Annotated in this window: 49 protein-coding genes, 2 tRNA genes and 3 rRNA genes (2 of these 54 only partly in view); 24 read left to right on the top strand and 30 right to left on the bottom strand. The window is 36.3% G+C overall.

All coding sequences use genetic code 11. The features are described 5' to 3' along the window. Nucleotides 1–741, top strand: the 3' portion of a protein-coding gene (locus HCN53_RS11725) for an acyl-CoA dehydrogenase (RefSeq protein ID WP_060523164.1). The gene continues 402 nt to the left of window position 1, outside the view; the window shows 741 of its 1,143 coding nt (coding positions 403–1,143); the start codon falls outside the window, past its left edge; it ends in the stop codon at nucleotides 739–741. A gap of 99 nt (nucleotides 742–840) precedes the next feature. After that, a complete protein-coding gene (gene galE / locus HCN53_RS11720) occupies nucleotides 841–1,857 on the top strand; it encodes a UDP-glucose 4-epimerase GalE (protein ID WP_167343061.1) in 1,017 nt (338 codons plus the stop codon). On the opposite strand, the gene HCN53_RS11715 is transcribed toward galE, so the two are convergent. Continuing rightward, nucleotides 1,854–2,309 carry a GAF domain-containing protein gene (locus tag HCN53_RS11715; RefSeq protein WP_167343060.1) on the bottom strand — a complete coding sequence of 152 codons (456 nt, stop codon included), beginning with the start codon at nucleotides 2,307–2,309 and terminating at the stop codon, nucleotides 1,854–1,856. The two genes, galE and HCN53_RS11715, sit on opposite strands and share 4 nt — an antisense overlap. A gap of 72 nt (nucleotides 2,310–2,381) precedes the next feature. Here HCN53_RS11715 and xrtF point away from each other — a divergent pair, with 72 nt between their 5' ends. Next, nucleotides 2,382–2,933: an exosortase family protein XrtF gene (gene xrtF / locus HCN53_RS11710; RefSeq protein ID WP_167343059.1), complete on the top strand. Its 552-nt coding sequence runs from the start codon at nucleotides 2,382–2,384 to the stop codon at nucleotides 2,931–2,933. Further along, nucleotides 2,917–3,357, top strand: a complete 441-nt coding sequence (locus tag HCN53_RS11705) for an exosortase F system-associated membrane protein (RefSeq protein ID WP_167343058.1) — start codon at nucleotides 2,917–2,919, stop codon at nucleotides 3,355–3,357. Before xrtF ends, HCN53_RS11705 begins: the two co-directional genes overlap by 17 nt. On the opposite strand, the gene HCN53_RS11700 is transcribed toward HCN53_RS11705, so the two are convergent. From HCN53_RS11700 to HCN53_RS11660, 9 genes are all read right to left on the bottom strand, one after another. Further along, entirely contained in the window at nucleotides 3,343–4,053 is a 711-nt protein-coding gene (locus tag HCN53_RS11700; RefSeq protein ID WP_167343057.1) for a hypothetical protein, read from the bottom strand. The genes HCN53_RS11705 and HCN53_RS11700 overlap by 15 nt on opposite strands. Before the next feature lie 167 nt (nucleotides 4,054–4,220). Next, entirely contained in the window at nucleotides 4,221–6,713 is a 2,493-nt protein-coding gene (locus HCN53_RS11695; protein WP_167343056.1) for a zinc-dependent metalloprotease, read from the bottom strand. A gap of 112 nt (nucleotides 6,714–6,825) precedes the next feature. After that, nucleotides 6,826–6,933 (bottom strand): 5S ribosomal RNA (rrf, locus tag HCN53_RS11690). A gap of 80 nt (nucleotides 6,934–7,013) precedes the next feature. Beyond that, nucleotides 7,014–9,826, bottom strand: a 23S ribosomal RNA gene (locus tag HCN53_RS11685). 141 nt (nucleotides 9,827–9,967) lie between these two features. After that, a tRNA-Ala gene (locus tag HCN53_RS11680) sits at nucleotides 9,968–10,041 on the bottom strand. Nucleotides 10,042–10,174: 133 nt separating this feature from the next. Beyond that, nucleotides 10,175–10,248, bottom strand: a tRNA-Ile gene (locus tag HCN53_RS11675). 116 nt (nucleotides 10,249–10,364) lie between these two features. Continuing rightward, nucleotides 10,365–11,890 (bottom strand): 16S ribosomal RNA (locus HCN53_RS11670). The 16S, 23S and 5S rRNA genes sit together here with 2 tRNA genes alongside, the layout of an rRNA operon. Nucleotides 11,891–12,338: 448 nt before the next feature. Further along, nucleotides 12,339–13,838: a sensor histidine kinase gene (locus tag HCN53_RS11665; protein ID WP_167343055.1), complete on the bottom strand. Its 1,500-nt coding sequence runs from the start codon at nucleotides 13,836–13,838 to the stop codon at nucleotides 12,339–12,341. After that, nucleotides 13,838–14,539 (bottom strand): response regulator transcription factor, encoded by a 702-nt coding sequence (locus tag HCN53_RS11660; protein ID WP_167343054.1) that lies wholly within the window; start codon nucleotides 14,537–14,539, stop codon nucleotides 13,838–13,840. Before HCN53_RS11660 ends, HCN53_RS11665 begins: the two co-directional genes overlap by 1 nt. Nucleotides 14,540–14,662: 123 nt before the next feature. Here HCN53_RS11660 and HCN53_RS11655 point away from each other — a divergent pair, with 123 nt between their 5' ends. Further along, complete coding sequence (locus HCN53_RS11655; RefSeq protein WP_167343053.1) at nucleotides 14,663–15,559, top strand: anti-sigma factor; 897 nt, start codon at nucleotides 14,663–14,665, stop codon at nucleotides 15,557–15,559. 84 nt (nucleotides 15,560–15,643) lie between these two features. Here HCN53_RS11655 and HCN53_RS11650 read toward each other — a convergent pair whose 3' ends face one another. From HCN53_RS11650 to HCN53_RS11640, 3 genes are all read right to left on the bottom strand, one after another. Next, entirely contained in the window at nucleotides 15,644–16,588 is a 945-nt protein-coding gene (locus HCN53_RS11650; RefSeq protein ID WP_167343052.1) for a hypothetical protein, read from the bottom strand. Next, entirely contained in the window at nucleotides 16,589–17,539 is a 951-nt protein-coding gene (locus HCN53_RS11645) for an aspartyl protease family protein (protein ID WP_167343051.1), read from the bottom strand. Between the two features lie 117 nt (nucleotides 17,540–17,656). Further along, the gene (locus HCN53_RS11640; RefSeq protein ID WP_105018313.1) at nucleotides 17,657–18,940 is read right to left on the bottom strand and encodes a multidrug effflux MFS transporter; all 1,284 of its coding nucleotides are present in this window, start codon (nucleotides 18,938–18,940) and stop codon (nucleotides 17,657–17,659) included. Between the two features lie 108 nt (nucleotides 18,941–19,048). On the opposite strand from HCN53_RS11640, the gene HCN53_RS11635 reads away from it, so the two are divergent. Genes HCN53_RS11635 through HCN53_RS11620 form a run of 4 tightly spaced genes read left to right on the top strand, consistent with a single transcriptional unit; the run spans nucleotide 19,049 to nucleotide 22,835 of the window. Next, complete coding sequence (locus HCN53_RS11635) at nucleotides 19,049–19,747, top strand: selenophosphate synthetase (RefSeq protein WP_167343050.1); 699 nt, start codon at nucleotides 19,049–19,051, stop codon at nucleotides 19,745–19,747. Further along, the gene (gene kynU, locus HCN53_RS11630) at nucleotides 19,740–21,002 is read left to right on the top strand and encodes a kynureninase (RefSeq protein WP_167343049.1); all 1,263 of its coding nucleotides are present in this window, start codon (nucleotides 19,740–19,742) and stop codon (nucleotides 21,000–21,002) included. The genes HCN53_RS11635 and kynU overlap by 8 nt, the downstream gene beginning before the upstream one ends. A 19-nt stretch (nucleotides 21,003–21,021) precedes the next feature. Beyond that, entirely contained in the window at nucleotides 21,022–22,419 is a 1,398-nt protein-coding gene (locus tag HCN53_RS11625; protein WP_167343048.1) for an FAD-dependent oxidoreductase, read from the top strand. Nucleotides 22,420–22,421: 2 nt separating this feature from the next. Further along, complete coding sequence (locus HCN53_RS11620) at nucleotides 22,422–22,835, top strand: RidA family protein (protein WP_167343047.1); 414 nt, start codon at nucleotides 22,422–22,424, stop codon at nucleotides 22,833–22,835. 78 nt (nucleotides 22,836–22,913) lie between these two features. On the opposite strand, the gene nqrF is transcribed toward HCN53_RS11620, so the two are convergent. The 6 genes from nqrF to HCN53_RS11590 are packed head-to-tail and all read right to left on the bottom strand — an operon-like array spanning nucleotide 22,914 to nucleotide 28,861. Beyond that, complete coding sequence (gene nqrF / locus HCN53_RS11615) at nucleotides 22,914–24,200, bottom strand: NADH:ubiquinone reductase (Na(+)-transporting) subunit F (protein ID WP_105018569.1); 1,287 nt, start codon at nucleotides 24,198–24,200, stop codon at nucleotides 22,914–22,916. Nucleotides 24,201–24,229: 29 nt separating this feature from the next. Further along, nucleotides 24,230–24,844, bottom strand: a complete 615-nt coding sequence (gene nqrE / locus HCN53_RS11610; protein ID WP_042275862.1) for an NADH:ubiquinone reductase (Na(+)-transporting) subunit E — start codon at nucleotides 24,842–24,844, stop codon at nucleotides 24,230–24,232. A 20-nt stretch (nucleotides 24,845–24,864) separates the two neighbouring features. After that, the gene (locus HCN53_RS11605; RefSeq protein ID WP_042275864.1) at nucleotides 24,865–25,560 is read right to left on the bottom strand and encodes an NADH:ubiquinone reductase (Na(+)-transporting) subunit D; all 696 of its coding nucleotides are present in this window, start codon (nucleotides 25,558–25,560) and stop codon (nucleotides 24,865–24,867) included. A 53-nt stretch (nucleotides 25,561–25,613) separates the two neighbouring features. Further along, nucleotides 25,614–26,339 (bottom strand): Na(+)-translocating NADH-quinone reductase subunit C, encoded by a 726-nt coding sequence (locus HCN53_RS11600; protein ID WP_167343046.1) that lies wholly within the window; start codon nucleotides 26,337–26,339, stop codon nucleotides 25,614–25,616. A gap of 2 nt (nucleotides 26,340–26,341) precedes the next feature. Further along, on the bottom strand, nucleotides 26,342–27,517 hold the full coding sequence (locus HCN53_RS11595) for an NADH:ubiquinone reductase (Na(+)-transporting) subunit B (RefSeq protein WP_105018307.1): 1,176 nt from the start codon (nucleotides 27,515–27,517) through the stop codon (nucleotides 26,342–26,344). A gap of 3 nt (nucleotides 27,518–27,520) precedes the next feature. After that, complete coding sequence (locus HCN53_RS11590) at nucleotides 27,521–28,861, bottom strand: Na(+)-translocating NADH-quinone reductase subunit A (RefSeq protein ID WP_167343045.1); 1,341 nt, start codon at nucleotides 28,859–28,861, stop codon at nucleotides 27,521–27,523. 182 nt (nucleotides 28,862–29,043) lie between these two features. Here HCN53_RS11590 and HCN53_RS11585 point away from each other — a divergent pair, with 182 nt between their 5' ends. The 4 genes from HCN53_RS11585 to pruA all read left to right on the top strand — a co-directional run bounded on the left by HCN53_RS11585 (nucleotide 29,044) and on the right by pruA (nucleotide 33,661). Next, nucleotides 29,044–30,303, top strand: a complete 1,260-nt coding sequence (locus tag HCN53_RS11585) for a DUF5103 domain-containing protein (protein ID WP_240919355.1) — start codon at nucleotides 29,044–29,046, stop codon at nucleotides 30,301–30,303. A 23-nt stretch (nucleotides 30,304–30,326) separates the two neighbouring features. Further along, nucleotides 30,327–31,505, top strand: a complete 1,179-nt coding sequence (locus HCN53_RS11580; RefSeq protein ID WP_167343044.1) for a DUF3667 domain-containing protein — start codon at nucleotides 30,327–30,329, stop codon at nucleotides 31,503–31,505. Next, nucleotides 31,502–31,888, top strand: a complete 387-nt coding sequence (gene apaG, locus HCN53_RS11575) for a Co2+/Mg2+ efflux protein ApaG (protein WP_042275874.1) — start codon at nucleotides 31,502–31,504, stop codon at nucleotides 31,886–31,888. The genes HCN53_RS11580 and apaG overlap by 4 nt, the downstream gene beginning before the upstream one ends. Before the next feature lie 144 nt (nucleotides 31,889–32,032). Then, nucleotides 32,033–33,661 carry an L-glutamate gamma-semialdehyde dehydrogenase gene (gene pruA, locus HCN53_RS11570; RefSeq protein ID WP_167343043.1) on the top strand — a complete coding sequence of 543 codons (1,629 nt, stop codon included), beginning with the start codon at nucleotides 32,033–32,035 and terminating at the stop codon, nucleotides 33,659–33,661. A 69-nt stretch (nucleotides 33,662–33,730) separates the two neighbouring features. Here pruA and HCN53_RS11565 read toward each other — a convergent pair whose 3' ends face one another. Next, the gene (locus HCN53_RS11565) at nucleotides 33,731–34,762 is read right to left on the bottom strand and encodes an Omp28-related outer membrane protein (RefSeq protein ID WP_167343042.1); all 1,032 of its coding nucleotides are present in this window, start codon (nucleotides 34,760–34,762) and stop codon (nucleotides 33,731–33,733) included. A 162-nt stretch (nucleotides 34,763–34,924) separates the two neighbouring features. Between HCN53_RS11565 and HCN53_RS11560 the strand changes: the two genes are divergently transcribed. Together HCN53_RS11560 and HCN53_RS11555 are read left to right on the top strand one after the other, a co-directional pair. Beyond that, nucleotides 34,925–35,401 (top strand): TlpA family protein disulfide reductase, encoded by a 477-nt coding sequence (locus HCN53_RS11560; RefSeq protein ID WP_105018300.1) that lies wholly within the window; start codon nucleotides 34,925–34,927, stop codon nucleotides 35,399–35,401. Nucleotides 35,402–35,422: 21 nt separating this feature from the next. Next, nucleotides 35,423–37,063 (top strand): DUF6029 family protein, encoded by a 1,641-nt coding sequence (locus HCN53_RS11555; RefSeq protein WP_167343041.1) that lies wholly within the window; start codon nucleotides 35,423–35,425, stop codon nucleotides 37,061–37,063. 58 nt (nucleotides 37,064–37,121) lie between these two features. On the opposite strand, the gene rsmG is transcribed toward HCN53_RS11555, so the two are convergent. After that, nucleotides 37,122–37,763 carry a 16S rRNA (guanine(527)-N(7))-methyltransferase RsmG gene (gene rsmG, locus HCN53_RS11550; protein WP_167343040.1) on the bottom strand — a complete coding sequence of 214 codons (642 nt, stop codon included), beginning with the start codon at nucleotides 37,761–37,763 and terminating at the stop codon, nucleotides 37,122–37,124. A 95-nt stretch (nucleotides 37,764–37,858) separates the two neighbouring features. Here rsmG and HCN53_RS11545 point away from each other — a divergent pair, with 95 nt between their 5' ends. Beyond that, nucleotides 37,859–39,046: a pyridoxal phosphate-dependent aminotransferase gene (locus HCN53_RS11545; protein ID WP_167343039.1), complete on the top strand. Its 1,188-nt coding sequence runs from the start codon at nucleotides 37,859–37,861 to the stop codon at nucleotides 39,044–39,046. Nucleotides 39,047–39,092: 46 nt separating this feature from the next. On the opposite strand, the gene HCN53_RS11540 is transcribed toward HCN53_RS11545, so the two are convergent. After that, entirely contained in the window at nucleotides 39,093–40,589 is a 1,497-nt protein-coding gene (locus HCN53_RS11540) for a TrkH family potassium uptake protein (protein WP_105018297.1), read from the bottom strand. Next, complete coding sequence (gene trkA / locus HCN53_RS11535) at nucleotides 40,589–41,938, bottom strand: Trk system potassium transporter TrkA (RefSeq protein WP_042275885.1); 1,350 nt, start codon at nucleotides 41,936–41,938, stop codon at nucleotides 40,589–40,591. Before trkA ends, HCN53_RS11540 begins: the two co-directional genes overlap by 1 nt. A gap of 199 nt (nucleotides 41,939–42,137) precedes the next feature. Here trkA and ubiE point away from each other — a divergent pair, with 199 nt between their 5' ends. Continuing rightward, nucleotides 42,138–42,872: a bifunctional demethylmenaquinone methyltransferase/2-methoxy-6-polyprenyl-1,4-benzoquinol methylase UbiE gene (ubiE, locus tag HCN53_RS11530; protein ID WP_167343038.1), complete on the top strand. Its 735-nt coding sequence runs from the start codon at nucleotides 42,138–42,140 to the stop codon at nucleotides 42,870–42,872. Nucleotide 42,873: 1 nt separating this feature from the next. Beyond that, a complete protein-coding gene (locus HCN53_RS11525; protein WP_167343037.1) occupies nucleotides 42,874–43,575 on the top strand; it encodes a porin family protein in 702 nt (233 codons plus the stop codon). Here HCN53_RS11525 and HCN53_RS11520 read toward each other — a convergent pair. Next, entirely contained in the window at nucleotides 43,562–44,299 is a 738-nt protein-coding gene (locus tag HCN53_RS11520; RefSeq protein WP_167343036.1) for a TrmH family RNA methyltransferase, read from the bottom strand. The two genes, HCN53_RS11525 and HCN53_RS11520, sit on opposite strands and share 14 nt — an antisense overlap. A gap of 24 nt (nucleotides 44,300–44,323) precedes the next feature. Here HCN53_RS11520 and HCN53_RS11515 point away from each other — a divergent pair, with 24 nt between their 5' ends. The 3 genes from HCN53_RS11515 to accD all read left to right on the top strand — a co-directional run bounded on the left by HCN53_RS11515 (nucleotide 44,324) and on the right by accD (nucleotide 49,010). Next, the gene (locus HCN53_RS11515; protein WP_167343035.1) at nucleotides 44,324–46,882 is read left to right on the top strand and encodes a BamA/TamA family outer membrane protein; all 2,559 of its coding nucleotides are present in this window, start codon (nucleotides 44,324–44,326) and stop codon (nucleotides 46,880–46,882) included. Between the two features lie 103 nt (nucleotides 46,883–46,985). Next, complete coding sequence (gene fbaA / locus HCN53_RS11510) at nucleotides 46,986–48,053, top strand: class II fructose-bisphosphate aldolase (protein ID WP_167343034.1); 1,068 nt, start codon at nucleotides 46,986–46,988, stop codon at nucleotides 48,051–48,053. A gap of 99 nt (nucleotides 48,054–48,152) precedes the next feature. Further along, entirely contained in the window at nucleotides 48,153–49,010 is an 858-nt protein-coding gene (gene accD / locus HCN53_RS11505; RefSeq protein WP_042275894.1) for an acetyl-CoA carboxylase, carboxyltransferase subunit beta, read from the top strand. Nucleotides 49,011–49,092: 82 nt separating this feature from the next. Here the strand turns inward: accD and HCN53_RS11500 are convergent, their stop codons facing one another. Both HCN53_RS11500 and HCN53_RS11495 read right to left on the bottom strand, forming a co-directional pair. Further along, entirely contained in the window at nucleotides 49,093–50,673 is a 1,581-nt protein-coding gene (locus HCN53_RS11500; RefSeq protein ID WP_167343033.1) for a 4Fe-4S binding protein, read from the bottom strand. 4 nt (nucleotides 50,674–50,677) lie between these two features. Next, nucleotides 50,678–51,970 (bottom strand): NAD(P)/FAD-dependent oxidoreductase, encoded by a 1,293-nt coding sequence (locus HCN53_RS11495; RefSeq protein ID WP_167343032.1) that lies wholly within the window; start codon nucleotides 51,968–51,970, stop codon nucleotides 50,678–50,680. Between the two features lie 294 nt (nucleotides 51,971–52,264). Between HCN53_RS11495 and HCN53_RS11490 the strand changes: the two genes are divergently transcribed. Both HCN53_RS11490 and HCN53_RS11485 read left to right on the top strand, forming a co-directional pair. Further along, entirely contained in the window at nucleotides 52,265–53,227 is a 963-nt protein-coding gene (locus HCN53_RS11490; protein ID WP_167343031.1) for a glycoside hydrolase family 113, read from the top strand. A gap of 47 nt (nucleotides 53,228–53,274) precedes the next feature. After that, entirely contained in the window at nucleotides 53,275–54,927 is a 1,653-nt protein-coding gene (locus tag HCN53_RS11485; RefSeq protein WP_167343030.1) for a M1 family metallopeptidase, read from the top strand. Here HCN53_RS11485 and HCN53_RS11480 read toward each other — a convergent pair. Genes HCN53_RS11480 through HCN53_RS11465 form a run of 4 tightly spaced genes read right to left on the bottom strand, consistent with a single transcriptional unit; the run spans nucleotide 54,924 to nucleotide 57,134 of the window. Beyond that, nucleotides 54,924–55,814 carry a TIGR01777 family oxidoreductase gene (locus tag HCN53_RS11480; RefSeq protein ID WP_167343029.1) on the bottom strand — a complete coding sequence of 297 codons (891 nt, stop codon included), beginning with the start codon at nucleotides 55,812–55,814 and terminating at the stop codon, nucleotides 54,924–54,926. The two genes, HCN53_RS11485 and HCN53_RS11480, sit on opposite strands and share 4 nt — an antisense overlap. Before the next feature lie 12 nt (nucleotides 55,815–55,826). Next, a complete protein-coding gene (locus HCN53_RS11475; RefSeq protein WP_060523197.1) occupies nucleotides 55,827–56,234 on the bottom strand; it encodes a hypothetical protein in 408 nt (135 codons plus the stop codon). A 1-nt stretch (nucleotide 56,235) separates the two neighbouring features. After that, nucleotides 56,236–56,577, bottom strand: coding sequence for a hypothetical protein (locus HCN53_RS11470; protein WP_105018288.1), 342 nt, complete (start codon nucleotides 56,575–56,577; stop codon nucleotides 56,236–56,238). A 50-nt stretch (nucleotides 56,578–56,627) separates the two neighbouring features. Next, complete coding sequence (locus tag HCN53_RS11465) at nucleotides 56,628–57,134, bottom strand: GbsR/MarR family transcriptional regulator (RefSeq protein ID WP_167343028.1); 507 nt, start codon at nucleotides 57,132–57,134, stop codon at nucleotides 56,628–56,630. A 102-nt stretch (nucleotides 57,135–57,236) separates the two neighbouring features. Between HCN53_RS11465 and HCN53_RS11460 the strand changes: the two genes are divergently transcribed. After that, nucleotides 57,237–57,671, top strand: the 5' portion of a protein-coding gene (locus tag HCN53_RS11460; RefSeq protein WP_167343027.1) for an HD domain-containing protein. 222 nt of this gene lie beyond the right edge of the window; only the first 435 of its 657 coding nucleotides appear in the window; its start codon is at nucleotides 57,237–57,239; the stop codon falls past the right edge of the window.

Raw genomic sequence — 57,671 nt, 5'->3', positions numbered from 1 at the left:
ACTTCACAAAAAACTACTGCTATTGACAAAGGTGACCACTATGTACTTAATGGTACTAAAAACTGGATCACTAACGGAAGTACCGCAGACTATTACCTAGTAATTGCACAAACCGATCGCGAGAAAAAACACCGTGGAATCAACGCTTTTATTGTAGAAAAAGGTTGGGACGGTTTTGAAATCGGTGTTAAAGAAGATAAATTAGGAATTAGAGGTAGTGATACTCATTCATTAATTTTTAATGATGTAAAAGTTCCTAAAGAAAATAGAATAGGTGAAGATGGATTTGGATTCAAATTTGCCATGAAAACTTTATCTGGTGGTCGGATAGGGATTGCTGCTCAAGCCTTGGGTATAGCAAGTGGAGCTTATGAACTTGCTAGAGATTATTCTAAAGTAAGGAAAGCTTTTGGTACAGAAATTTGTAACCACCAAGCAATCGCCTTTAAACTGGCTGATATGTATACCAATATTACTGCAGCACGTCACATGGTAATGCAAAGTGCTTGGGATAAGGACATGGGTAATAACTATGATGTAAGTGGTGCAGCAGCAAAATTATTTGCATCGCAGGTTGCTATGGAAACTAGTGTAGAGGCTGTACAAATTCATGGTGGTAACGGTTATGTGAAGGAATATCACGTAGAGCGTTTAATGAGAGATGCAAAAATCACTCAAATCTATGAAGGCACAAGTGAAATACAGAAAATCGTAATTTCAAGAGCTTTACTTAGAGATTAATTTTCCCCTTATATTTTGATAAGAAATGCTGTTCCTGTGTGAGCAGCATTTTTTGTTTATGGTTACTTCATGTAGAGAAGTTCGTTTACATTTGCTTTTATGAAAATATTAGTAACAGGCGGTTTAGGATATATAGGTTCACACGTTGTTGTAGAACTACTGGAATTAAATTATGAGGTTGTAATCATCGATAATTTATCTAATTCTAGTAAAGATGTTTTGGATAGAATCAAGAAAATATCTAAAAAAGAACCTTCCTTTTATCAAATTGATTTAAGAGACAAAAATCAAGTTAACAATCTGTTTACTAAGGAAAAAAATATAGACGGAGTAATTCATTTTGCAGCGTCTAAAGCAGTAGGTGAAAGTGTAGAGAACCCTTTACTCTATTACGAAAACAATATTAATGCATTAGTAAATTTACTTCAACAACTTAAGGATAAGAACATCTCTTTTATTTTCAGTTCTTCTTGTACCGTATATGGACAAGCAGATGTTATGCCTATCACAGAAGAAGCTCCTATAAAACCAGCAGCTTCTCCCTATGGTAATACTAAGCAAATAGGTGAAGAAATAATTAATGATCTTTGTAAAACAAGTTCTACTTTCAAATGTATAAGTCTAAGATATTTTAATCCTATAGGAGCTCATGAGAGTTGCCTAATCGGCGAATTACCAAATGGCATTCCTCAAAATCTTGTTCCTTACATTACTCAAACTGCTATAGGAATAAGAGAGCAGCTTTCTATTTTTGGACAAGATTATCCTACTAGAGATGGAACGGCAATCAGAGATTATATCCATGTGGTTGACCTAGCCAAGGCTCATATAGCTGCACTTGAAAGACTATTGAATAATAATTCACAATCTAAATTTGAAACCTTTAATATAGGTACAGGTACTGGTAATACAGTACTAGAAGTAGTGAAAACCTTTGAAAAAGCAACTGGTCTAGAACTCAACTATAAAATAGTGAATCGTAGACCAGGTGATGTGATTGAAGCTTATGCAGATACCAGCAAGGCTAATAATATTTTAAATTGGAAAGCCGTGCATTCCTTAGAATCCGCATTATCCAGTGCTTGGGAATGGGAAAAGGCTATTCGCAAGGTTTAAATGATAGCTGCAATTTGTTCGTTTACCCATTCTAAAAAACGTTCGTCCTTTTCGTCAAATGCTTTTGGTGTATTGCTATCAATATCAATTTGACCTATGTTCTTACCATTTTTAAACATTGGAATTACCACTTCACTTTTTACATATATGCTACAAGCTATATAATTATCTTGTGCAGTAACATCGTCAACTACAAAATTTTGATTAGATACAGCCACTTGCCCACAAATACCTTTACCAAATGGAATAACCGTATGGTCAGTAGGCTCTCCAGCTTGTGCCCATAAATGCAATGTAGGTTCGGACTCATGAGCCATATAAAAACCAACCCAATCGTAAGTTTCCAGGTTAACTTGAAGCAATTCACAAACCGCTTGCATTTTATCCTTTACCGTACCATTAGAACTTCCTATGATTTTAAGAATAGCTGGTTTCAATTCGTTTATATTCATTGTAGTATTTTTGAAGCTACAAAACTAATATCCACAGCTGATTACTTAACAGTTTTAACATAGAATATACAAATGCTTTCATCACTTAGACCTTATATACCTGTGTTTAAATTTGTTGCCGTTTTTGGAGGACTGTATATCGGGCTCTCAATCCTCTATTATTTCTATTTGAGTTTTGATTATGGCAGTTATCACTATCCTGATCCAATTACTTCTCAAATAAGTTTCCAGACACAAGAGTTATTAAGTTTAATAGGGTATAATGCGCAAACGATGAATAGTGCAGGACATCCATCTGTAGCTGTTTACTCTAATGAACAACTCTTATTTAGAATTATTGAAGGATGTAATGCAGTAAGTGTTATGATCTTGTTTTGCGCGTTTATTCTCGCTTTCGCGAAAGCGTGGAAAAAAACTATACTATTTCTATTAATTGGAGTAGTTATAATATACGCTATCAACCTTACCCGATTGGTGTTATTAGGAATTATCTATGCCGATTATCCGACCCTTACTCATGTGTCCCATGAGATAATTTTTCCAGCTATAATCTATGGAACCACTGTTTTATTGTGGTTGTATTGGCTCAAAAAACCAAAATCCAAACATGTACCAACTATATAGATACTTATTAATTATTCTATTAATCGGGTTATTAATAAGTGTAAGAGTTTTTGAAGATTTATTATTTATAGATGAATTAAAACAATTCTATCTATCAGATTTTCAAAACATGAGCTTGCCATCTATTAATATAGTTACAACAGGATTTTATACGACCCTGCGTTACGCTATTAATTCCCTTATTTCATTGAGTATTATTGGGCTTTTGTATAAAAAATTAGATTATATAAAGGCAGCGCTATGGGTTTATGTATTTGCCTATATTATTTTAATGACTTCCTTTATTACACTTTTACACATATCTCCAGACTCGTCAAAGATGATAATATTTTATATCAGGCGTTTTTTAATTCATCCATTATTACTCTTTGTGCTTACGGCAGGCTTTTATTTTTTATCAAATAAAAAGTTAGTGCAAGAATAGTCTAGTTCCATTTTCATCAGATGTTTTGTGAACAACAACAATAAATTTATTATTGTTATTAACCGCACATTGCGCCCAAGATGACTTTATAAGGGCTATTTGGATTTTTACATCAATTTCCCTTGATAGAGACTCAACTACTTCTGTTTTATTGATAGTTTGATCATCATTAAAAACGACTGCATAAATTCCAATCAATTTTGAATTTGATTTTATGAGAATACTTTGTAGAGTAGTACTAAATTGTATATTATCATTGAATTGAGTGCAAAAAGTCCTAGAATCTGTAATCAACTTATGATGTTTACGAAGCATTCGATACTTATTCAATTCTGTCACAAAACCTGAATCCATAGCAAACTTATTTCTTAGACAAGGCTTAGAAATTAGTTGCCCGTTATCCAAATTTCCGAATATCAAAAGTTCATCATTTGCTTTTAGATACAATCTACATTTATCGTTATTGATGTTGTTACCAACTTCTTGTTGTATAATCATAGAGTTGTTTTTTGGACCTTTTAATATTTCTAAAATATCAAAACGTACGTAATCTTGATTCTCAATAGGGTAGTTATAGTACACTTCATTTATGCGTACATGAGCGATAAAATCAACATTTTTGTAATCTGTAGCAATATTTTCTCTAAAACAAACACAAGATTGAGAAGCGCCGTAGGCGGAATAAAATATACTCAAAAAAAAGGCGATAAGAGCTTTGTTCAATATTTTAATATTTATAAGAATGAATTACATTTAAAAAATACCACCATAGGACAAGTTAAGCCTTAAATACAAATAAATACATTGTTAAATTAAAAAAGGTATGATTTTCATCATACCTTTTTTTCTAGTAAAATTTAAAACTAATCATTTGGATTAAGAATATCATCTATTCGTTCTTTCAAATCATTTAGATGGTATTTAGTCATCTCGTCTGATGTTCGATTAGAAGCTCTTGTAACATCTCTTAATAATGTTTTAAGTTGAGCTCTAACAATTGGTCTTATATCACTTTGAGAAACATCAACACTACTTTGACCAGCAAACGCTCTTACTCGAGCTGGTAATTTAGGTTGTTCGTTATTCATTATAAATTCTAAACGTTCTATATAAGCACGTTGTAAGTTACGTCTATATCGATCTATTTTTTGTCCGCGTTTCAACTCACTAAACAATCCCGATCTAAGATCATTCATCATTTCCAATAAACCATATCCGTTTGAACCATTAACCTCTTCATTCTCCATTAATCTTGACATTCTACCAAAATCCAATAAATTATTAAGGGTTCTAGTTTGAACACCTCTAATTCTTTCTATTGCACCGTCAGATTCAATTTTATTGAAAATATTTTGATCAATTAACCACTTAGGTGTTGAAAATAATTGCTCATTTAAGAACTTCATAGCTCTCGTTTGCTTATCTCTACTCGCATGCTCATATACAGCTCCGTCTTGTTGACCATAAGCTTTATATGTTTCTTTTACCCCACCAATATTGGCAGTTACGTGGCCCATGTATCGATTATACTGTCCTAATAACTGATCGTACATAGATTTTAATTCACTATAATTTTCACCTTCTTCACCCGTCCATTCGATTAGATTAGGAACAATGCGCTGTAAATTTTTGATACCGTATTCACTAGCTCTCATAGAGTCATCACCAAGATCTTCCGTTTGACTAGTGTGATCAACAACACCGAATTGCTGTCTTCCGAAACGGTACATAGGATCGCCTGATTTTTCATTTATCCAGGAATCTAATATTTCCTTCTCTTCTTCGGCTGTCTTATCTAAAATTGGTTTATAACCCCACATGATTGAATATTTATCATACGGACCAATATTAGGCATTAGGGCAACATCACCATCTTCCGGTTGAGCTACATAATTAAATCTTGCGTAATCCATTATGGATGGTGCAGTACCATATTTTTTGGTGAATTCTGCATCCCTTAAATTTTCAACAGAATAAGCTATTGAACTTCCCATATTATGTGGCAGTCCTAATGTGTGACCAACCTCATGTGCACTAACGAATCTTATGAGCCTACCCATAACTTCATCATCAAACTTATTCATTCTGGCATCAGGATTAATTGCCGCAGTTTGAATGAAGAACCAATTATGTAAAAGAGTCATTACATTATGATACCAGTTAATATCACTTTCAAGAATTTCACCACTTCTAGGGTCACTAACATGAGGTCCATTAGCATTAGGTATAGGTGATGCTAGGTATCTTACTGTTGAAAAACGCACATCCTCCGGACTCCAATCCGGATCTTCTTCTTTACTTGGTGGGTCTTTAGCGATAATTGCCTCTTTAAACCCAGCTGCCTCAAATGCCACTTGCCAGTCTTCAATACCTTGCTTGATAAATTTTCTCCATTTCTGCGGAGTGGCCGGATCTATATAATAAACAATTTGCTTTTTAGGAATAACCAATTCTCCATTAAGGAATTTTTGCCTGTCTTCCTCTCTAACTTCTAATCTCCATCTATCTAAATAGCGAACAGTTTTGGTTTTTTGTTCATCTAATCCATAATCTTGTTGACCTCTTGCAAACCATCCTACACGTTGATCAAAATAACGACGCTTCATAGGCGTTTTAGGTAACAAAATCATTGAATTACTAATTTCAAGTGATATTGATTGAACACTTGAATTAGATGGTGGATCAGAGGAAAAATATGTTTTAACATGCCTCGATTCTATATTGAGTGGATAAGATCTTAAGGTGTCAATATAAGAACGACTATCATCTAACCTAGTTATTTTGTAGCGTTTTCTAGAGTTTTGAGGAAATCCAATCGCCTTAACATCCTTATTGAAAAAATTAGTAACATCAATGACTAGGTTATTAGATAAACTATCCTTTTTAATAGCCTTAATTGGAAAACTGTAAAGAATTGGTTCAAAATTAGAATTTTCAACCGCTAAACTTACTGGTAAAGAATCGTTAGCTACAATTTGATGGGAAACAACTCTTAGTAAGATATCATTTTTATTTCGTTGCCATCTCAAGGTTTGAGTATTTTGTTTACCGCCACCAAAACCAATTCCAGAAGCAGTTTTTGCAATACGCGTCACCATCAACATTTCTCTATTTAATAAAGAATCGGGTATTTCATAATAGTATTTATCCTCCAAAAAGTGTACGGAGAAAAGACCTGGATCTGTTTGAGCTTTAGAGGTAATTACCTTGTTATAAGGTTGCATACCGCCTTTCTTTTTGCCTTTAGAACTAGCAACAACTTGAGATTTTGAGCCTTTTGCTTTCGAAGAAGTACTACATCCTTGGGTAGTTATCAATACAAAGGAAAGCAAACTCAAAAAAAGATATTTTTTCATGAATTATAAATTTCAAGAAAAATACACCATACATATTTAAGAAGTTCCTAAGATATCGTTAACAAAGTTTACCACAACAAAAAACCCTTATCAAATTGATAAGGGTTTTAAAAGAAGGCGGCGACATACTCTCCCACAAATGCAGTACCATCTGCGCTAATGGGCTTAACTTCTCTGTTCGGAATGGTAAGAGGTGAGCCCCATTGCTATAACCACCTTAAAGGTTTCAGTTAAATTAAAATAATCCAACTGTATATGTTGACATTTTGAAAAGTTCAAAATCAATACAAGTAGATAGAGGTATCTAAGCTTACGGGTAATTAGTATCACTCGGCTATGACATTACTGCCTTTACACCTATGACCTATCAACGTGGTAGTCTCCCACGACCCTTTAAAGAAATCTCATCTTGTGATGGGTTTCGCGCTTATATGCTTTCAGCGCTTATCCCTTCCCGACGTAGCTACCCAGCAATGCCCCTGGCGGAACAACTGGTAGACCAGCGGTCAGTCCAACTCGGTCCTCTCGTACTAAAGTCAGATTCACTCAAATTTCTAGCGCCCACTACAGATAGAGACCGAACTGTCTCACGACGTTCTGAACCCAGCTCGCGTGCCACTTTAATGGGCGAACAGCCCAACCCTTGGGACCTTCTCCAGCCCCAGGATGTGACGAGCCGACATCGAGGTGCCAAACCCCCCGTCGATGTGAGCTCTTGGGGGAGATCAGCCTGTTATCCCCGGCGTACCTTTTATCCTTTGAGCGATGGCCCTTCCATGCGGAACCACCGGATCACTATGCTCTTGTTTCCAACCTGATCGACCTGTATGTCTCTCAGTCAAGCTTCCTTATGCCATTGCACTCTACGCACGGTTACCAAGCGTGCTGAGGAAACCTTTAGAAGCCTCCGTTACTCTTTTGGAGGCGACCACCCCAGTCAAACTACCCACCAAGCAATGTCCCCATTTCTGGGTTAGATTTCAAATAAGCAAAGGGTGGTATTTCAACAATGACTCCACAACGCCTGGCGACGTCACTTCATAGTCTCCCACCTATCCTACACATTACTTATCCAAAATCAATACTAAGCTATAGTAAAGGTGCACGGGGTCTTTTCGTCCCGTAGCGGGTAATCGGCATCTTCACCGATACTACAATTTCACCGAGCTCATGGCTGAGACAGTATCCAAATCGTTACACCATTCGTGCAGGTCGGAACTTACCCGACAAGGAATTTCGCTACCTTAGGACCGTTATAGTTACGGCCGCCGTTTACTGGGGCTTCAATTCAGATCTTCGCCGAAGCTAAACCCTCCTCTTAACCTTCCAGCACCGGGCAGGTGTCAGGCCCTATACTTCATCTTTCGATTTTGCAGAGCCCTGTGTTTTTGATAAACAGTCGCTTGGATCTTTTCACTGCGCCCTATTAAATAGGGGACCTTTCTCCCGAAGTTACAGGTCTATTTTGCCTAGTTCCTTAGCCATGAATCACTCGAGCACCTTAGAATTCTCATCCCAACCACCTGTGTCGGTTTACGGTACGGGCTGCTTCACTTGCTTTTCTTGGAAGTTGCTCCTCTGGATTATCCACGTAGCCGTAGCCTTGTGGTACTATCCCAACCTTAACAGTTGGTTCAACGTACATTTCCGTCAGTACGCACCAAATTCACACCTCCGTCACTTTTATTGTGAGCAGGTACAGGAATATTAACCTGTTATCCATCCACTTCCCCGTTCGGGTACGCGTTAGGACCCGACTAACCCTCAGCTGATTAGCATAGCTGAGGAAACCTTGGTCTTTCGGTGAGGGGGTTTCTCGCCCCCTTTATCGTTACTTATGCCTACATTTTCGTTTCTAATCGTTCCAGCAAACCTCACAGTTCACCTTCAACACAATTAGAATGCTCTCCTACCACTCTCAATGGAGTCCATAGCTTCGGTAGTATGTTTATGCCCGATTATCATCCATGCCGTACCGCTCGACTAGTGAGCTGTTACGCACTCTTTAAATGAATGGCTGCTTCCAAGCCAACATCCTAGCTGTCTAAGCAGTACAACCTCGTTTTTTCAACTTAACATACATTTGGGGACCTTAGCTGATGGTCTGGGTTCTTTCCCTTTCGGACATGGACCTTAGCACCCATGCCCTCACTGCTGATCATCATTTTATAGCATTCGGAGTTTGTCAGGAATTGGTAGGCGGTGAAGCCCCCGCATCCAATCAGTAGCTCTACCTCTATAAAACTAAATCAACGCTGCACCTAAATGCATTTCGGAGAGTACGAGCTATTTCCGAGTTTGATTGGCCTTTCACCCCTACCCACAGGTCATCCGAAGACTTTTCAACGTCAACCGGTTCGGGCCTCCACTGTGTGTTACCACAGCTTCACCCTGCCCATGGGTAGATCACACGGTTTCGCGTCTACCACTACTAACTATCGCGCCCTATTCAGACTCGCTTTCGCTACGGCTCCGTGTCTGAAACACTTAACCTTGCTAGCAACGGTAACTCGTAGGCTCATTATGCAAAAGGCACGCCGTCACCCGAAGGCTCCGACCGCTTGTAAGCGTATGGTTTCAGGTTCTTTTTCACTCCCTTATTCAGGGTTCTTTTCACCTTTCCCTCACGGTACTGGTTCACTATCGGTCTCTCAGGAGTATTTAGCCTTAGCGGATGGTCCCGCTAGATTCATACAGGGTTTCCCGTGCCCCGCACTACTCAGGATACTACTATCAATAACTAAAATTACCAATACAGGGCTATCACCTTCTTTGGCTCCTCTTTCCAAAGGATTCTTATTCTTTTAGCATCAAATATTGTAGTCCTACAACCCCAATTAGGCCGTAACCTAATTGGTTTGGGCTTTTCCGCGTTCGCTCGCCACTACTGACGGAATCACTATTGTTTTCTCTTCCTCCGGCTACTTAGATGTTTCAGTTCACCGGGTTTGCTCCATTACTGGTGACATGTCTTCAACATGCCGGGTTGCCCCATTCGGAAATCTGCGGATCACATCGTATGTGCCAATCCCCGCAGCTTATCGCAGCTTATCACGTCCTTCATCGCCTCTGAGAGCCTAGGCATCCCCCATACGCCCTTATTTGCTTATGATACCTATTACTATACAACGATATATAGTAATATTATTTTTTCTATCTTGTATTAATCCTAATTAATATTAGAACTAATGCTCGTTTTGATCTTTTCAAAATGTCAATGAACGTTTAATGATTAAATTTCTATTAATCAATCGTGGAGAATATCGGAGTCGAACCGATGACCTCCTGCGTGCAAGGCAGGCGCTCTAGCCAGCTGAGCTAATTCCCCATGACGAATCCTAAATACTGAATTCAGAATATCGAATTTAGAATCCTCAACCTCTAGAATTTCCATTAAAATTCTATAAATGAACTTTATCTCTTAGCTATAATTATCTACTCAATAACTACCTAAGACATCGTAGTCTCAGGCAGACTCGAACTGCCGACCTCTACATTATCAGTGTAGCGCTCTAACCAGCTGAGCTATGAGACTGAGTGTCTTGCGACTATTTCTTGATTGACTTGCTTTTTAAAATAAACACACACTAATTGAGTGTTAAAGGTCTTGAAACTATCCCTTGTTTCGTTCCATTATTTCAGGAACTCCAGAAAGGAGGTGTTCCAGCCGCACCTTCCGGTACGGCTACCTTGTTACGACTTAGCCCCAGTTACTAGTTTTACCCTAGGCAGCTCCTTTCGGTCACCGACTTCAGGCACCCCCAGCTTCCATGGCTTGACGGGCGGTGTGTACAAGGCCCGGGAACGTATTCACCGCATCATGGCTGATATGCGATTACTAGCGATTCCAGCTTCACGCAGTCGAGTTGCAGACTGCGATCCGAACTGAGATAGGGTTTGTAGATTCGCTCCTTCTCGCGAAGTGGCTGCTCTCTGTCCCTACCATTGTAGCACGTGTGTAGCCCAGGACGTAAGGGCCGTGATGATTTGACGTCATCCCCACCTTCCTCACGGTTTGCACCGGCAGTCTCTCTAGAGTCCCCACCATTATGTGCTGGCAACTAGAAATAGGGGTTGCGCTCGTTATAGGACTTAACCTGACACCTCACGGCACGAGCTGACGACAACCATGCAGCACCTTGCAATATGTCCGAAGAAAAATCTGTTTCCAAATCTGTCATACTGCATTTAAGCCCTGGTAAGGTTCCTCGCGTATCATCGAATTAAACCACATGCTCCACCGCTTGTGCGGGCCCCCGTCAATTCCTTTGAGTTTCATTCTTGCGAACGTACTCCCCAGGTGGGTTACTTATCACTTTCGCTTGGCCACTCAGATCTCAATCGATCCAAACAGCTAGTAACCATCGTTTACGGCGTGGACTACCAGGGTATCTAATCCTGTTCGCTCCCCACGCTTTCGTCCATCAGCGTCAATATATTGTTAGTGATCTGCCTTCGCAATCGGTATTCTATGTAATATCTAAGCATTTCACCGCTACACTACATATTCTAACCACTTCACAATAATTCAAGATAACCAGTATCAATGGCAGTGCCGGAGTTGAGCCCCTGCATTTCACCACTGACTTAATTACCCGCCTACGGACCCTTTAAACCCAATGATTCCGGATAACGCTTGCACCCTCCGTATTACCGCGGCTGCTGGCACGGAGTTAGCCGGTGCTTATTCTTACGGTACCGTCAAACAATCACACGTGACTGTATTTCTTCCCGTACAAAAGTAGTTTACAACCCATAGGGCCGTCTTCCTACACGCGGCATGGCTGGATCAGAGTTGCCTCCATTGTCCAATATTCCTCACTGCTGCCTCCCGTAGGAGTCTGGTCCGTGTCTCAGTACCAGTGTGGGGGATCTCCCTCTCAGGACCCCTACCTATCGTTGCCATGGTGAGCCGTTACCTCACCATCTAGCTAATAGGACGCATACCCATCTATTACCGTAACCTTTAATTATTAAATGATGCCATCTTATAATACTATGAGGTATTAATCCAAATTTCTTCGGGCTATCCCTCAGTAATAGGTAGGTTGTATACGCGTTACGCACCCGTGCGCCGGTCGCCATCAGATAGCAAGCTATCTATGCTGCCCCTCGACTTGCATGTGTTAGGCCTGCCGCTAGCGTTCATCCTGAGCCAGGATCAAACTCTTCATCGTAGAATCTTTTAAAGATCATTTATTAGAATAACTCCAAAAACCTCTTTTAAGAACCCTCAATTAGCGTACATGTGTCTATTTTTATTTTCTTACCAATACTTGCCTTTGTATTAATCAATACAAAAACAGTATCGCTGTGCTGTCAATCATTATTTTCAATGAACTACTTCAAAATATCTAGACCGAAAATTTGATGCGAAATCCTCACAATCCGCTACAAATATTTTCAACCTTTTTGAAGAACTATCGCTTTATGTAAACATCGTTGTTTCCCAAAGCGGGTGCAAATATACACACACTTTTTCTTACCAAACAAACTTTTATGACAAAAAAATTTGAAAAAAATTACAACAAACCCTTAAACACCTTCAAATCATTTATTTACAAAATGAAAAAAATCAAAATTTTTATATTACCGTAAATAAACTGTTTAAAGCGTTCTTATAATTTAATTCATTTGAAGATGAAACGTAAACTTTGTGCCTTTACCAATCTTACTGTCGACCCTAATAATTGAATCATGTAGTTCAAGAATTTTTTTAACGATCGACAATCCTATACCTGCACCTGTGAATCTATTTTGAGAATCATTTTGCGTAAATCGATCGAATATCATCAATTGATCACTTTCTTTAATTCCTATGCCAGAATCGCCAACAGAAATTTTTATTTTATTTTGTGACTTAGATTTACCCAAATCTAAAGTAATTACCCCACCGGCCTTTGTAAATTTAAAAGCATTGTCTATTAGATTCTGTAAAACCCGTTCAATTAATCCGATATCAGCGTACACTAGAATATTTTCCTTTTTTTCAATATTAAATATTAAGTCAATATTTTCCGTTTTGGATTTTAATTGGTACTTAGATACTAAGTCTAGACACAAATCGGTAATTGAAAACTTTACTTTTTCTGGTTTCACCTGTTTAGCCTCTAATTTAGAATACTCAAATAATTGTTCCACTAATCTAGAAAGCTTATCACTATTAGAGTTGACAATTTCTAAATATTTCTGTTTCTCTCCTTCTGAAAGCAAATGTTTCTTTTCTAATAATGTTTCTGAATAACCTTTTAATATTGCTAATGGTGTTCTTAAATCATGTGACACATTCGCTATAAGCTGCCTTCTTAATGAATCAACTTTTTTAACTTCCTCAATATTTTGACAAATCGTGTCAGCCATTGTGTTGAATGTATTTGCCAAAACACTGATATCAGATTTATCTGCGTTTTCTATTCTCGCATTAAAATCCCCTTCCTTAAATCGTTGGACTACAGAGGTGATTTTTCTTAAGTTTTTAGTTAAAAACCAAATAGAAACAAAACCTACCAACAAAGTGAAGAAAGTTGTCAAGCCTATAGCACCCAATCCAAAACTTTTTATGTATTTCTGAAAAATATTGTTGCTCGCCAATTGATAAGCCTCTCCTGATAGTATAATATATATGTAACCATCTTTGAGTTGGTTGGTTAATCTGGCTGCTGAGAAAATTTTTCTTTCTCCCGTAGCTCTAGGGTCATCCCCTAAACAAAAATTTTTACCGTTAGTATTTACAAAATTTTCAATCGGAGCAACATCAACATACCTAGATGGTTCTCCAGGACTATGATCTAGTACCACAGAATATAATACTTCACCATCTAGACCCAGCAAGTAAACTTCAATACTTCTATTCACTGCCATCATATCGTGCATTAAACTCCCAAAGACCTCCTTATTAACAGAACCATCCTGATTAAAAGCGGAAGTTGTGGCAAACTTTTCTTCTATTAAATGCTGGGCTAATGGAGCGTGAATCTCTTGTTGCGTAGCTTGATGATGTTGATTTGAGTAATAATTAGTAATCACAATAAAACAAAATGCCATTCCTATGATTAACCCTGAAAGTGCTATCCATAGTTTAAATACTAGTCGTGGAGTTAATGTAGATTGTTTACCAGTAGTCATTACACTTCTTCATTAAATCTATAACCTATTCCCCAAGTGGTCAATACATATAATGGATTTGACATATCCGGTTCAATTTTGGCTCTCAATCTATTGACATGACTATTTACTGTATGTTCATAACCAGAAAAGTTATAACCCCAAACAACATCCAGTAACTCTGATCGACTGTAAGACCTACCAGGATGACTTGCTAATAAAATTAAGAGATCAAATTCCTTAGGTGATAATTCCACTTTATGCCCATTTAAGGTTACACGTCTCATTTCAACATTTAAATTTAAATCACCAAAAACCATTTCATTACTTGAGGCATTTTCTGTTTTCTTATTACTTATATCAGTTCTTCTCATAACAGCTTTTGCTCTAGCCTTCAATTCTCTTACTGAAAATGGCTTGGTTATATAATCATCTGCACCAATTTCTAAACCTAGGACTTTATCAATCTCCTCGGATTTTGCAGTAACCATAATTATAGGAGTGTTTTTAGTTTTTCTCAATTCCTTGCAAACTTCTATCCCGCTTAATTCAGGTATTGATAAATCCAATAGAATTAAATCATAGTCGAACTCCATTGCCTTTCTCAAGCCAAGCCTACCATTATCTGCGACATGCACATTTGCATTTAGATCCTTCATGTGAATAGTAAGAAGATCTATTATCTCTATATCATCTTCTACGATAAGAATTGTATACTCCATAATTCAAATTAAACTTATCCTTATCACAAAAGAATCACATAAAAAATATGAAAGTTGAATTTTACGTGACAGGATTGAGATAACATTATCATTAGTTTGTAGAGTAAAATTAAACTTTTAATCATGAATAAAAACTTCTCATATCTTATCCTGGGCTTACTCTCGATAGTAGGCTGTTCAAATGACAATGATTCAAATGCTGAACTTCAAACAAAAACATTAACTATTAATCTTCAAGGATTAGAAGATTTAGGAAACGATTTTAAATATGAAGGCTGGGTTATGGTAGATGGTACTCCTATAAGTACAGGTACATTTGATGTTGATGCTAATGGAGACTTAAGCGAAAACGAATTCGAAATCGATTCAAATGATTTGGATGCTGCAACTGCCTTTATCCTTACCATTGAGCCTGATCCAGATCCAAGTCCCGATCCTGCTGATAGTAAATATATAGCTGGCGCATTCACTGGGACAACAGCCCTTGTGGACACTAACTTTGGACCAGCTCCTGGAGATTTTACTAATGCTAGTGGTTCCTTCTTCCTGAGAACTCCTACCGATGAGACAATGGGAAATAACGGTAATGACGAAAGCGGTGTATGGTTCGGTCTACCTGGAATGCCTCCAACTGCCGACTTTACATTACCCGTTTTACCAGATGGATGGATTTATGAAGGTTGGGTAGTAGGCGACGCCGGTCCTATATCAACAGGAACCTTTACCGATTTTGATACCCGAGATTCAGGCAACCCGTTCTCAGGAACTCAAAACAATGCAGGTCCACCAGTTCCAGGAGAAGACTTTTTTAATAATTTACCAATGGGTGAGTCTTTACCATTTAGCGTAGTTGGAAGAAATGTTGTAATTACTGTAGAACCTGTTCCAGACAACAGCCCTGCTCCATTCACTCTAAAACCTCTTGCGGCAATTGCCAATTCTATGACAGCACCCAATGCACAAAACTTTAATAACAATGTTGCTGCAACATTTCCTTCTGGGAGCGTTGTACGTGAATAATTAATTATTGGTTGGTTAGTGAGAAAACGTCTTTCAACACCTCCGTTGAAAGACGTTTTTGATGTTATATAAAGAAGAAGAGTTTTACTTAATAAGAATTACAGAGTTAATATGATCATGTTTATCATATTGAACACTGTTATTCATAGGATCAACTATCCAAATATCATCCACTATAAACTTATAATGATGAACGCCTCGTGTTAATGGTATTTCTATTTCCCAAAACCCATTAATCAAATTCATTTGAAGCTTGTTATTTTGCCAGTCTGTAAAATCACCTGCTAAATACACATTTTTAAAATCAACGTTTTTCAATCTAAATTTTTGTAATTTCCTTTTAGTTATTACACTATTAAATTCATTGTATTCATTGGGCTTCTTCTTAGGATTATGAGGATCTCTCATCCACTGGCCATCGACAATATACCGATACTCATGTGTTCCAATTGGTAGATCTAAGGTAAGTTCCCAGTAACCGTCTTTACATTCCAACTCAAATTCATTTTCATCCCAATTATTAAATGTACCTGTGACAACTACCCGTTGAGCGTTTGAATAACCGTGTAAATAAAATGTATGATTTCCATTTTCAGACTCCTTAATCTCATTCAATTTTAAATTATAAACACTTACAAAAATATCATCCAAGGTAAGCTGCTCACGATTGGGCGCAATGGCAGGTGGCTCAACCCAAAACTTATCATTAATTACGAATTTAAATGAAGCTCCACTATCGGTATTTAAATATTTAATCTTTTTCCTCAATTCATAAACACCGTTTTTTATATTCTTGAGTTTCCAGTCGTTCTTAGCCCATTTATTAAAGGTTCCAGCTACAGCTACTTTCTTTATGTTTATATCAGAAAGATCAAGTTTAACTTGTGTATCATTAATAGTAACCATCGAATAGTCCCGTACATCAAATTTAAATACGATATCCTCACCATCAATTCTATAACCATAATCATCTTGTCCCATAATCATGAGACTGATAAAAAAAATTAAAAAGGTGATAAATAGTTTCATTTATTCAGGCCACTTTGTAAAAAACAATTTCTTTTTACGATAATTAATTAAAACTCTACGATTTCTTAAAAACCAAAACCCTAAAACACCATCCACTTGAGTCCCGTATGCATTTGCTGCATAGGTCATAGTTGATAATACAGTTGGCATTTCTTCATTCTGTACAGCATTAGTAAACTTTAGATTTTTGAAAACTCCAGCAATCACTTCTTTCTTACCACCATCCATCCCCATTAACTCCAATCTTTTGAGAGGTTGAAAATTTTTATAAACTAATGAATCTAATTTGTTGCTTAATTGATTTATTTCTGCTCCGGTATCCAAAACAAAGGTAACATCTATATCATTAATATTGGAATCAAGAATAATCGAGTGCTTGCGCCGTTTAAAACTTAAGGTGTCTACTATTTGTTCGCTTAAATATTTCTCATCAATACGATTGCCTTTTCTATCGATCTTAAAAAAGGTAATCTGTTCCAAATAAAAGTCAATATATAGTTCAAATCGTCTAAATGTATCGTATCCTATTATACCATTAATAGCGGTATGTTTTTCTTTTTCAATATGGCTTAAATCTACTACATCTGCATTTTTGGAATTAATTTTAAAACCATCAATATTAAAACTGTATACCGCAATTCCCTGTACATTGGGAATTTCTCGTTCAATAGAATACGTTGTTCTACCTGCCGTAGCTATTTTATTATAAATTCGTTTATTAAGTACCAGTCCATAGGATCCTGTATCAATAATAAAAGGACCCGACTCTCCGTTAACCTTTGCTTGTACAGTTATCAATCTTCCAGCAAATTTAAATGGCATGCGCAAGGTGTTATCACTCAGTTTCGTTGCCTCTGGGAATGAAATTTCTTCAACAATTAAATCATTGGAATATGCTTTACAAACACACATCCATGTTGTCATAAACAACAACCACGGTAATATTTTCATATCTAGTCTTTTGGTACTTTAAAGACTAGAGCTGTTATAGATTGTTACATCTATATTTCATATTCCTAGTATTTATGCTAGGGATTAGTTTAATAGTACGCTTTCGCGAAAGCGTACTTAAGAATAATTATCTTCTCGTTTGATTGCTTTGTAAGGGTGTTTGAGGTAGTTTTTGGCAAATTGATAACCTCGAGCATATTTAATTCTAAAAATCTCGACAGCAAGATGACCAAAAACAGCACAACCCAACAGTAATAATGCAAGAGGCAAAAGAGCATCATTGACAAATTTAGACACATACCAACTAGCCAGTGAACCGTAAATCATACTAACAGCTCCTACAAATGCACTTGCACTACCAGCCTTTGCAGTGAATGGCTGAAGAGCCAAAGCAGTTGCATTGGGGTTTTGAAATCCGATAGCCGTCATCATTAAGAATAAAGATGGGTATACGATCCAAAATTCAGGTGTCATAGTCGCCAAATGTATTGTCAATACACCTGTAAAAACAATGAGTAAAACACTCACCACATACGTTATCTCAAAAGTCGTGTATCGTTTTAAAAATAAACGATTTATTTGACTACCTGCAATTAGACCTGCAGCATTGCTACTAAAGGCAAATGCAAATTCAGTCTTTGACATTTCAAAAAACTCCATAAAAATAAAAGGAGCTGCAGCCACATACCCAAGTAGAGCTCCTATGATAAATCCACGTGTGGTACTGAAGAGAAAAAAGGCTTTATTTTTATAAATAGTCCAATATTCTCTAAGCACAGGAACCGGTTTTAAACTAGTAGCACGATTAGGAGTTACACTATCTGGGAGAAAAAAGATAATATTAAACAACATAAGTGTTGCAAAACCTGCTAGACCATAAAAAATTATTTGCCAGTGAAAATGAGTCACTACCCATCCACCTATTCCAGGGGCAATCACAGGTGCAATACCCATGATTAACATTAAATTGGACAGCACGCTAGCGACTTCCTCTTCATCAAATAAATCTCTTACTATCGCTTTACTAGCTACCATACCTGCACATGCACCTAGTGCTGTAAAAAATCTCAATGTTGCGAGAGCTATCACGTCATAGGCAAAAGCACTAGCTAGACTTGTACCTATATACAAAACAAGTCCAACAATGAGAGGTTTACGCCTACCAAAACGATCCATCAATGGCCCGTAGGCGAGCTGCCCCAGGCCTATACCTATAAAGTAGGTAGTTAACGTAAGACTTATAGCATTAACATCTACCTTAAAGTCTCCAGCTATTTGTTTAAAAGCAGGTAAATATGCATCGATAGAAAAAGGTCCAATAGCGATTAAACTACCTAACACCAGTATAATACCCAGTCTTCTACCTGAAGATAATTGTCCTTTATAAACTCTCTTTGCCATAAAGTACAAAAGTACTTTTTTGACATAGCTTACTCTTGGTAATTAATAAAGCTTTACCATTTCATAAACTATTGTTCTTTGTATTTTTAGACAATCAAAACAGATACTATGAGAATTGTATTTTTTGCTCTTGTGGCAAGTCTTTTATTAAGCTGTAAAAATAATAACAGCAACGTGGATGAAACATTGAAGACTAACAATGAAGAAACCAGCTTAACTCCTGCACAGCAAATCGCACAGTCTACCGGATTATCAGTTTGGGAGGATATTGAAGAAATACAATTCACATTCAATGTAAGTCGCTTTGGAGAAAAGATAATGGATAGAAATTGGACATGGAATGTTAATTCAGATCTCATCAAATTAAAATCCAAACAAAAGGAAGTCGTTTACTATAGAAATAAAAAAATGGATAGTACAGCCCTAAACGCTGATCAAGCCTTTATCAATGATGTGTATTGGCTATTACCACAATTCAAATTAGTTTGGGATAAAGGAACGACCTTATCAACTCCTATTATTAAACAAGCTCCTATATCAAAGGATAGCCTGAACATGATCACCATTTTATATGATAATAAAGCAGGTTACACACCAGGTGACGCCTATGACCTGTATTATGACCAAAATAATACCGTTCGAGAGTGGACCTATAGAAAAGAAAATGATAGTTTACCAACCATGCAAACTACTTTTGAAGACTATCAAAGTTATGAGGGATTAAACATCGCCACAAACCATATCACTTTAGATGGCGACACAAATATTTATTTTTCAGATATTAAGGTAATCAAATCAAATGAATAAAGATACCAGCCTAACCTACGCACTAGAATTAGATCAACAAGATGAATTATCTCGCTTTCGCGAAAGCTTTCACATACCTAAACACACCGATGGCACAAACAGCATATATTTTTGTGGAAATTCTCTAGGGTTACAACCTAAAGCCACAAAAGATCAGTTAAATCAAGAACTTGAAGATTGGGCAAATCTAGGAGTTGAAGGTCATTTCCATGCCAAAAATCCATGGATGCCTTATCATGAGTTTTTAACTAAGAATATGGCAACTATTGTGGGTGCTCATCCACATGAAGTAGTAATAATGAATACACTTACCACAAATTTACATTTGATGATGGTGAGCTTTTATCGACCTACGCCAAAACGTTTTAAAATAATTATTGAAGCCGATGCTTTTCCCAGTGATCGATATGCTGTGGCATCACAAGCAAGCTTTCATGGACACGATCCTAACCTAGCTATAATTGAATGGAAACCTAGAAAGGGAGAGCATACTCCTCATCTAGAAGATTTAAAAGATTTACTAGAGACAAATAAAGATGAAATCGCTCTTGTAATGGTAGGTGCGGTAAACTACTACACTGGACAGTTTTTTAATTTAAAGGAAATTACTCAATTAGGACATCAACATGGAGCATTAGTAGGTTTTGACTGTGCACATGGAGCCGGTAATGTTGATTTACGACTTCACGATTCTGGTGCCGATTTTGCTGTTTGGTGTACTTACAAATATTTAAATAGTGGACCAGGAAGTTTAGGAGGTTGCTTTGTACATGAAAGACATGCTCAAAATAATGAACTGCCCAGATTTACCGGATGGTGGGGACACAATAAAGAAACTAGATTCAAAATGCGTGATGATTTTGATCCCATCTACGGCGCCGAAGGCTGGCAACTTTCAAATCCTCCTATATTAAGTATGGCTGCGGTAAAGGCGAGCTTAGAATTATTCAATGAAGCAGGTTTCCATAATTTGAGAAATAAGTCAATTCAACTTACCAATTATCTAGAATTCTTGTTAACACAAATCAATTCAGATAGAATAAGCATTATAACACCTACACAATCCAGTCAAAGAGGTTGTCAATTATCACTAGCTGTTAAGAATGCAGATAAATCACTATTTGAGTCTATAAGTGCTCGCGGTGTGATAGCTGACTGGAGAGAACCCGACGTAATACGTATAGCACCTGTTCCCTTATATAATAACTATGAGGATTGCTGGAAATTTGTAAATATTCTTAAAGAAGAAATGTAAAAACAGTAGGCATAAGCTTATGGAAATAAACAATAAAGACACAAAAATATTAATCTCTGGGGCTGGTTTATGTGGCTCACTATTAGCGTTGCGTCTGGCACAACGAGGATACAAGGTTGACATTTTAGAAAAACGACCAGACATGAGGTCTCAACAAGTAGATGGTGGTAGATCTATAAATCTTGCTCTTTCTGATCGCGGCCTTAAAGGTTTAAAACTTGTAGGTCTTGAGGAAAAAGTCAAGGATTTATGTATTCCTATGCACGGCAGGTTAATACACAATATAGATGGTAGCACATTTACTTCAAATTACAGTGGTCGAGAAGGTGAGTACATCAATTCGATATCTCGTGAAGAACTCAATAAATTATTATTGGATGAAGCAGATAAATATGACGATGTGCAAATTGATTTCAATGATGAAGTTTTACATGTAGATTTAGAGAACACTACTATCACATATCATGATAGCGAGTCAAACGAAGAAAAAACATGGAAGGCTGATTTAATTTTTGGTGCTGATGGTGCTGGGAGCGCCGTTCGTAAGGCTATGGTCAAACAAAGAGATTTTTTGTTTTCTCATAGTATTGAATGGTTACCTCATGGTTATAAAGAATTAAGTATTCCTCCTGCAGAAGATGGAAGTTGGCGTATAGAAAAAAATGCCTTACACATTTGGCCTAGAGGTGGTTTCATGCTTATTGCGTTACCTAATTTAGATGGAAGCTTTACACTTACTTTATTCCTAGATTATAAAAGTAAAGAAGGTCCTTCGTTTGAAGATTTAAAAAATGATCGCAGTGTTATTGAGTTTTTCAACACCTATTTTAGTGATGTTGTTCCACACATACCAGATCTTGTCGAGCAATTTAATAATAATCCTACTCCACCGTTAGGTACTATTAAATGTAATCCGTGGGATGCTTACGGTAAAAGCCTTTTAATTGGTGATGCTGCACATGCCATCGTACCATTCTATGGACAAGGTATGAATGCCAGTTTTGAGGATGTAGTTGATTTTGATTTGACATTAGACCGCAATAAATATTGGAGCAAAGCATTCAGTGATTTCGCAGAAACAAGAAAACCTAATACTGACGCGATAGCAGATCTTGCTCTTGATAATTTTATTGAGATGCGTGATAGTGTAGCAAATAGTGACTTTAAGAAAAAACGTCAAATTGAAATGCTATTGGAGTCTCATTTTGCCAAAGAAGAATATCAATCCAAATATTCACTAGTTACATTTCCAGTAGAAGGCATATCATACCGAGAAGCCATGCTTCAAGGAAGAGCGCAAGACAGAGCTATTTTATACTTATTAAAAGAAAATATAATCAGTCCAGAGGATCATGAAAACGATTTATTATTTGAAATATCTCGTAAGACTAAGGATATTCTCTGGTTTAGAAATTAATTATGGGAGTAATAGAAGGAAAAGCAAAGCCACGTGGTAAATATCCACATGTAAAGAGAGTTGGAGACTTTTTATACATTTCAGGAACGAGCAGTAGACGATCAGACAACACGTTTGCAGGTGTTGAAGTGGATGAAATGGGAACCACAAATCTCGATATTAAAGAGCAAACCAAAGCAGTTCTAGAAAACATCGATAGTATCTTAAAGACTCAAGGAGCTAGTTTGAAGAACGTAGTTGATATAACAACGTTTCTCGTTAACATGAACGACTTTGGTGGTTACAACGAAACTTACGCTCAATATTTTGATTATTCTGGTCCTACTCGAACCACAGTAGCCGTGCATCAATTACCGCATCCGCACTTGTTGATAGAAATTAAAGCAGTTGCTTATTTACCTGTACAACTAGAGTAAATAAATTCCATTTTCGCAATTGAATGAAATAAAAAACCCAGCTTTTAAAGCTGGGTTTTTTAATATAATTGAGAAGTATTAACCTCCAAAATCGTCAAATCTGATATTTTCATCAGGTATTCCAAAATCTTCACCCATTTTTTGAACCGCTTGATTCATCAATGGAGGACCACAGAAATATAGCTCAATATCCTCTGGTGCTTCATGCTTAGATAAATATTGATCAATTACCACTTGGTGTATGAAACCTTGGAAACCATCACCTTCACTATGGATATCATCTTTAAGCTTCCAATTATCTTCTTCCATTGGTTCACTTAAAGCCATGAAGAACTTAAAGTTTGGAAATTCTCTTTCTAACTCACGGAAATGCTCAATGTAGAACAATTCACGCTTTGAACGACCACCATACCAATAAGTAACTGTACGACCAGTTTTCAAGGTTTTAAATAAGTGGTACAAGTGAGATCTCATAGGTGCCATTCCTGCTCCACCACCCACGTAAAGCATTTCTGCATCACTGTGATTAATAAAGAACTCTCCATAAGGTCCTGATATCACTACCTTATTACCTGGTTTCTGATTAAAAATGTAAGAACTAGCTACACCAGGGTTTACATCCATCCAACCATTTTTAGCTCGATCCCATGGCGGCGTAGCAATACGTACGTTAAGCATTACTTCTCTACCTTCAGCAGGGAAAGAAGCCATCGAGTAAGCACGTTCTACAGTTTCAGGGTTTTTCATTACTAATGGCCATAAATTAAATTTATCCCATTCTGCCTGAAATTTGTCTGGCGTGTCATGCTCCTCTGGGTGAGCAGTGATATCCATATCCTCAAAACGAACTTCACATTTAGGAACCTCGATTTGAATGTATCCACCAGCTTCATAATCCATATCTTCAGGAAGACGTACTACGAACTCTTTAATAAAAGAAGCTACATTGTAATTACGCACAACCTCTGCCTCCCATTTTTTAATTCCAAATACCTCTTCAGGAATTTCGATTTTCATGTCTTGTTTTACCTTAACCTGACAACCTAATCTCCATCCATTTGCAATCTCTTTACGAGTAAAATGTGGAACCTCAGTTGGTAGGATAGCACCACCACCTTCAGTAACAATACATTTACACTGAACACAAGTTCCACCACCACCACAAGCTGATGGTAAGAACAATTTATTATTACCCAAAGTACCTAATAAAGTTCCTCCAGAATCAGTAGTAATATCTTTTTCACCGTTTACATTAATGGTCACAGGACCTGACGGTAAAAGCTTTGATTTTGCTCCTAAAAGCAAAGATACTAGCAACAGAATAAGTGTTAAGAAAATAACAACTGCTGCAATTAATGTAATCATATTAGAATCCATAATAGCTGTTTCTAAAATTATATTTCAATTCCCATAAAACTCATAAACCCTAGAGCCATAAGTCCTGTTATTATAAATGTAATACCTAGTCCTCTAAGCGGTGCAGGTACATTTGAGTAAGCAATTTTCTCACGAATGGCAGAAATCGCTAGAATCGCAAGGAAAAATCCTACTCCAGATCCTAAACCATATACAGCAGATTCAGTTATACCACTGAAGTCTTTTTGTTGCATAAATAAAGAACCTCCCAAAATCGCACAGTTTACCGCAATAAGAGGTAAAAATATACCTAGAGCACCATACAAAGCTGGAGCAAATCGTTCCACAACCATTTCAACTAATTGAACCATACTTGCGATAACCGCAATAAACATGATAAAACTTAAAAAGCTTAAATCAACGTCTGCATAACTAGCATCTAACCAAGTTAAAGCACCAGGCTTTAGTAGGTAAGTATCTAGTAAAAAGTTGATAGGAACTGTAATTCCAAGTACAAATACAACTGCGGCACCTAGACCAACAGCAGTCTTAACCGACTTAGATACCGCTAGATAAGAACACATACCTAAGAAATAGGCAAAAACCATGTTTTCTATGAAAACGCTTCTTACAAAAAGATTAATTAAATCCATGATATATACTATTTCTTAGTTTAGTTTTCTTCTATTAATGCTCTGTTTCTACTTCTTTGCACCCATATAATGATTCCTACCGTTATAAGTGCCATAGGCGACAATAACATCAAACCATTATTGGAATATCCAAATTCATAGAAAGAATCTGGGATCACTTGATAACCAAAAAGTTTCCCAGCACCTAATAACTCTCTGAAAAATGCTACCAGTATAAGTATGAAAGCATATCCTGCTGCATTTCCTATACCATCAAGAAATGATTTATAAACACCATTACCTAATGCAAATGCTTCAAGACGACCCATTACAATACAATTGGTAATAATTAAACCTACGAATACTGATAATTCCTTTGAAACATCATAAGCATAGGCTCTTAATACTTGATCTACAAGAATTACAAGTGCAGCAACCACAACAAGTTGAACGATAATACGTATTCTTGAAGGAATAGAATTTCTAAGTAATGAGATAATCATGTTACTGAAAGCCATTACGGCCATTACAGCAAGACTCATTACAATCGCAGGCTTCAATTGAACTGTAATTGCAAGTGCACTACAAATACCTAATACCTGTACGGTAATAGGGTTGTTATCTGTAAGAGGATCAGAAAGAAGTTTACGATTTTTCTTTCCCAACAATCCTTCTCTTTCATCCGTATCAGATAGAAAAAGGATTAGTTCTTCTTTTTTGTTTAGTTCTTTTGACATAAAATTTGTTTTTATCTCGCTTTCGCGAAAGCGTAACAACAGTAAGCACCGGCTTACTTCATAGCCACTTTTATGTTAGTATTTTTCTCGAAATAAGGAAGGTAATTCTTAAGTCTTTCTGAAATCATATCAGTAACACCATCACCTGTAATGGTAGCTCCCGAAATGGCATCTACTGCGTTATCGTCCTTATTATCTCCACCTTGATATCCTTTAGCAACAGATACACCTATAAAATTACCATCACCATCAAAGATTTTTTCTTCTTCAAATCTTTTACGGAACCATCCTTGAGTAATTTCGGCACCTAGACCAGGAGTTTCACCCTTGTGATCAAATACAGCACCTTTAATGGTGTTCACATCATCTTTAAGAGCTATGTAACCCCATATTGCATCCCAAAGACCTTTACCTCTTAAAGGAACAACATAATATTTTGAGCCTTCAACATTTGCCACGTAAAGTGGAAATGCTTGTTCTTCTACAGGCTTCTTAAGTTCTTTTTTAAGATCTACCTCAAAAGCATTTACATCAGCCTTAGGAGTACCATCACTAGAAAGTGCAACCTGATCTACAATATATTTATTAAACAAAACCTGAGCACTATCTCTAGAAGTCTCAATTCCTACTGTACCTAGGATGTTTTGCATTTTTTCTTCTTTCACGTTTTTTGCTTGTGCTGGTTGTAGACTAGTAGCTGCAAATGCTAGAGCACTAGCAACAACTGCTACAAGAGCAATAGCAAACAAAAAAGTATAAGCGTTTGAATTTCTATCCATGACTAAGCTGTTTGAAGATTAGCCTTAGCTTTTGCCAGGCGTTTTTTACGTTTACTCACATTTGCTTGAACCACGTAATGATCAATGGTTGGAGCAAACACATTCATTAATAAAATAGCAAGCATAATTCCTTCTGGATACGCTGGATTGAATACACGTATCATAACCCCAAAGAATCCACATAAGAAACCATAAATCCATTTACCTTTAAAAGTTTGAGCAGCACTCACAGGATCTGTTGCCATAAATACTAGTCCAAATGCCAATCCGCCAACTACTAAATGCATGTACCAATCAAATGACATTAGAGCATTTGAACCAAAGGCATTAAAAATCAATCCCATTACAGCGGCTCCTATAAATCCACTTAATATGATTCTCCAGCTTCCTACCTTAGTAAGGATTAAAATGGCAGCTCCTATTAAAATCATAAGAGTAGATGTCTCTGACACTGATCCTGGTATAAAGCCTATGAAAGCATCAGAAAAACTATAAGCCACTTCTTTACCTTCAGCTAGTGATCCTAAAATCGTTTCACCAGAAATAGAATCGGTACTACCTTCATGAACCCATATTTGATTACCTGACATGTATAATGGGTAAGCAAAGAACGCAAATGCACGCGCTGTTAATGCTGGGTTTAAGATATTCATACCTGTACCTCCAAAAGCTTCTTTACCTATAAGTACGGCAAAAGCAACCGATATAGCTAACATCCACAATGGAATATCCACCGGAAAAATCATTGGTATAAGCAAACCAGTTACTAGGTAACCTTCATTCACTTCGTGACCACGATAAATCGCAAAAATAAATTCGATAGTCAATCCAACTATATAACTAACTGCAATAAGAGGAAACACTAATATTGCTCCTTCAGTTAATGCTTCCCAAAAAGGAACATCAGTCACACTACCAAGGTTTCTTTCTTGATAAAGGTATTGAGCTCCTGCATTCCACATACCAAAAATCAAGGCTGGTATAAGCGCAATTACAACCGTAATCATAGTACGCTTAAGATCCACAACGTCACGTACGTGAGCACCTTTTTTTGTAGTGTGATTTGGGGTAAATAAGAAAGTATCAAATGCATTAATAGCAGGTGCATACTTCTCTAATTTCTGACCTGGTCCAAAAGGCTTTCTAGCCTGATCCAGTTTACGTCTAATCCATTTCATAGTTTATCCTACTTCTGTTATCATTAAGTCCAAACCGTTGCGTATTATTTCTTGCGCTTCAAGTTTGGAAGTATTAGTAAAATCAACAAGTGCAAAATCCTCTGGTGCAACCTCGTAAATACCTAGATTTTCCATTTTTTCAATATCACCTGACATACAAGCCTTGATCAATTGCATTGGATAAATATCCATAGGCATTACATCTTCCATTTCACCGGTAACAACTAGAGCACGTTCCTCACCGTTAAGGTTTGTGTCTACTTTTCTTTTACCACCTAACAACCAGGATAAAGAAGTTCCTGCATTAGAAGGAACTTTGTTACGTGTAAATGGCAACCAACCCATAAACGCATACTCATTTCCTTCAGGAATTAAAGTAAGTGTGTTATGATAATAGTTAATAAATTGTCCGTTCTCTAACTTATCACCAGTAAGAACATCTCCAGATATGATTCTCGTATTTTCGGTATCTACGTTCCCACCTGTAAGACTATCAACTTGCGCTCCTAGAATAGTTCTGTAATACTTTCTAGAATCCTTGTCAGCATCAGTACCCACAAGAGCTACAGTACGTTGTGCAGAGAATACTCCAGTGGTAAAAACATCTCCAATAGTAGCTACATCTTCAAAACCAACTGTCCACACGCGCTCACCAGCATTAACTGGCAGCACCTTATGGATTTGCACACCTACGTTACCTGCCGGATGCTTACCTCTCACTTTATAAACAGTAGCATCATTAACAGTGGCAATAGGCGAGTTTTTACCTACACCAATATAAACTGGAGCTATTTTGCTTAGTGCAGTTACACCATTTTGAAAAGCTTCTTTCTTATCTGCAAGTATCACATCTGCATCACCGGCAAGTGGCGCAGTCGTGTAAGCCGAAATAAAAATTGCTTTTGGTGTATCTTCTGGACTTGCAACAATGCTGTAAGGACGCTGGATGATAAACGGCCAACAACCGCTTTCAAGTAAAATCTCACGCACCTGTTCTGCACTGGCTTGTGAAGGATTCACAACATCATGTTTAACTACATCATTACTTCCGTTAGGAGTAATTTGAACTTCTAGAATTCTGCGTTTTGCACCACGTAAAATTTTAGTCAATGTTCCAGAAACTGGCGACACAAATTTTACCTTTTCATCATACTTTGAAAAAAAGATGACCTCTCCAGCTTTAACTGAAGCACCTTCCTTAAGTACCATTTTTGGTACTACCGCATGAAAATCAGCAGGTTTGATTGCATAAACAGAAGACTTTGAAGCATCTACGATCGCATTATCTGCTTCTCCTTTGAGCTTTAGATCAAGCCCTTTTCTTACTCTAATGTCTTTTGACATAGGACGTTATTTTAGTCTTATTTTTAAGGTCTGCAAATTTAAGGATAAAAGGTCTTTTTTAACTCTAACTTATTTATTTAGAAAGGTTCTAAATTGTTGTTTAGGCAAGTTTTTGGCACTGCTTTCGCGAAAGCGTAATAAAAACAGCATCATACCTTATATTTATCCCATATTTGACCATTATGAAGTCGTATTTATTGTTATTCTTTACAGTTTTTTTCAATGCTTTTTTCTTGCAATCGCAAGAGATGAATGAACTTGTTAATGATCCAGATTACATAAAAACTGTTGTATTTAATGTTCCTGCCGAAAATATGCTACCTATATTTAATATGGGTGATACGATCAAATTAGAATTTGATGACATTATAGGTGACGAAGCAGACTATTATTATCAATTTGAACACTACGACCACGACTGGAAATCTAGTAGATTGTTTAAAAATGAATTTCTAGAAGGTATCGATGATATGCGCATCTTCAATTATCGCAATTCCTTTACCACATTACAACCTTATTCCCACTATACGTTAACGATACCTAATCAATTTACACAAGGTTTCAAAGTGAGTGGAAATTACATGATTCATATCTACAATGATGATAGAGAACTTGTTTTTTCAAGGAAATTTATGATCGTAGAGGATATAGCTCAAGTAGGTGTTGCCGTGAGAAGAGCTCGAGACTTAAATTACGTTAACACCCAACAACGAGTTGAGTTTAACATAGATAGTAAAGAAGTAAATTTTATAAATCCTAATGAGCAATTAAAGGTCACTGTAATTCAAAACTTGGACTTAACAAATACGATTGATCAACTTAAGCCACAATTTAATTTAGGAAACAATCAAGTATATCGATATGACGAGAAATCAAGCTTTTGGGCCGGTAATGAATATCTGAATTTTGAAAATAGAGATTTTAGAGCACCCAATGTAAATATCGATTACGTCATTAAAAAAGATCTCTATGAGGCTTTTCTATTTGTAGATTTACCCAGAAAAAACAGAGACTACACTTTTTTCCCTGATATCAATGGTGGATTCAAAGTAACTACAATTGACAATGAAGACAATGCTGTACAAGCAGAGTATGTGAAGATCCACTTTAGCTTAGACACAAAGGATATAGAAATCCCTAGAGGATCTACCTTACATGTTATGGGTAATTATAATGGATTTCAAGTAAGTGATGAAAATATGATGATTCCTAGTGAGAACGGTAGTTCTTACAGCACCACACTGACTTTGAAACAAGGGTTTTACAATTATAAATATGCAGTTGTCCATCCTGATGGCCGTATAGATTACGGATTCATAGCAGGAAATAATTGGCAAACAGAGAACGAGTACACTGTCTTGGCATATTTTAGAGAGATAGGTGGCCGTTATGATAGGTTAATAGGAAAAGGGTCTGCGAATAGCAGAAACATTACAAATTAAATCATTAAGCCACATTTGATTTTATGAAACCTACCAACCGATCACTTATAAAATATAGAGGTCAAGAATGTTTGAACTGCGGCACTCCGCTTGAAAATATTGACAAGTATTGTCACCAGTGTGGTCAATTAAATACCACGAAACGTCTTGCGCTTAAAGATTTCTTTCAAGAGTTTTTCTCCAATGTATTTTCGTATGATTCTAGATTGTGGCGAACTATTAAACATCTTTTATTCAAACCAGGGCACGTTACTAAAGAATACTGCGCAGGCAAGAGAATATCTTATGCAAATCCTTTTAGGTTTTTCCTATCTGTTACCATCGTATTTTTCTTACTCGTACAACTTTTAATACTAGCAAGCTCATATATTGACAAAGATCAATCTAACCAAGATCCACTTAAATTCACTGTAAAACAAGAGGATCAAAACCCATTCAATATAGAAATCGATAGCAATGTTGTAAACAAACAAGACTTAATTAATAAAATCAAAAAATCTAGGGACAGCTTGTATGGATCACGTAACATGATTGAGAATTTTGCAATAGATCAATCTATAAAAGCGCTTGAAAAGGATTCTACTAAAATCAAACTGAGTAAGGAATATACTACTCAATCAAAACTAGATAGTATAAATTATTTTTCAGGCTTTTTTAAACAAATGGATGATTACTCCCATTATTCTAAAAAACATCCCGAAGCAAGTGCTGTAAGTGCATTGACAGCACTTGAACATAGAACCGACGCTTTCAATATTAAACGCTATAACAACTCTAGAAAATTTGAAAATATCACTGACAGTCCATTAGAAATTCTAGGTGTCATAATCCCAAAAATTCCAATATTTCTATTCTTTTTTGCACCATTTATTAGTTTGTTTTTTTGGTTAATTTATGCACGAGGACCGTGGAATTATATGGAACATATGGTTTTCAATTTTCATTTACTCACATTTGTGTTTTTATGCCTTTACCTGGTACTATTAGAAACCTTAATTTTTAATACAAGTATCGTTTCCAGTATCCTTTTCTTGCTGATTGGTCCCTTTTATCTATACAAGTCGTTACGCAAGTTTTATGGACAAAGTAGGATTAAAACTATTATAAAATTTGTTCTTATCAATTTTGCATTTTTCTTTCTTCTTAGTATCGCCAGTAGCTTATTTTTAATCTTTAGTATCTTTGCATCAGTAGATTTATGATACAACAAGTCACTAGAGGTATAAAAATTTCTGTTCAAACGAGTTTTGAAGGTACATTTTATAAGAATTATAAAATGCACTATGCCTTTGGTTATAAAATCACCATTGAAAATCAAGGTAAGGACAGTGTACAATTAACCTATAGACACTGGCGCATTAAAGATAGTCTATCAAAAACAGAACATGTAGATGGTGAAGGCGTGATAGGAAAAAAACCCGTTCTTAAACCAGGAGAAAGACACAGTTATCAAAGCGGCTGTTTACTAACCTCACCATTCGGTAATATGAGCGGTCACTACACCATGGTAAATTTCACCACTACAAAACAGTTTAATGTAGTCATTCCTACCTTCAAACTTAGCGCTCCATTTGCGTTAAACTAGTCTAGTGTTTATTACGCTTTCGCGAAAGCGAGATTACACACAATCAACTTTCCATCCATTCACATTAATTTATAATCAGGCTTTTATTCAAGCCTGAATAAAGTTGTATTTTCACACCATAATTAAAAGTATAAATTTCACAACATGGGAAAAGGATTTTTCAACGTACCAGTTGCAGTTAATGAACCAATAAAAAGCTATGAACCAGGCTCTAAAGAAAGAGAAGAAGTTCTAGCTGCATATAGCGAATTGTTTAACGCCAATACAGAAATACCATTATTTATCAATGGTAAAGAAATAAAAACTGGCACGACAGGAACGGTACGACCACCACATGATCACCAGCATAGTGCAGGTACTTACCACATTGCAGGCAAGGATGAAGTACAGCAAGCTATTGCGGCAGCACTTGAAGCGCGCAAAGAATGGTCACAAATGAGCTGGGAAAACCGCGCCGGGATCTTCCTAAAAGCAGCAGAACTAATTGCAGGACCTTATCGTGCCAAGATTAATGCTGCCACCATGATCAATCAATCAAAAACGATTTATCAAGCAGAAATTGATAGCGCTTGTGAATTAATAGACTTTTTGAGATTCAATGTAGAATACATGACAGAGATCTATTCTGAGCAGCCTGAGTCAACAAGCGGTGCATGGAATCGTTTAGAATACCGACCGTTAGAAGGTTTTGTTTACTGTGTAACTCCTTTCAACTTTACCGCAATTGCTGGTAATTTACCAGCGAGTGCTGCCCTTATGGGTAATGTTACTGTATGGAAACCTAGCGACCATCAAATGTTGAGTGCAAAAGTTGTTATGGACGTTTTCAGAGAAGCAGGTGTTCCAGATGGAGTAATAAATATGGTAAACGCAGATCCAGTTATGATGACTGAAGAAGTGCTTGCTCATCCAGACTTTGCTGGAATACATTTTACTGGATCAACAGGAGTATTCAAAAGTATTTGGGGACAAATAGGTGCAAATATTAACACTTATAAAACCTACCCTAGAATTGTAGGTGAAACAGGTGGAAAAGACTTTATAGTTGCACATAAAAGTGCTATACCCCAACAAGTAGCTACGGCTATATCAAGAGGTGCCTTTGAATTTCAAGGTCAGAAGTGTAGCGCTGCATCTAGGGCTTATATTCCACAAAGCATGTGGCCAGAGGTTGAAAAATTAGTACGCCAGGACTGTGACAGTTTTAAAATGGGTAGTCCTGAAGACATGAGTAATTTCATTACAGCAGTTATACACGAAGGCTCATTTGATAAAATAACTTCTTACATAGACCAAGCTAAAAAAGATTCTAATGCCGAAGTAATAATTGGTGGTAACTATGATAAATCAAAAGGATATTTTATTGACCCTACGGTTATCGTAACTACTGATCCAAAATACCCAACTATGGAAACAGAGTTGTTTGGTCCAGTAATCACAGTGTATGTATATGAAGATGAAGATTTTGAAGCTACCCTAAAGTTAGTTGATAGCACAAGTGAATACGCTCTTACCGGAGCTGTTTTTTCACAGGATAGATATGCACTAGGCACAGCCGTAAAAGCATTAGAAAACTGTGCAGGAAACTTCTATTTAAACGATAAACCTACTGGTGCTGTTGTAGGTCAACAACCATTTGGTGGAGCTAGAGCCTCTGGAACCAACGACAAAGCAGGTTCAAAATTAAATCTTTTGCGATGGGTTTCTCCTAGAATGATTAAGGAAACATTTGTAAGTCCTGTGGATTACAGATACCCTTTCTTAGGCGAATAGTTATAAAATTAGATATAAAAAAAGCCGATTCAATCTTATTGAATCGGCTTTTTTTGTGTTGAGATTTAATTAATCAAAGTCAACATTAGTACCAACTTGTGCCTTTTGCACATTTACTACTTTACCCGAAGCGTCTACCACAAATGCAACAATCTCCATATCATTTTGATTTGCAACTCCAGCCACATTAGATGTAAGCGTTACAGAATACTCATTTCCTCCAACCTGTTGATCTGCTGGTATAGGATCTCCAAAAACATCAGTAAGATTCTTTGATAAAACATGTTCATGAACAAATCCTTGTATAGGATCTACTCCTCCATAATTATTTGTATAATTACTTTGGTTCGCTATGATTCCATTCTCTAAAGCATAAACAACAAGATATAATCCTGATTCGTCTAAATCAAATCCTACTTTTACTGTTGCAGAAAGTAGATCATTACTGATCGAAGAATTAATCGCTAGACCAACTGGCTGTACTCTATTTAAGTACACATTTGGCTGGGTTAAGTTCATTGAACTTCCCGATGTTGAACTCCATGTTTGATCTCTATTAAGTATTCCGGTCGGAAAACCGTTTACCCCAAATTGTTGTCTCATTTGACCTTCCAATGGAAAGGCCATGGAATCACCATTATGAATCGCAACAGCAATAACATTAGGGTTCGATCCTGTTAAATCTTCAATCCCTTGAGAGATTCTAGGGCACCATCCACACCAAGCACCGGTATAATCCTCTATTAACATCTTTGTGGAGTACGAAGGTACAATTACCTCAACATCAACGTTATTAGTACTAGCACCATCATATTCGGCAGTAACTACCTTTGATCCTACAGTTGATAATAAAGCAGAATTGCCACTGATAGGAGTTCCATCCAAGGAAATCGTGGATTGAGAAGTTACATTAGTACTACCGTTCATTACTGTGAAAGTCACGACTGTATTTTCATATACTCTAGTCTTATTTGCAGATAGCACTAATTCACCATTGCCATTACCATTGCCTCCTCCATCATCTGTAGATTCTGATGAACACGAGGTTAAGGTTACCGCAACTAAAAGCAAAAAGATCTTTAAAAAGTTAGCTGTTTTCATAATTTAAGTTGTTTTAACGATTATTTAAGAATAACCAAATATAAAACAATGTTTTAAAAACCTAATACATTGATTTTTAATAATGAAAAGTTTTAACTAAAATGCAGTTTGGCACATTATTTATTAAAGAACTGTTATAATTGCATTTCAAAACTTAATTATATGAAAAAACTTATTCTATTAGCTTTATTGATATTTTCATCAATAAGCTATTCTCAAACCGAACTTCCGGAAATCATTCTAAAGGATCTCAATGGCAAAAAAGTAACTCTCTCTGAGCTCAGTAAGGATAAACCAGTAGTATTTTCATTTTGGGCAACATGGTGTACTCCTTGCATGAAAGAGCTAGATGCTATTAAATTAGATTATAACGAGCTGCAAGAAGAGATCGGATTTGAACTATATGCTATAGCAACTGACGACGCTAGATCAAAACCAAGGGTAAAAACAGAAGTAAATGGTAGAGCATGGCCCTATACAGTTTTGTTAGATAAAAAAAATGAAATTATCAGGTATCTAGGCAATCCTAACATTCCTCTCACCTTAATCGTAAAGGACAATAAAATTGTATACCGCCACTCTAGCTTCACACCTGGAGCTGAGGAAGAACTTTATGAAGAGTACAAAAAACACATTTAAAATTCAATCCAACACTGATTTATGAAAAATTATCTGCTATTGGCAGCACTTTTAATCGCTTTTAATATAAACGCTCAAGATGGGACATTTTCTGGTGGTTTGGAATCCAATTCCCAATGGTATCAAGATGATGACGGTATACTTAATGGTGTAGCTCCTCAAGATCAATTTCGTTCAAACAACTATCTCAAGCTTCAATATACTCAAGGTAAATTTACTGTCGGCGCTCAGTATGAATTGTATCAACCTTCTCCTTTATTAGGTTACTTTGAAGGATTTGAAGGAAATGGAATCGCAACCTATTTTGCGACTTTTAAACATAAGGATCTGGAAATCACAGCTGGTAATTTCTATGATCAATTTGGTAGCGGATTAATATTTAGAACCTGGGAAGATCACACCTTAGGTATCGATAATTCGATAAGAGGAATAAGAGTAAACTATGCCTTTAATGATTATCTTGAAGCTACAGGATTCATTGGGAATCAAAGAACTGGCTTTGAATTATCTGAAGGTACAGTACAAGGTATAAATTCAGAATTTGATTTAGGAGAACTATTAGATACGGAAACTGGAATAAATATAGGTGCTAGCTATGTAGGACGATATCAAGTAAACACATCTGCAGATCCAGATTTCCCATCGACCGTCAATGCATATAGTATGAGAGGAGATCTTTACTTTGACAAATTTAACTTACAAGCAGAGTATGTTTACAAGGAACCAGATGCAGTTATTGTTGGTGGCACACCTTTATTAGGTAACTACTTTGACGGGCGTGCGTTATTACTAAATTTAGGATACTCTATTCCAGGTTTAGGAATAAATACAACTTTAAGAGCTACCGAAAATATGGGCTTTTTCTCTGACAGAGAACAAGCAGGTAACCCTTTTTTAAATCAAACTATCAATTTTGTACCAGGATACACTAAGCAAAGTAGTTACATGGTACGCAATATCTATGTATACAATCCACAAGTATTCTTAAATCCAGATGAAGAAGAAGCCGGAGAAATTGGAGGACAGTTAGACGTAGTTCATACAGCAAAACCTGGTTCTCTATTCGGATTTAAACATGGAACTACTTACTCTTTAAACTACTCAAATTGGGCAGGTTTAGACTCATCATTTGACGTACCGAACAATGATTATGATGCAAGCTTGTTTTCTAGAGGTAAGAAATACTTTGAAGAGTTTAGCTTTCAATTAAACACCAAATTTAGCAAAGCGCTTTCTGCGAAGTTTACAGCCGCTCAAACTTATTACAACGCTAAAAATATTGAAGGTGGAAATTTACTAGATGGACAGTCAGAACTTAATGGCACTGCATTTGTAGCAGATCTTCTCTACGATTTAGGAAAGGGAAGATCAGTTAGATTTGACGCTCAACATTTATCTGCAGATGCTGATAGAGGTAACTGGGCAGCAGCAACATTGGAATACGCTTTTAACACGTCACTTTCTCTTTATGTGGCCGACTTGTACAACTATGATGATACCGAGATTCACTACTATTCAGTTGGTGGTTCTTATACCAAAGGCCGTACGAGAGTAGCCCTTAATTATGGAAGACAGCGTGGTGGACTGATTTGCGTAGGTGGTGTTTGTAGGTTTGTTCCAGAAAATACTGGCCTTACACTTAATCTCACGACTAATTTTTAATCCGAGATTTTAAACATAAAAAAACCTGCATAACGCAGGTTTTTTTATGTTATATACTTTACAAAGGTAGATGAACCACTTTTTTCGTTTCAAAAAATTCATCTTCAAAAACCTCATCAAGATTATACTGATAAGCATTTGGAAATGGTTTCAGCTCCTTGGTTAAGTCTCCACCTTTTAAATATAAAATTCCATTCTCAATGCTGTGATAACTATCCTTTCTAATTTTATTACGAGTCCATTTAACAAAATCTGGCATATTTGTTACAGCACGACTTACCACAAAGTCAAATCTTCCTTTCACTTTTTCTGCTCTTCCATGTTCAGTAGTCACATTTTGTAAACCCAAAGCCTCTACTACCGCGTCAACCACCTTTATCTTTTTGCCAATCGCATCTATAAGATGAAATTTAGTTTTTGGAAACATAATTGCAAGCGGTATTCCAGGAAAGCCTCCGCCAGTTCCTACATCAAGCACCCTTGTTCCTCCTGGAGTATTGGGTAAGCTTTCGCGAAAGCGTACCACAGAAACAATCCCTAAACTGTGTAAAACATGCCTTGTGTAGAGCTCGTCTATATCTTTACGTGAAATTACATTAATCTGACTGTTCCATTCCTTATAAAGGGATTCTAGCGCCTGAAATTGAGAAAACTGTTCATCAGTAATGTGAGGAAAATAATCTTTTATGATTTGTGCCAAGGTGTAAAATTTTTGTACAAAAATAGAACATTATCTTAGCCTGTTAGGTATATTCTTATCACCTTGGTTATTTTTGTATTTAAACATCACTACTAATGAAAGAGCATCTATCTAACAGGATCAACAACTTACCTACAAGTGCAACTCTCGCAATGGCTGCAAAAGCTAGAGAATTAAGAGAACAAGGGAAAGACATAATAGGATTAAGCCTAGGTGAACCTGATTTTAATACACCAGATTTTGTTAAAGATGCTGCTATCCAGGCAATCAATGAAAATTATAACAGCTACACACCTGTCGATGGATATACTGAATTAAAGGATGCTGTAATCGAAAAGTTTAAAAGGGATAATAATCTTACGTATAACCGCGATCAAATTGTAGTCTCTACTGGAGCAAAACAATCTATTGCTAATGTAGCAATGGTCTTGCTCAATGAAGGTGATGAATGTATTCTACCTGCACCTTATTGGGTAAGTTATGCGGCAATCGTGCAACTAGCAGAAGGAGTCCCGGTAGAGGTAAGAGCTGGAGTAGAACAAAATTTCAAAATAACTCCTCAACAATTAAAAGATGCTATAACACCTAAAACTAAAATGGTTTTATTTTCATCGCCAAATAATCCTAGTGGTGCCGTTTACAGTAAGGAAGAGCTAGAAGGTCTCGCCGGTGTATTAAAAGACTACCCTAATATTATCGTGGTAAGTGATGAAATTTACGAACATATTAATTACACAGGAACTTACACTAGCATGGCTGAGATTGATGGAATGTATGAAAGAACTGTTGTGGTGAATGGTGTTTCAAAGGCTTTTGCGATGACTGGTTGGAGAATTGGTTATATAGGCGCTCCTTCCTGGATCGCTAGAGCGTGTAATAAAATGCAAGGCCAAATTACTAGTGGTGCAAATTGTATCGCACAACGTGCTGTAATTACTGCATTAAAAGCTCCAGTGAGCAAAATACAGTACATGATAGATGCATTTTCTAAACGCAGAGATCTAGTTCTCAGTTTACTTTCTGAAATAGAAGGCTTTGTAACTGATACTCCAGATGGTGCGTTTTACGTATTTCCAGACGTGAGTTCATTTTTTGGAAAGACTATAAAAGGTCATGTGATTAAAGATGCTACAGATTTTTCTTTAATGATTCTGGAGGAAGCAAATGTAGCAACAGTCTCTGGCGATGCGTTTGGAGCTCCTAACTGTATTAGAATATCCTATGCTGCAAGTGAAGATCAAATTAAAGAAGCTTTACAAAGAATAAAAACTGTACTTTCTTAATCTAGAAAGTACAGTTTTTTTCAATTATATGATAAGCAAATCTTAATTATCGATTACGCCAAAAGAAAGGCGTGAAAAGGATAAGTACTGTAAATAACTCTAACCTTCCAATAAGCATAAGGAAGCTACACCACCATTTTCCTAAATCTGGTAAACCCGCAAAATTATCTACAGGAGAAAGATCACCAAAAGCAGGCCCAACGTTACCCAAACTACTAAGCGCTCCTCCAATAGCTGTATCAAAATCAAGCCCTAATGCAGCAAGTACTACTGCACCTATAATAAAGGATAGCATGTAAAGAATAAAAAAACCTAGAACGCTAAATACATTATTGCTAGGGACCGCTCTTCCGTTATAGCGAACAGGAATTATAGCACTAGGATGCAAGGTCCTTTTAAATTCCATAATTCCATTCCTTATCAAAATGATGTGCCTAACTACTTTTACTCCACCAGATGTAGATCCTGCACTACCGCCGAGAAAGAAGAGACCAAAGAACATTATGGTTAAAAACGGAGTCCAAAGCGTATAATCTGCAGTCACAAATCCAGTAGTGGTCATCACTGCCAAAACTTGAAAAACCGCATGCCTTAATGAGCCTTCTGCTCTTCCTGCAACTAATGGGTGAGAAATTGTTGAGGCAGTTAAATCTGCTTGATAATAAATAAGAACAGCAGAAATTAATGTAAATAATAAAACAAATCCTGCGTACCATTTAAATTCAGTGTCCTTTAAAATCCTACTGAATCTTCCCTTGAAAGCAAAATAACTAAGTACAAAATTAGTTCCTGCAATAAACATGAAGACAATGATAATCCACTGTACCGCTGGATTATCATTCCAATACGCCATACTAGCATTTTTTGTAGAGAATCCACCTGTAGATAAAGTACTTAAAGCATGGTTAATAGCATCAAACCAATTCATTCCTGCTATTCTAAGTAGTATTGTTTCAATTCCTGTAAAACCTACATAAATAAGCCATAATCTTTTTGCTGTGTCGGTGATTCTTGGATGTAATTTATCAGCACTTGGACCAGGTGCTTCTGCGGCAAATAATTGCATACCACCAATTCCTAATAAAGGTAAAATAGCAACTGCTAGTACAATAATACCCATTCCACCAATCCAATGTGTGAGACTACGCCAGAATAAAACACCTTTTGGCATTATTTCTATATCATTCATTATGCTAGCACCAGTAGTAGTAAAACCACTCATTGTTTCAAAAAAAGCATCGGTATAATTATCCAAAGCACCTGAAAAAACATAAGGCATAGTTCCCGCAAAAGCCATAATTAACCATCCCAATGAAACAATTAAATAGCCTTCTTTTTTATGTAAAACACGTTGATGTTTACGAGTTAGATACATAGAAATAGCACCTAAAATTATAGCTACTACTCCAGCCATAAGTATATCAATGCCTTCTGGCTCTCTATAAATAGCACTTACAGCAGCACTCAAAAACATAAAACCACCGTTAAACAATAACAGTAGTCCCATGATGTAAATAATTATTTTGTAATTAAGTCTAGTCATTACAAGAATAATTTTTCAACCTTAGAAATGGATCTAGGTAGACAGCATACCACTACTCTATCACCTGCTTCAATTTTGAAATTTCCTAGAGCAATATTTCCGATCCCATTTCTTATTACACCACCAACGATTGCACTTCTAGGCAAACCTGCTTCAACTAGGTTTTTATTGCAGATGTCACTGTCTGGTTTTACGATAAATTCCAGCAGCTCGGCATTCATGTTATTCAGCTTGGTCATCGCAACCACTTCGCCTTTTCTCACATATCTAAAGATATTGTTTGCTGCAAGTAACTTCTTATTGATTAAAGTATCAATACCTATACTATGAGATAATTGAAAATAATCCATATTCTCAACAAGTGCTATTGTTTTATTAACACTTTTACTTTTAGCCATTAAGCTAGAAATAATGTTTGTCTCACTATTACCAGTTACAGAGATAAAAGCATCCATTTCATGTATACTCTCTTCTTGAAGTAGTTCAACATTCCTTCCATCTCCATTAAGAACTAGAACATCTGGCAACTGATCTGCTAGGTCAAAGGCTTTAGCTGGATTTATTTCTATTAACTTAACATTTATTCCTGCTTTTGAAAGTTTTTCGGCACTTTGAATTCCTATTTTACTTCCTCCTAAAATCATTAAGTTCTTTACAGTATGTTTGGTTTTACCCGAAAGTTTGTAAAGCTCTTCGACACCATCTGGAGTGGTAATAAAATAAACCTGATCTCCTTCTTTAAACTTAGTATCACCACGAGGTATCAAAGTGTATTGTGTACCAAATCTTTGAATCGCAATCGGCATGAAATGAACTTCAGGAAATATTTCACCAGCTTGTTGTACTGTTTTTCCAACCATTTGAGCATTTCTAGGAAGGTTTACACCTACCATAGTCAATGCCCCATTCTCAAATTCATAAGAATCATTGAAAGCACTTTGATTAAGTAATAATTCAATTTCTTTACTAGCTAAACTTTCAGGACTGATTAATTCATCAATACCAAAATTTTTAAAACCTAAATTGTCTTGATGTTCTAAAAATTCGGTATTAGAAATTCTGGCTATGGTACGTTTTGCTCCTAATTGTTTAGCAAGAACAGATATAGTAATATTAGTAGTTTCACTCGCTGTTACAGCTATAACAAGATCTGCAGCATCAATTTTGGCATCTTGAAGAATTTTGATAGATGTTGCATCACCTCTTAAGGTTCTTATATCTAGATGTGAGTCTGCATGATATAGATTCTCCTTAACAGGATCGATAAGTGTAATATCCTGTGATTCAAAGGACAGCAACTTAGCAAGATGAAAACCTACCTCACCTGCACCTGCAATAATGATTTTCATAAAAACAATGTTCTATACCTCAAAGATAGGAGAATGCAAGGAATAAGTCTCATAAATAACCATAATTAAGAGCCTGTTTAGGAATAAAAATTATTGTTACAAAAAACAAAAGTTTACATCTTGCTTAACAGTTAATCCTAATGATCATAACAATAAGCTCTTTTATACCTATTATCTTTGCATAATAAATCTGTATCAATTGGCAAACGAAGTTAAACCATACAAAAACAATCAGACCGGTAAAAAACAACAAGTCACAAAAATGTTTGACAACATTAGTGGTGAATACGACGGTTTGAATAGAGTTATCTCTTTAGGATTAGATCAAAAATGGAGAGATAATGTTGTAGATCTTGTAGCTCAATCAAAACCAGATGTAATAATGGACATCGCTACAGGGACTGGTGATCTGGTTATTAAAATGGCTCAAAAGACCAATGCTACTAAATTAATAGGACTGGATATCTCTAGCGGTATGCTAGAAATAGGAAAAATTAAGGTTAATAAAGAAGAACTAGATGACCGTATTGAAATGGTACTTGGAGATTCAGAAAACCTAAAGTATGATGATAATTCAATTGATGCAATTACCGTAAGTTACGGCGTAAGAAACTTTGAAGATTTAGAGAAAGGGTTATCAGAAATACTAAGAGTTTTAAAACCTGGTGGTATTCTAGTTGTTCTAGAGACCAGTGTTCCTACCAAATTTCCTTTTAAGCAAGGGTACTATTTATATTCTAATTTAATTGTTCCTACTTTAGGAAAGCTTTTTTCTAAAGATAAAACTGCATATGGATATCTTTCTAAAAGCGCCGCGCAATTTCCTCATGGGGAAGCTTTCAACAATATTTTAAAGAAAGTTGGGTTTAATGAAGTAGATAATTATTTACAATTTTACGGTGCTTCCACCATTTATAAAGCTACAAAAGGATAATATGAGAATATTCATTATCACTATAGTGCTATTATTGAGCGCTCAACTATCTAATGCTCAACTTTTTTCTAAAGAAAAAATTTTAAATAGAGAAAATTTTGACAAACAACGATACACTTGGGGTTACTATTTAGGCTTTAACTCTTATGATTATAAATTTGATTATAATGAATTAACCGAGGAAATTAATACCGAAACAAGTGTTGGTTTTAATGTAGGTCTTGTAGGCGATGTCAGACTAAATGACTATTTCAATTTAAGACTTGAACCTGGGATTGTTTTTGTAAATAGAACACTTACTTTTCCAGATGCATCTTTAATGACGCCTGCTCAACAGGAACGAGAGGTGGTATCTACTTACATCAACGTACCCTTATTACTCAAATTTTCGACAAAAAGAAAAAACAATTGGAAACCCTTTGTCGTAGGTGGCTTTTCATGGTCGTCTAACTTATCCAGTAACGAAGAAAATCCTGATGATAATTCTGCTGGACAGTTTAGACAGATGACTAATGTTTTTAACTATGAAATAGGAATTGGTGTTGACCTTTACCTATTCTACTTTAAATTCTCTCCATCTATACGAGGTGTATTTGCTATGACGGACGAATTGGTTCCCGACATGGATGTAAACAGTCCATGGACAGGAAATATTTCGAGTATGCAATCTAGAGGTATCTTTATCAATTTTACTTTCCAGTAAAAGACAAACTCTTTTTCCAGTGAGCCGTAATTATAGCGGCTGCGATAGCTACGTTTAAACTTTCAGTCGCACCATGTGTACTATGAGATGGGATACTAATTGGTGTTCCTAATTGCTTAACCGAATCACTTACACCATGAGACTCGCTACCCATAACTATGGCAGCGTTTTCAGGAATTGAGGTAGAATATAACGACTCACCGTCCATATGAGCAATATATACAGATCGTTGTGTTTCACTTAAGAATACTTCAATATTCCTATAATACACTTGTACTCTTGCAATAGATGACATCGTTGCTTGGATACATTTTGGGTTAAATAAATCAACAGTATCACGAGAACAAACTATATGAGAAACGCCATACCAATCTGCTAGTCTTATTATAGTGCCTAGGTTCCCTGGATCCTTAACACCATCCAGCACTATTATTCCACCATCATGTGGAATAGTAGATTGCTTAGGTATTTCAAAAACGGCTAAATATCCAGGAGGCGTTGTTAAGTTTGAAATTGTCTTCATCTCCTTTTCTGTAACAACCGTAAGCTCTAGATGATCAAGCTTGTGATTTCCAGAAGTTACAAATACACTCTTGCAATCAAGACCAGATTGGTATAACTCTTGAATAGACTTATAGCCTTCAACTACAAACAATCCATGAGTATCTCTTCCTTTTTTACGAGAAAGTGATTTTATGAGTTTTATATAGTTTCTAGTAAGCAATTATTAATACTTTTGATTTTTAGAATGACAAAGAAACGATTTACTCTACATATAGCAGCCATATGCACTCTATTATTACTTATCGTTTCTTGTAATGCGGTAAAAAGAGTGCCGCAAAACAAAAATCTACTTGTTAAAAATAGAATTTTAGTTGATAGTCTAGCGCCAGATGATCCTAGAGTAAAAACTTTACCAGCACTACAACCTAATACAAAACTACCACTTATAGGTTACCCACTACGATTACATATTTATAATTTAGCAAGACCCAACAAAGACTCTCTTGTCGCTGCCTGGAAGAATAGTCATTCTGGTACTGATGAGTTTTTGGAAAACACGCTTTCGCGAAAGCAAACTAACAAACTTTACAATTCATTAATCGACTTCAATAAGTGGTTAAAACGTACTGGAGAATCACCGGCGATAATAGACAAAGAGCTCGTCACAAAATCCGAAGAGCGTTTAAAAGCCTGGTACTGGAATCAAGGGTACTTTAACACAGAGGTTTCTCATGAAATTATAGAAAAGTCCAGAAAAAAAAGAGCCGAAATTTTATATAAAGTTGAGCGCAACCAACCTTACATAATTGACTCAATCAAATCAAAAATAGAATCAACAGCGATAGATTCATTATATCAAATTACAAAAGGAAAAAGTTTTGTCGTAGCTGGAGAACAATATCTATCCCAAAATTTTACTGACGAACGTGATAGACTAAATACTTACTTTAGAAACCATGGAGCCTATCACATGGAAAAAGAATATATAAAATTTGAAGGTGACACTGTTAATACCGATCATAAAGCAAACATCACGCTTATTATCAAAGACAGAGAAGAACAATTAGGCGATTCTACCTATACAACCCCATTTAGAGTTCATAAAATAAGTAAGGTAAATATCATTCCAGACTATACAAATGAGCTAGATAGTATTCCAGCAGATACCACTAGGTATGAAGATTACAATATCATTAGATATGGAAAACGTAAATACCGCAGTAATACATTAACTGATGCTGTGTTCTTTCATGAAGGCGATATCTATCGTGATCTAGATCGAGATCGAACTTATAAGCGCATTACTGAGCTACAGAGTTTTTTGTATCCACAAATACGCTATGTATCAGATCCTGCAGATTCAACTGGTCGTGATCTGATAGCCAATGTTCTTCTTACCTCAAAGAAAAAGTTTAATGTAAAAATCGCACCAGAGGCTACACACAGCAACATTCAAACATTAGGTATTGGTTTAAACACTTCATTACTCATACGTAACTTATTTAAAGGAAGTGAGTTGCTAGACATCTCCTTTAGAGGAAATATAGGAGCAAGTTCAAATGCAGCAACAGGAGATTCTAGATTTTTTGATCTACAAGAATTTGGCGCTGATGCGCGATTATCATTCCCTAGGTTATTTGTACCCTTTGAAACAGATGGTTTCATTCCTAAGTACATGTCACCATCTACCGATTTTACCATTGGATTTACCAGTCAAACTAACATCGGTCTAGACAAACAAAGTTTACAAGGTGCATTAAGGTATAATTGGCAGCAAACGCCAGTAAAAAGTACCATTTTTGAATTAGTGAATGCACAGTACGTGCGCAATTTAGATCCAGGCAACTTTTTCAATGTCTATCGCAGCAGCTATGGTAGTTTAAATGATATTGCAAATGATTTAAGCCTGAGCAGTCCTACCTATGTAAATGATGAAGGCGACCTAATTGTACCTGATGGAACTTCTCAATTTATTCAAGATGGATTAAATGGCACTTTATCTACAACTACAGAACAGCAGCAAGTAATACGTAATATAAGGGAAAGAAGACAACGTTTATCTCAAAACAACCTTATAATAAGTTCTAGTTACAACTGGATTCGTAATAATAGGCAAGGAATCTATGATGATGATTTCTCACGAATAAGCGTTAGAGTAGAACTCGCAGGAAATGTCCTTGCCGGAATTTCAGATTTAGCTGGGGTTGAAGAAAACAGCAATGGACAAAAGGAGGTTTTTGGAGTTGAGTTTTCACAGTATGTAAAAACAGAGTTTGATTATGTAAAACACTGGCAGTATTACAACGGTCATGTGTTAGCAATAAGAACCTTTGCTGGTATTGCAATACCTTATGGAAACTCGGATAACATTCCATTCATAAGATCTTTCTTTGCAGGTGGTCCCAACGACAACCGTGCTTGGCAAGCTTATGAATTAGGTCCAGGAAGAACTGGTGGAATTAACGATTTCAATGAAGCCAATATGAAAATTGCTTTAAATGCAGAATATCGATTTCCTATTACCGGTGCGTTTAAAGGTGCCGTTTTTGCCGACATCGGTAACATATGGAATGTGCTAGATAGTGAGGACGATCCAGATGCTATATTTAATGATTTTTCTGACCTAGGTGCTCTTGCAATAGGTACTGGTGTTGGATTACGTTATGACTTTGGATTTTTCGTAATGAGATTAGATGCTGGTTTTAAAACATACAATCCTGCTGCCGATCCAGGTGAAAGATGGTTCAAAGAAATGAAATTTAATCGTGCTGTTCTTAACGTAGGGATTAATTACCCGTTCTAAAACGTTGTAGGACATTAAACTGCAAATAGTTGACACACTCACTGGTATATTAAGGATAGCTGCTTATAATTACCTATTTTTGTTAACTTAAGAATTGAAACACATGAGTCACAACATAAAACCAGGAGTTGCTACTGGCGACCAAGTTCAAGAAATATTTAACCATGCTAAAGCCAAAGGATATGCCTTACCAGCAGTAAACGTTGTAGGATCAAATTCTGTAAATGCCGTTTTGGAAACTGCTGCAGAATTGAATTCGCCTGTCATCATACAGTATTCAAATGGTGGAGCTCAATTCAATGCTGGTAAAGGTCTAAGTAATGAGAACCAGCGTGCAGCCGTATTAGGTAGTATAGCAGGTGCTCAACATGTTCATCAACTGGCCGAAGCTTACGGCGCAACGGTTATTCTGCATACTGACCATTGTGCAAAAAATCTATTACCTTGGATCGACGGACTATTAGATGCTAGTGAGGCTCGCTTTCGCGAAAGCGGAAAAAGTCTATTCTCTTCTCACATGATTGACCTAAGTGAGGAACCTCTAGAAGAAAACATAGAAATATGTAAAAGGTATCTAGAGCGCATGGAGAAAATGAACATGACACTAGAAATCGAATTAGGAATTACCGGCGGTGAAGAAGATGGAGTAGATAATAGCGATGTGGATGAGTCAAAACTATATACCCAACCGGAAGAAGTTGCTTATGCTTATGAAGAATTAAGCAAGGTTAGTAACCGTTTTACGATTGCTGCTGCTTTTGGAAACGTTCACGGTGTATACAAACCTGGTAACGTAAAACTTACTCCAAAAATCCTTAAAAATTCTCAAGAGTACATTTCAAACAAATATGGAGTAGAAAACAATCATATAGATTTTGTTTTCCATGGTGGTTCTGGATCTACATTAGAGGAAATAAGAGAAGCAATAGGATATGGTGTAATTAAAATGAATATTGACACCGATTTACAATGGGCTTTTGCCACTGGTATCAAAGGGTATATGGATACTAACAATGATTACCTGCTGTCACAAATAGGAAATCCAACTGGAGCCGATGCGCCTAACAAAAAGTATTATGACCCACGTAAATGGTTGCGTGTAGGTGAAGATTCTTTCAAAGCGAGATTAAAACAAGCTTTTGAAGACTTAAATAATATAAACACTCTTTAATCTGATTTTTGAGGATTAATAGATAACACTAAACTAAAAAACGGTAGTTTTGAGAAGAGAATACTTCTCACCTTACAACCCTAAAATCATAACTTAATTATGGCTTGGTTTAAAAGAGATAAAAAAGGTATAACCACACCTACTGAGGCTAAAAAAGACACACCTAAAGGATTGTGGTACAAGTCACCTACTGGAAAAATAGTAGATGCAGAACAACTTAAAAACAACTTCTACGTAAGTCCAGAGGATGGATATCATGTACGTGTAGGAAGTAAAGAATATTTTGAAATCATGTTTGACAACAATGAATTCAAAGAACTTAATCCAGATATTCTTTCTAAAGATCCTCTAAATTTTGAGGATACTAAAAAGTACACTGACAGACTAGAAGCAGCTAAGAAAAAGACAGGTCTTAATGATGCTGTGCGTACTGCTGTTGGTAAATCAAATGGACACGACCTTGTCATTGCTTGTATGGACTTTTCTTTCATTGGTGGTTCGATGGGTAGTGTCGTAGGTGAAAAAATTGCTCGTGCTGCAGACTATTCGTTAAAGAACAACATTCCATTTATGATCATTTCAAAATCTGGTGGTGCTCGTATGATGGAAGCTGCTTTATCCCTAATGCAACTTGCAAAAACAAGTGCAAAACTTGCTCAACTTGCTGAGGCTGGTATACCATACATCTCATTGTGTACAGACCCAACGACCGGTGGTACAACCGCTTCATTTGCAATGCTAGGTGATATTAACATTGCAGAGCCTGGTGCACTTATCGGTTTTGCTGGCCCTAGAGTTGTTCGTGACACGACAGGTAAAGAACTTCCTGAAGGTTTTCAAACAGCCGAGTTTGTATTAGAAAAAGGATTTTTAGACTTTATCGTTCCTAGAAGTGAATTGAAGAAAAAAGTTAATCTATATCTAGGATTAATTTTAAATAGAGCAATAGCTATTTAAGGTTTCAACCTCATCTTATCATAAAAAAACGTTCTAGTTGATTCTAGAACGTTTTTTATTTAAACAGGTTTTCTAAATACCTTTATTTTTTTAGCAGGTCCATTAGGTCTACATCTTGTCCTAACAGCACATCCTTTGGATTTATACGTCCTTCTAATGGGCCATTCTCTAGTTTAAGAACACCACGTGGACATACAGCACTACAAACTCCACAGCCCACACAACTTGCTCTTACTATGTTCTCACCTTTTTGCGCATAGGCACGAACATCAATTCCCATTTCACAGTATGTAGAACAATTACCACATGAGATACATTGACCTCCATTTGTAGTGATTCTGAATTTAGAAAACAATCGCTGCTGTAAACCTAAAATTGCTGCCATCGGACAACCGAATCTACACCATACCCTACTTCCCATAATTGGATAAAAACCTGTTCCTACAACTCCGCTAAAAATAGATCCAATTAAAAATCCATACGTAGATCTTACTTCATGGGATTTGAAGAAAAACAAAGAATCGGTTTGAGAAAAGAAATGCATTGCTATAAAAGACAGTATAATCACAAGAAAACCAACTGCTCCAAATTTTGCATCTTTTTTTAATTCTTCTCTTCTAAATATCCATATAAACGCAAGCAACAACGTCAAGAAAACTGCTACTCCTATTAAAAAGGTTGTAGCGCTCAACCAATATTTTGATCCATCGCCTAAATACGAATGTATTACTCCCGTTGTGCTTGTAACGGCAAAAACCAGCACCGTGTGAACCAACCAACGTTCTACTTTCCAAGCCTTCCTTGATTTATCCGATAGTTGTCTGAATGCATCACCAGCGGTTTCTGCAAGTCCACCGCAACCGCAAACCCAACTGCAGTACCATCGTTTACCGTATTTATAAGTTAAAATAGGAGTAATTACAAAAATGGAAGCAATTCCCCATAACAGCAAGGTAAGACCTACACTACCATTTGCCAGCAATCCGTTTACATTCCATTGATCAAACAGATAATAATTAAGTGGCCAAATATTTTTAAGATCATAGTACGGCAAGTCACCGTTTAATCCAGCCATTATTTCAGGTATTAAAAATGCGAATGCTGTTTGAAAAAACATAACGCTATAGGTACGTAATCGTTCATACCTATTGTGACGGTATTTCATCAAAAACTTTATCCCAAAAGATATTATAGCTATAGTATAAAGAACACCATAAACAAACCATTGACTTGCAGGTTGACCCTTTAACAAATAAGACAATGGATCAAACAATCCAATTAGCCCTGTATTTGCTGCCCCATCTGAACCTTGTCCTAAATATTGAGGATAGAAATAAAGGACTATATAAAAACCACATAAGCCTACCGCAGATAACCATCCTAATAAACCACGACTTGATATAGATTTAAACCAGACTCCATTATTTTTAATTCCTGGCTGCGTGGTTTTATATTGAGAACGGGCAAACCAGATTATCCCACCTGCAATCATTGAGAGACTAATGGTAAGCCATAGAGCTTTATTAGGAAAAGTGATATTGAATATTGATAATACCAGTATTCCCAAACCAAACAAACCAATCGCAGATCCTACTTTTTGACCAGTGTTAAATGCTTTAGGCGGCTCACCTGTTAAAGCCATATTACGTTGATACGTACTCATAATATTAGTTTGTTAATAGATTAGAAAATTGACTTTTTATATCGTGATAAGGTTCTTTAAAAAACTCTGGATTAAAGCAAGCATCCCTTAAGTTATGAACAACGTGATCTATAGTTTGTTCTTCATTAAGCCACTTATCAAAAACCTCATGACGCATGCGTATATTAAACGTATTAATACCGATAAATTTACGTGAGGCTATTTCATACTCAATAGTTATCATACTACGCCCATCATTACCTTTCCATGTAAAATGATCATTTCCTTCCTTAGGGTTATTCCATACCCAACCATAGGTTTGGTATTCAATCTCAAAAAATTTAGCACTATTAAACCAGTGACCAGGATTCCATCTTACAGGATTTCCACAAATGTTTTGAGCTACTACCTCACCCATCATCCTTCCTGTATACCATACAGCCTCAACCGCTTTGCGTTCACCGACAGGTTCTCGCTGTTCTGCACAATCTCCTATGGCATATATATTTGAAAAATTGGTTTGAAGATTACGATTAACCATAATACCACGATTATATTCAATACCGCTTTCTTTTAAAAATTCAATTTGCGGTCTTACTCCGGCACATAATCCTACAAGGTTGCAAGGAATTTCCTCACCCTTTTTTGTAATCACAGCTCTTACATGACCATTATCATCCGATAAAATCTCTTTGAGTTCTTCTTCTTCGCGCAAGTCTATGTGGTGCTCTTTTATATGATTAGAAATCATTGTAGCATTAGGCATCGGTAACACACCTCTCCAAAATCCTTTTTCCCTAACTAAAAAAGTTACTGGTATTTCACGAGTGTGTAGCATTTCTGCAAGCTCTACTCCTATTAAACCACCACCGATAATTACTGCTCGCTTACAAACTTTATTATTTGGTGCTGTTTGTTCTAATTGTAATAAATCTTGTTTACTTACCAAGCCTTGAACACCTTTTAAATCTTGTCCTGGCCAGCCAAATTTGTTAGGGATACTACCCGTAGCAAGAATTAACTTGTCGTAGGCTAAGTGGCTACCATCCTCAAACTCTATCTTATTCTCATTAGGAAGTATTTTATTTACATAAGCGTTCATTAATTCAATCCGATTCTCTTTCCAAAACCAATTTTCATAAGGTTGTGTGTGCTCAAACTTCATGTGTCCCATATAAACATACATAAGTGCTGTACGAGAGAAAAAGTAATCCGTTTCGGCCGAGATAATTGTAATGCGCTTATTCGAGTTTTTTCTAATATGTCTAGCTGCAGTAACACCTGCAATCCCATTACCTATTATAATAATATGTTCCATAGATGGCGATTGTGTTTACAAAGTACGATTAATTACGCTTTCGCGAAAGCGTAAACTATTCCCACCACATTACACATATTTCCTATTTAATGCTTAATGAACCCATGTATTTTTCAATCTATCGATAAAAGCAACTAAAAAGGAACGATTTATGTACCTTTAATTTTTCGTACAACTTAGTTAATGAATAAAGTCGCTACATATAAAAGTTTATTAAACTTTCTGATAATAGGTTGTTCTCTTCTTTTATTAATGTCCTGTTTGAACTCATCACAGTCAAACCAGACCGCCTTTTTGAACTCAAACTTACCTCAAACAATTAATAAAATAAATGGTATCTCATTTGTTGCTACCCGTAATCCTATTGATAAAAATGACGTACAACCACTAGTTCAATACAATGCTAATTATGTAGCTGTTATACCCTATGCCTGGATGCGTTCAATTGATAGTCCACAAGTTATATATGACCAAGATCACGGTTGGTGGGGCGAAAAACCGCATGGTGTATCACAAACCATTGACCTAATGAATGATCAAAATATAGAGGTAATGCTCAAACCTCAAATTTGGATAAACAAAGGAACCTACACCGGTACCATTCAATTAAAAACAAATGAAGATTGGCAAATTCTCGAAGACTCCTATCGTGAGTATATTTTGAGATTTGCTCGTATCGCACAAGAAAAAAAAGTAGGGCTATTTTGTATAGGAACAGAACTTGAATCCTTTGTAACTGCTAGACCAGACTACTGGAGACAATTAATTGAAGAAATCCGTACTATTTATAGAGGTGAAATCACCTATGCTGGTAACTGGGACAGTTATAAACAAGTTACATTTTGGGATGAATTGGATTATATAGGAGTAGACGCTTATTTCCCTGTTTGTAATAAAAAAACACCCGATATTGATAACATAAATCAAAGTTGGGATAAATGGAAAAAAGAATTAAAATCTTTCTCGACTAGCTTTAAAAAACAAATCCTGTTCACAGAATATGGTTATATAAGCGCAGATTATGCCGGAAAGGAACCATGGAAAAATGCCCAAGATCACCATGAAGTAAATGAAAAAGCTCAAGATATTTTATATCAATGCTTATTCGATAAGGTTTGGGGAGAATCCTGGATGGCAGGCGGTTTTTTATGGAAATACCATGCAGAAGATAGTAGATGGAGAGGTTTTGCAAAACGTTTTACGCCACAAGGAAAAATGGCTCAAAAAACAATTACTCAAGCATATCTTGAGCATTAAAAAAACATTCAGATAACAGATGGTATCGCATCTATAATCAATCTTTAATGAAGATTAATAAAACGTCGTTATACAAGGTAGTAACTCTAATTATATTTTGTTTAATTGGAATTCAAGCACAAGCACAGTTACTCCAAAATAAAAAACAATTTACAAGACAAGATAGCTTGAGAGGTGGTATTACTCCAGAACGTGCATGGTGGGAATTACAACGTTACGACCTAAGCGCTAAGGTAGAACCTGATGAAAAATTTATTTCTGGCAGCAACCAAATAACCTATAAGGTGCTTGCAAGTAATAATAAAATGCAGATTGATCTACAGGAGCCTATGCTCATTACCAAAGTAGTTCAAAATGATAAGGAATTAAAGTTCACCCGTGATGGTAATGTCTATTATATTCTTTTACAAGACAAGCAACTGGTAGCTACCACAAAAACTATTACGGTATTTTTTAAAGGACATCCCAGAGAAGCAAAAAATGCTCCATGGGACGGCGGCTTTTCATGGAAAAAAGACGAAAAAGGGAACCATTTCATCGCAACTTCAAATCAAGGTTTGGGAGCAAGTGTATGGTGGCCATGTAAAGATCATATGTATGAAGAAGCAAAAGGTATGACAATATCAGTAAACGTACCTTCCAATTTAATGAACGTGTCCAATGGTAGATTAATTAAGGTTAAAGAACTCATTGACAACACCACAACATATACCTGGCAAGTGACAAACCCTATAAATAATTACGGTGTCAACATCAATATAGGTAACTACACCCATTTCGGTGAAGTCTACTCTGGTGAAAAGGGTGATCTACATATGGATTATTATGTTCTGGAACATCATCTAGAAAAAGCAAAAAACCATTTTACCGATGCCCCAAAAATGATGAAAGCTTTTGAACACTGGTTTGGACCTTATCCTTTTTATGAAGACAGTTTTAAACTAGTTGAGGTTCCCTATTTAGGTATGGAACATCAAAGTTCTGTCACTTATGGAAATAAGTTCAAACAAGGCTATTTGGGCAGAGATTTATCGGGCACTGGCTGGGGTTTAAAGTTTGATTTTATTATCATTCATGAAGCTGGTCATGAGTGGTTTGCAAACAGCATAACCAATAAGGACATTGCAGACATGTGGATTCATGAAAGTTTTACAGCCTACAGTGAAAGTTTATTTCTAGACTATTATTATGGCAAGCAAGCTGCACAAGAGTATATCATAGGTACTCGCAGAACTATTCAAAATGACAGACCTTTAATAGGGCATTATAACGTTAATCATGAAGGTAGTGGCGACATGTATTACAAAGGAGCCAATTTATTACATACCATACGCACACTAGTAGATGATGACGATAAATGGAGATCAATACTGCGCGATATGAATAAAACTTTTTACCATCAAACAGTTACTACTAAACAAATAGAGGATTTTTTAATTGAAAAAACGAGTATTGCGCTACAAAAAGTTTTTGATCAATACTTAAGAGATACTCGTATTCCTAAATTAGTTCTTAAAAGTAAAGGAAATAAACTTGTTTATTATTGGGAAAATACGGTCGATGATTTTAGCATGCCTGTAGATGTTTATATAGGTAACAATAAACAACGTATCATACCGACTACAAAAAAACAAACCATGAAATTGTCGTCTAAGTTTAACGAGGTCAACGTAGACGACAATTATTATATACAGAGTTAAATCAAATCTTGTACAGCAGCATCATGGGTATTGTAGTCCCATTTAAAACCAGAATTTTCTAATTTCTCTGGTAATACAAACCTACTTTTTAGGACTAGCTCAGTCTCGGTTTTCATGAAAAGAGCACCTAGCTCTAGCAACCACCTAGGTTGTGATATGGCAATAGGTATTCCCAAACTCTTTTGTAGGTTAACCATAAAATCTTTGTTGCTCACAGGTTTAGGAGCCGTAACATTGACCACACCTTCCAATTCTGATTGAATTAAAAAGTCAACAGCGCGGCAAAAATCATCCACGTGTATCCAACTAATCATTTGTTGTCCTTTACCTTGCATTCCTCCTAATCCCACTTTAGTCAAACGTTTTATTACAGGAAAAGCGCCACCTGTAGCTCCTAAAACAATTGAAGTACGCATAGCAATCTTGCGAGTACCAGGCAATTCTTTGTTAAAGAAAACACGCTCCCATTCTTGAGCTACATTGGTAGAAAAGTCATCACCTAGCACACCTTCTTTCTCCGTGTTTGGCCTGGTTTCAGAATGTCTATAAATAGTAGCGGTACTAGCATTTAACCAAACTCGTGGACGATTACTGCACTTTTCAACTGCTTTATGTAACACAGCAGTACTAGACAATCGGGACTTTAGAATTGCTTTCATATTAGCAGGATTGTACCTACAGTCTACGCTCTTACCTGCTAAATTTATGATAACATCAACGGTTTCCAGTTCCTTTTCCCATTCTCCCAGATTCTCACCATCCCAGTAGAGTGACTTAGAATCACGCTTTCGCGAAAGCGTAATCACCTCATGACCTTGTGCTTTTAAATATCTTGATAAAGATTTACCTAAAAACCCTGTTCCTCCTGGTATCAAAATTTTACTCATAATTCTTTATGTTTACTTAGATTCAGGTGATAAATAAATGGGTGTTTTTACGACAGTTTTTGATTGTTTGCTTTTTCTGCGACCTCTAAAAAAGAAAAACAGATTGATGAAAAGCATGACACCTAAATAGATAGAGAATCCACCAATCTTTGCGCTTAATACCTCTATAAGATTCTGATACGTGTTGTGCCATTTATAATCTGATATTTCTAGAATCCATAACCCAAAACCCAAATTCAACAGGTAAAATCCTATTTGAAAAAGATTGTTTGTTGAGGTTGCGATATCGTTTTTACCATGAAAAATATCGAGCATAAAAATCTTTGCATTTTTAAAAAGCGTACGCGATACATAATAGGTAAGTCCCAGCATGATAGGTACATAAATAAAATAACCGATGATAATTTTTGAAGTTTCCATATTATTTGAATTTAAATTGATAGATAAGTTTAATAATGAGTAAATTGCTATAATGCAAGACAGCAAGTATGAGTAGAATCATTGAAAAGTGACTCGTTACGGATTGAACAACTCCTATGATATTTTGAACGTCTTCCCAGGTCGCAACGACAGTTACTCCATAACCTAGATTGATTAAATAATAAGCCACTAATAACACATCGTTGATGCTTTTTGAAAACTCAGCATCTGTAGGAAAAAAAGCATCGGTGTATACCCGTCCATGACGGTAACACAAATGTCCAATGCGTAAAATCACTGTCACTAGTAATACGGTGTAAATGGCATAAGCAATTAAGTTCATAATTTTTATATTTTCAGAAATTATTGAAAGTTATAATGAAATAAAAAAGACTATGAAATAGCCTTTATCATTTTCTTCAGGTAACTATTGCTATTAATCCTGCTTGCAAGATTCAATAAATTTTCCATTTGCGCGACAAATTCTTCTAGGTCTTTTATCAATACCTGAAAATGTTTCACCTCATCATCCTTACCTTCTAATTCTGTTTTCTTTAGATCTTTTAATAAAGAAAGTACAGGTTCTATCTCCCTACGTTTTCTCTCCTCCATAATATGCTGTGCCATAGAATATATGTCATGAATGGCCTCAAAAAACTCTTTGCGCTCACCTAATACCGTCTTCTTGCGTACAAGACGCCAGTTAATCAATTCACGTACATTGGTATTCACATTTCCTCTAGAAAGCTGTGTACGACCCATGATGTCATCAGTACTTAAACCATTGGGCGAGGCCAGTAGTAAAGCGTGAATTTGCGCCATACTCTTAGAAATTCCCCATGAGCTGCCTAATGAGCCCCATGCTTGAATAAATTGACCTTGTGCTTCCTGTAATTTCATAGTTCAAATATAAACTTATTTTTTATATTTTCAATATTTTCTGAAAGTTTAATTTTATTTTGATTATTCCGCTTTCGCGAAAGCGCACTACCTTTATCCCTTATGAACTACACACCTATCATTGAACAAACTATAAGTTTTGTCAAATCTGAATTACACGACGCAGAAGGCGGTCACGACTGGTTTCACGTTGAGCGAGTGTGGCGTAATGCTCAACTTATTGCGGCGCAAGAAAATGACTGCGATAAACTAGTAGTAGAACTGGGCGCTTTACTTCATGATATTGCCGATTCAAAATTTCATGATGGCAACGAGGAAGCCGGTCCTATCAAAGCAACAACTTTTCTTAAAGGATTAGGTGTTGACGATTCTATTATAGACCACGTGGTGCAAATAATACGTCATGTATCCTATAAAGGTGGACATACTACCGGATCCTTTAACAGTATAGAGCTACAAATAGTTCAAGATGCCGATAGGTTAGACGCATTGGGTGCCATAGGAATTGCACGTACCTTTAACTACGGCGGTTATAAA

Origin of the sequence: Nonlabens sp. SY33080, assembly GCF_011784885.1 — a bacterium.
Classification (GTDB): domain Bacteria; phylum Bacteroidota; class Bacteroidia; order Flavobacteriales; family Flavobacteriaceae; genus Nonlabens; species Nonlabens tegetincola.
Note: the sequence above shows the minus strand (reverse complement) of the source record. Positions and strands in the feature narration are given on the sequence as shown.

Bases quoted from the DNA above. Each gene is read 5' to 3' on its own strand.
- HCN53_RS11540 (WP_105018297.1), bottom strand. From the start codon at position 40,589: ATGACTAGACTTAATTACAAAATAATTATTTACATCATGGGACTACTG.
- HCN53_RS11645 (WP_167343051.1), bottom strand. From the start codon at position 17,539: ATGAAAATATTACCGTGGTTGTTGTTTATGACAACATGGATGTGTGTT.
- HCN53_RS11465 (WP_167343028.1), bottom strand. From the start codon at position 57,134: ATGAAATTACAGGAAGCACAAGGTCAATTTATTCAAGCATGGGGCTCA.
- nqrE (WP_042275862.1), bottom strand. From the start codon at position 24,844: ATGGATTTAATTAATCTTTTTGTAAGAAGCGTTTTCATAGAAAACATG.
- galE (WP_167343061.1), top strand. From the start codon at position 841: ATGAAAATATTAGTAACAGGCGGTTTAGGATATATAGGTTCACACGTT.
- HCN53_RS11620 (WP_167343047.1), top strand. From the start codon at position 22,422: ATGGGAGTAATAGAAGGAAAAGCAAAGCCACGTGGTAAATATCCACAT.
- HCN53_RS11605 (WP_042275864.1), bottom strand. From the start codon at position 25,560: ATGTCAAAAGAACTAAACAAAAAAGAAGAACTAATCCTTTTTCTATCT.
- HCN53_RS11495 (WP_167343032.1), bottom strand. From the start codon at position 51,970: ATGGAACATATTATTATAATAGGTAATGGGATTGCAGGTGTTACTGCA.
- HCN53_RS11515 (WP_167343035.1), top strand. From the start codon at position 44,324: ATGACAAAGAAACGATTTACTCTACATATAGCAGCCATATGCACTCTA.
- HCN53_RS11640 (WP_105018313.1), bottom strand. From the start codon at position 18,940: ATGGCAAAGAGAGTTTATAAAGGACAATTATCTTCAGGTAGAAGACTG.
- kynU (WP_167343049.1), top strand. From the start codon at position 19,740: ATGAATAAAGATACCAGCCTAACCTACGCACTAGAATTAGATCAACAA.
- HCN53_RS11545 (WP_167343039.1), top strand. From the start codon at position 37,859: ATGAAAGAGCATCTATCTAACAGGATCAACAACTTACCTACAAGTGCA.
- HCN53_RS11555 (WP_167343041.1), top strand. From the start codon at position 35,423: ATGAAAAATTATCTGCTATTGGCAGCACTTTTAATCGCTTTTAATATA.
- HCN53_RS11560 (WP_105018300.1), top strand. From the start codon at position 34,925: ATGAAAAAACTTATTCTATTAGCTTTATTGATATTTTCATCAATAAGC.
- HCN53_RS11665 (WP_167343055.1), bottom strand. From the start codon at position 13,838: ATGACTACTGGTAAACAATCTACATTAACTCCACGACTAGTATTTAAA.
- HCN53_RS11625 (WP_167343048.1), top strand. From the start codon at position 21,022: ATGGAAATAAACAATAAAGACACAAAAATATTAATCTCTGGGGCTGGT.
- apaG (WP_042275874.1), top strand. From the start codon at position 31,502: ATGATACAACAAGTCACTAGAGGTATAAAAATTTCTGTTCAAACGAGT.
- HCN53_RS11635 (WP_167343050.1), top strand. From the start codon at position 19,049: ATGAGAATTGTATTTTTTGCTCTTGTGGCAAGTCTTTTATTAAGCTGT.
- HCN53_RS11590 (WP_167343045.1), bottom strand. From the start codon at position 28,861: ATGTCAAAAGACATTAGAGTAAGAAAAGGGCTTGATCTAAAGCTCAAA.
- nqrF (WP_105018569.1), bottom strand. From the start codon at position 24,200: ATGATTACATTAATTGCAGCAGTTGTTATTTTCTTAACACTTATTCTG.
- trkA (WP_042275885.1), bottom strand. From the start codon at position 41,938: ATGAAAATCATTATTGCAGGTGCAGGTGAGGTAGGTTTTCATCTTGCT.
- HCN53_RS11705 (WP_167343058.1), top strand. From the start codon at position 2,917: ATGTACCAACTATATAGATACTTATTAATTATTCTATTAATCGGGTTA.
- HCN53_RS11715 (WP_167343060.1), bottom strand. From the start codon at position 2,309: ATGAATATAAACGAATTGAAACCAGCTATTCTTAAAATCATAGGAAGT.
- HCN53_RS11470 (WP_105018288.1), bottom strand. From the start codon at position 56,577: ATGAACTTAATTGCTTATGCCATTTACACCGTATTACTAGTGACAGTG.
- fbaA (WP_167343034.1), top strand. From the start codon at position 46,986: ATGAGTCACAACATAAAACCAGGAGTTGCTACTGGCGACCAAGTTCAA.
- HCN53_RS11600 (WP_167343046.1), bottom strand. From the start codon at position 26,339: ATGGATAGAAATTCAAACGCTTATACTTTTTTGTTTGCTATTGCTCTT.
- accD (WP_042275894.1), top strand. From the start codon at position 48,153: ATGGCTTGGTTTAAAAGAGATAAAAAAGGTATAACCACACCTACTGAG.
- HCN53_RS11650 (WP_167343052.1), bottom strand. From the start codon at position 16,588: ATGAAACTATTTATCACCTTTTTAATTTTTTTTATCAGTCTCATGATT.
- xrtF (WP_167343059.1), top strand. From the start codon at position 2,382: ATGCTTTCATCACTTAGACCTTATATACCTGTGTTTAAATTTGTTGCC.
- HCN53_RS11595 (WP_105018307.1), bottom strand. From the start codon at position 27,517: ATGAAATGGATTAGACGTAAACTGGATCAGGCTAGAAAGCCTTTTGGA.
- HCN53_RS11585 (WP_240919355.1), top strand. From the start codon at position 29,044: ATGAAGTCGTATTTATTGTTATTCTTTACAGTTTTTTTCAATGCTTTT.
- HCN53_RS11695 (WP_167343056.1), bottom strand. From the start codon at position 6,713: ATGAAAAAATATCTTTTTTTGAGTTTGCTTTCCTTTGTATTGATAACT.
- HCN53_RS11565 (WP_167343042.1), bottom strand. From the start codon at position 34,762: ATGAAAACAGCTAACTTTTTAAAGATCTTTTTGCTTTTAGTTGCGGTA.
- HCN53_RS11480 (WP_167343029.1), bottom strand. From the start codon at position 55,814: ATGAGTAAAATTTTGATACCAGGAGGAACAGGGTTTTTAGGTAAATCT.
- HCN53_RS11525 (WP_167343037.1), top strand. From the start codon at position 42,874: ATGAGAATATTCATTATCACTATAGTGCTATTATTGAGCGCTCAACTA.
- HCN53_RS11485 (WP_167343030.1), top strand. From the start codon at position 53,275: ATGAAGATTAATAAAACGTCGTTATACAAGGTAGTAACTCTAATTATA.
- pruA (WP_167343043.1), top strand. From the start codon at position 32,033: ATGGGAAAAGGATTTTTCAACGTACCAGTTGCAGTTAATGAACCAATA.
- HCN53_RS11580 (WP_167343044.1), top strand. From the start codon at position 30,327: ATGAAACCTACCAACCGATCACTTATAAAATATAGAGGTCAAGAATGT.
- HCN53_RS11660 (WP_167343054.1), bottom strand. From the start codon at position 14,539: ATGGAGTATACAATTCTTATCGTAGAAGATGATATAGAGATAATAGAT.
- HCN53_RS11475 (WP_060523197.1), bottom strand. From the start codon at position 56,234: ATGGAAACTTCAAAAATTATCATCGGTTATTTTATTTATGTACCTATC.
- HCN53_RS11655 (WP_167343053.1), top strand. From the start codon at position 14,663: ATGAATAAAAACTTCTCATATCTTATCCTGGGCTTACTCTCGATAGTA.
- HCN53_RS11500 (WP_167343033.1), bottom strand. From the start codon at position 50,673: ATGAGTACGTATCAACGTAATATGGCTTTAACAGGTGAGCCGCCTAAA.